Origin of the sequence: Marivirga sp., assembly GCF_024636815.1 — a bacterium.
Taxonomy (GTDB): Bacteria; Bacteroidota; Bacteroidia; order Cytophagales; family Cyclobacteriaceae; genus Marivirga.
The window spans coordinates 1-49,760 of record NZ_JAGXGF010000110.1 but is presented as its reverse complement, the minus strand read 5'-3'; the positions used below and the strand labels follow the sequence as shown (position 1 = coordinate 49,760).

General features: G+C 33.5%; 44 protein-coding genes and 2 tRNA genes. 12 read left to right on the top strand and 34 right to left on the bottom strand.

The genetic code is table 11. The annotated features are described in order from the left end of the window. From Q0L29_RS08685 to Q0L29_RS08660, 6 genes are all read right to left on the bottom strand, one after another. On the bottom strand, positions 1–1,724 hold a 1,724-nt coding region (locus Q0L29_RS08685), incomplete at its 3' end, for a TonB-dependent receptor (RefSeq protein ID WP_296620866.1). Positions 1,725–1,741: 17 nt separating this feature from the next. Continuing rightward, complete coding sequence (gene rpe / locus Q0L29_RS08680; protein ID WP_296620864.1) at positions 1,742–2,398, bottom strand: ribulose-phosphate 3-epimerase; 657 nt, start codon at positions 2,396–2,398, stop codon at positions 1,742–1,744. A 35-nt stretch (positions 2,399–2,433) separates the two neighbouring features. Next, positions 2,434–3,345: an ROK family protein gene (locus Q0L29_RS08675; RefSeq protein WP_296620863.1), complete on the bottom strand. Its 912-nt coding sequence runs from the start codon at positions 3,343–3,345 to the stop codon at positions 2,434–2,436. A gap of 176 nt (positions 3,346–3,521) precedes the next feature. After that, on the bottom strand, positions 3,522–5,972 hold the full coding sequence (locus Q0L29_RS08670; RefSeq protein WP_296620861.1) for a TonB-dependent receptor: 2,451 nt from the start codon (positions 5,970–5,972) through the stop codon (positions 3,522–3,524). 168 nt (positions 5,973–6,140) lie between these two features. Further along, the gene (locus Q0L29_RS08665; protein ID WP_296620859.1) at positions 6,141–7,394 is read right to left on the bottom strand and encodes a HAMP domain-containing sensor histidine kinase; all 1,254 of its coding nucleotides are present in this window, start codon (positions 7,392–7,394) and stop codon (positions 6,141–6,143) included. A gap of 1 nt (position 7,395) precedes the next feature. Then, positions 7,396–8,073, bottom strand: a complete 678-nt coding sequence (locus Q0L29_RS08660; RefSeq protein WP_296620857.1) for a response regulator transcription factor — start codon at positions 8,071–8,073, stop codon at positions 7,396–7,398. A gap of 255 nt (positions 8,074–8,328) precedes the next feature. On the opposite strand from Q0L29_RS08660, the gene Q0L29_RS08655 reads away from it, so the two are divergent. The 3 genes from Q0L29_RS08655 (at position 8,329) to Q0L29_RS08645 (ending at position 13,544) form a co-directional block, all read left to right on the top strand. After that, positions 8,329–12,225 (top strand): PAS domain-containing protein, encoded by a 3,897-nt coding sequence (locus tag Q0L29_RS08655; protein WP_296620855.1) that lies wholly within the window; start codon positions 8,329–8,331, stop codon positions 12,223–12,225. Between the two features lie 35 nt (positions 12,226–12,260). Continuing rightward, entirely contained in the window at positions 12,261–12,926 is a 666-nt protein-coding gene (locus tag Q0L29_RS08650) for a haloacid dehalogenase type II (RefSeq protein ID WP_296620854.1), read from the top strand. A 300-nt stretch (positions 12,927–13,226) separates the two neighbouring features. Then, positions 13,227–13,544 (top strand): co-chaperone YbbN, encoded by a 318-nt coding sequence (locus tag Q0L29_RS08645; RefSeq protein ID WP_296620852.1) that lies wholly within the window; start codon positions 13,227–13,229, stop codon positions 13,542–13,544. 84 nt (positions 13,545–13,628) lie between these two features. Here Q0L29_RS08645 and Q0L29_RS08640 read toward each other — a convergent pair whose 3' ends face one another. Together Q0L29_RS08640 and Q0L29_RS08635 are read right to left on the bottom strand one after the other, a co-directional pair. Continuing rightward, positions 13,629–14,933 carry an amidohydrolase family protein gene (locus tag Q0L29_RS08640; RefSeq protein WP_296620850.1) on the bottom strand — a complete coding sequence of 435 codons (1,305 nt, stop codon included), beginning with the start codon at positions 14,931–14,933 and terminating at the stop codon, positions 13,629–13,631. A 6-nt stretch (positions 14,934–14,939) separates the two neighbouring features. Beyond that, complete coding sequence (locus Q0L29_RS08635; protein ID WP_296620849.1) at positions 14,940–17,960, bottom strand: amidohydrolase family protein; 3,021 nt, start codon at positions 17,958–17,960, stop codon at positions 14,940–14,942. A gap of 244 nt (positions 17,961–18,204) precedes the next feature. On the opposite strand from Q0L29_RS08635, the gene Q0L29_RS08630 reads away from it, so the two are divergent. Beyond that, positions 18,205–19,782, top strand: a complete 1,578-nt coding sequence (locus Q0L29_RS08630; protein WP_296620846.1) for a GAF domain-containing protein — start codon at positions 18,205–18,207, stop codon at positions 19,780–19,782. Here Q0L29_RS08630 and Q0L29_RS08625 read toward each other — a convergent pair whose 3' ends face one another. The 11 genes from Q0L29_RS08625 to Q0L29_RS08575 form a co-directional block, all read right to left on the bottom strand. Beyond that, the gene (locus Q0L29_RS08625; RefSeq protein WP_296620844.1) at positions 19,783–21,084 is read right to left on the bottom strand and encodes an MFS transporter; all 1,302 of its coding nucleotides are present in this window, start codon (positions 21,082–21,084) and stop codon (positions 19,783–19,785) included. Positions 21,085–21,171: 87 nt separating this feature from the next. After that, positions 21,172–21,654, bottom strand: a complete 483-nt coding sequence (locus tag Q0L29_RS08620) for a biopolymer transporter ExbD (protein WP_296620842.1) — start codon at positions 21,652–21,654, stop codon at positions 21,172–21,174. 3 nt (positions 21,655–21,657) lie between these two features. Continuing rightward, positions 21,658–22,224: a biopolymer transporter ExbD gene (locus tag Q0L29_RS08615; RefSeq protein ID WP_296620840.1), complete on the bottom strand. Its 567-nt coding sequence runs from the start codon at positions 22,222–22,224 to the stop codon at positions 21,658–21,660. After that, entirely contained in the window at positions 22,224–22,547 is a 324-nt protein-coding gene (locus tag Q0L29_RS08610) for a hypothetical protein (protein WP_296620839.1), read from the bottom strand. The genes Q0L29_RS08615 and Q0L29_RS08610 overlap by 1 nt, the downstream gene beginning before the upstream one ends. Before the next feature lie 24 nt (positions 22,548–22,571). Then, on the bottom strand, positions 22,572–23,417 hold the full coding sequence (locus Q0L29_RS08605) for a MotA/TolQ/ExbB proton channel family protein (RefSeq protein WP_296620837.1): 846 nt from the start codon (positions 23,415–23,417) through the stop codon (positions 22,572–22,574). 173 nt (positions 23,418–23,590) lie between these two features. Next, positions 23,591–23,677, bottom strand: a tRNA-Ser gene (locus Q0L29_RS08600). A 191-nt stretch (positions 23,678–23,868) separates the two neighbouring features. Further along, positions 23,869–24,936 (bottom strand): asparaginase, encoded by a 1,068-nt coding sequence (locus Q0L29_RS08595; RefSeq protein WP_296620868.1) that lies wholly within the window; start codon positions 24,934–24,936, stop codon positions 23,869–23,871. A 3-nt stretch (positions 24,937–24,939) separates the two neighbouring features. Continuing rightward, a complete protein-coding gene (locus Q0L29_RS08590) occupies positions 24,940–25,695 on the bottom strand; it encodes a TatD family hydrolase (RefSeq protein WP_296620836.1) in 756 nt (251 codons plus the stop codon). Beyond that, positions 25,692–26,801 (bottom strand): glycosyltransferase, encoded by a 1,110-nt coding sequence (locus Q0L29_RS08585; protein WP_296620834.1) that lies wholly within the window; start codon positions 26,799–26,801, stop codon positions 25,692–25,694. Before Q0L29_RS08585 ends, Q0L29_RS08590 begins: the two co-directional genes overlap by 4 nt. Continuing rightward, on the bottom strand, positions 26,798–27,436 hold the full coding sequence (locus Q0L29_RS08580) for a polysaccharide deacetylase family protein (RefSeq protein WP_296620833.1): 639 nt from the start codon (positions 27,434–27,436) through the stop codon (positions 26,798–26,800). Before Q0L29_RS08580 ends, Q0L29_RS08585 begins: the two co-directional genes overlap by 4 nt. After that, positions 27,429–28,655 (bottom strand): PP2C family protein-serine/threonine phosphatase, encoded by a 1,227-nt coding sequence (locus Q0L29_RS08575; RefSeq protein ID WP_296620831.1) that lies wholly within the window; start codon positions 28,653–28,655, stop codon positions 27,429–27,431. The genes Q0L29_RS08580 and Q0L29_RS08575 overlap by 8 nt, the downstream gene beginning before the upstream one ends. A 190-nt stretch (positions 28,656–28,845) precedes the next feature. Between Q0L29_RS08575 and Q0L29_RS08570 the strand changes: the two genes are divergently transcribed. Both Q0L29_RS08570 and Q0L29_RS08565 read left to right on the top strand, forming a co-directional pair. Then, a complete protein-coding gene (locus tag Q0L29_RS08570; RefSeq protein ID WP_296620830.1) occupies positions 28,846–31,287 on the top strand; it encodes a zinc-dependent metalloprotease in 2,442 nt (813 codons plus the stop codon). A gap of 78 nt (positions 31,288–31,365) precedes the next feature. Further along, a complete protein-coding gene (locus tag Q0L29_RS08565) occupies positions 31,366–31,794 on the top strand; it encodes a hypothetical protein (RefSeq protein ID WP_296620828.1) in 429 nt (142 codons plus the stop codon). 11 nt (positions 31,795–31,805) lie between these two features. On the opposite strand, the gene Q0L29_RS08560 is transcribed toward Q0L29_RS08565, so the two are convergent. The 5 genes from Q0L29_RS08560 to Q0L29_RS08540 all read right to left on the bottom strand — a co-directional run bounded on the left by Q0L29_RS08560 (position 31,806) and on the right by Q0L29_RS08540 (position 35,102). Further along, complete coding sequence (locus Q0L29_RS08560; protein ID WP_296620827.1) at positions 31,806–32,141, bottom strand: YnfA family protein; 336 nt, start codon at positions 32,139–32,141, stop codon at positions 31,806–31,808. A gap of 16 nt (positions 32,142–32,157) precedes the next feature. Continuing rightward, the gene (locus tag Q0L29_RS08555) at positions 32,158–32,412 is read right to left on the bottom strand and encodes a hypothetical protein (protein ID WP_296620825.1); all 255 of its coding nucleotides are present in this window, start codon (positions 32,410–32,412) and stop codon (positions 32,158–32,160) included. Continuing rightward, positions 32,393–33,517: a glycosyltransferase gene (locus Q0L29_RS08550; protein ID WP_296620824.1), complete on the bottom strand. Its 1,125-nt coding sequence runs from the start codon at positions 33,515–33,517 to the stop codon at positions 32,393–32,395. The genes Q0L29_RS08555 and Q0L29_RS08550 overlap by 20 nt, the downstream gene beginning before the upstream one ends. Further along, complete coding sequence (locus tag Q0L29_RS08545; protein ID WP_296620822.1) at positions 33,514–34,404, bottom strand: lysylphosphatidylglycerol synthase domain-containing protein; 891 nt, start codon at positions 34,402–34,404, stop codon at positions 33,514–33,516. Before Q0L29_RS08545 ends, Q0L29_RS08550 begins: the two co-directional genes overlap by 4 nt. Before the next feature lie 113 nt (positions 34,405–34,517). Continuing rightward, complete coding sequence (locus Q0L29_RS08540) at positions 34,518–35,102, bottom strand: hypothetical protein (RefSeq protein ID WP_296620821.1); 585 nt, start codon at positions 35,100–35,102, stop codon at positions 34,518–34,520. Positions 35,103–35,302: 200 nt separating this feature from the next. On the opposite strand from Q0L29_RS08540, the gene Q0L29_RS08535 reads away from it, so the two are divergent. Then, on the top strand, positions 35,303–35,647 hold the full coding sequence (locus Q0L29_RS08535; RefSeq protein WP_296620819.1) for an alkyl hydroperoxide reductase: 345 nt from the start codon (positions 35,303–35,305) through the stop codon (positions 35,645–35,647). Continuing rightward, positions 35,619–36,020: a hypothetical protein gene (locus tag Q0L29_RS08530; protein ID WP_296620818.1), complete on the top strand. Its 402-nt coding sequence runs from the start codon at positions 35,619–35,621 to the stop codon at positions 36,018–36,020. Before Q0L29_RS08535 ends, Q0L29_RS08530 begins: the two co-directional genes overlap by 29 nt. Here the strand turns inward: Q0L29_RS08530 and Q0L29_RS08525 are convergent. Then, positions 35,969–36,811 (bottom strand): alpha/beta hydrolase, encoded by an 843-nt coding sequence (locus Q0L29_RS08525; RefSeq protein WP_296620816.1) that lies wholly within the window; start codon positions 36,809–36,811, stop codon positions 35,969–35,971. The two genes, Q0L29_RS08530 and Q0L29_RS08525, sit on opposite strands and share 52 nt — an antisense overlap. Positions 36,812–36,958: 147 nt before the next feature. Between Q0L29_RS08525 and Q0L29_RS08520 the strand changes: the two genes are divergently transcribed. The 3 genes from Q0L29_RS08520 (at position 36,959) to Q0L29_RS08510 (ending at position 41,365) form a co-directional block, all read left to right on the top strand. After that, entirely contained in the window at positions 36,959–37,381 is a 423-nt protein-coding gene (locus Q0L29_RS08520) for a hypothetical protein (protein ID WP_296620815.1), read from the top strand. 33 nt (positions 37,382–37,414) lie between these two features. Then, the gene (locus tag Q0L29_RS08515) at positions 37,415–38,764 is read left to right on the top strand and encodes an MATE family efflux transporter (RefSeq protein WP_296620813.1); all 1,350 of its coding nucleotides are present in this window, start codon (positions 37,415–37,417) and stop codon (positions 38,762–38,764) included. Positions 38,765–38,887: 123 nt separating this feature from the next. After that, positions 38,888–41,365 carry a TonB-dependent receptor gene (locus Q0L29_RS08510; protein ID WP_296620812.1) on the top strand — a complete coding sequence of 826 codons (2,478 nt, stop codon included), beginning with the start codon at positions 38,888–38,890 and terminating at the stop codon, positions 41,363–41,365. 422 nt (positions 41,366–41,787) lie between these two features. Here the strand turns inward: Q0L29_RS08510 and Q0L29_RS08505 are convergent, their stop codons facing one another. From Q0L29_RS08505 to Q0L29_RS08495, 3 genes are all read right to left on the bottom strand, one after another. Then, complete coding sequence (locus tag Q0L29_RS08505; RefSeq protein WP_296620810.1) at positions 41,788–42,570, bottom strand: patatin-like phospholipase family protein; 783 nt, start codon at positions 42,568–42,570, stop codon at positions 41,788–41,790. A gap of 42 nt (positions 42,571–42,612) precedes the next feature. Beyond that, positions 42,613–43,461, bottom strand: a complete 849-nt coding sequence (locus tag Q0L29_RS08500; RefSeq protein WP_296620809.1) for an MBL fold metallo-hydrolase — start codon at positions 43,459–43,461, stop codon at positions 42,613–42,615. Between the two features lie 576 nt (positions 43,462–44,037). Continuing rightward, on the bottom strand, positions 44,038–44,982 hold the full coding sequence (locus tag Q0L29_RS08495; RefSeq protein ID WP_296620807.1) for an acetyl-CoA carboxylase carboxyltransferase subunit alpha: 945 nt from the start codon (positions 44,980–44,982) through the stop codon (positions 44,038–44,040). Between the two features lie 294 nt (positions 44,983–45,276). Here Q0L29_RS08495 and Q0L29_RS08490 point away from each other — a divergent pair. Then, positions 45,277–45,350 (top strand) — tRNA-Asp (locus Q0L29_RS08490). A gap of 341 nt (positions 45,351–45,691) precedes the next feature. On the opposite strand, the gene Q0L29_RS08485 is transcribed toward Q0L29_RS08490, so the two are convergent. The 6 genes from Q0L29_RS08485 to Q0L29_RS08460 form a co-directional block, all read right to left on the bottom strand. Next, complete coding sequence (locus Q0L29_RS08485; RefSeq protein WP_296620805.1) at positions 45,692–46,162, bottom strand: hypothetical protein; 471 nt, start codon at positions 46,160–46,162, stop codon at positions 45,692–45,694. Positions 46,163–46,216: 54 nt separating this feature from the next. Further along, positions 46,217–46,903: a nucleotidyl transferase AbiEii/AbiGii toxin family protein gene (locus tag Q0L29_RS08480; RefSeq protein WP_296620804.1), complete on the bottom strand. Its 687-nt coding sequence runs from the start codon at positions 46,901–46,903 to the stop codon at positions 46,217–46,219. After that, positions 46,866–47,417, bottom strand: coding sequence for a hypothetical protein (locus Q0L29_RS08475; protein WP_296620803.1), 552 nt, complete (start codon positions 47,415–47,417; stop codon positions 46,866–46,868). The genes Q0L29_RS08480 and Q0L29_RS08475 overlap by 38 nt, the downstream gene beginning before the upstream one ends. Positions 47,418–47,641: 224 nt before the next feature. Beyond that, a complete protein-coding gene (locus Q0L29_RS08470; RefSeq protein ID WP_296620801.1) occupies positions 47,642–48,103 on the bottom strand; it encodes a hypothetical protein in 462 nt (153 codons plus the stop codon). Positions 48,104–48,115: 12 nt separating this feature from the next. After that, entirely contained in the window at positions 48,116–48,595 is a 480-nt protein-coding gene (locus Q0L29_RS08465) for a hypothetical protein (protein WP_296620799.1), read from the bottom strand. A gap of 647 nt (positions 48,596–49,242) precedes the next feature. Then, a complete protein-coding gene (locus Q0L29_RS08460; RefSeq protein ID WP_296620797.1) occupies positions 49,243–49,650 on the bottom strand; it encodes a hypothetical protein in 408 nt (135 codons plus the stop codon). Positions 49,651–49,760 lie beyond the last annotated feature (110 nt).

Genomic DNA, 49,760 nt, shown 5'->3' with positions numbered 1-49,760 from the left:
TCTAAATTTTTTGTGTAATTCCCTACAAAATGAACAGCGGATTGAGCTCGAACGTCTGGTGTTATATTTCCAGAGAAATCTCGTAATTCCCTGTAAAAAGGATATTGACGATAAAGTCCGGTAGAAAAATTAAGCTTCCCACTTTTATCATCATGCAAAATTACTTGATACTGAACTCTCGGACTAAGCAACCACTCGCCTGTATTGGACCCGTAATTTAATCTCAGACCTGAATTCAAAGAATGACGAGTATTTATTTGCCATTCATGCTGAACATAAACATTTGCAAAAGTCGCTTGCAAATTGTTTTCTTGTTTGATCACTCGATTAACTTGAGCAAAATCAGCTGAATCTCTAAATTCAAATTCATCTAAATAATCATTTACATATTGTTTTTTATATTCCAATCCGAATGCCAAAAGGTGGTCTTTCTGAATTTGCCAGTCGTTTCGAATAATAGCCTGGGCTACTTGTGCATAAAGAAAATTACGAGCATAATTATAATTGGCCCCTATCCCTCTTAAACTGATACATTCATCAAATGTGTCAGAAGACAGATCTCTGTCAACATCACACAGTTGGTAAAACCCCTCTGTATTACTATATTCAAATTCAGAAGTGGAGAAAGCGGATAATATTACAGAGGTTCGGAAGTTATCAGTAAATAAATGACGTAATCTAGCCCCGCCTTGAAAACTCCTATAACTTAATGATTCTACTCCTTCGTAAGCCACTAAAAACCTTAACTTTTGTTGAAAAGAACCGAAGTCACTTTCTCGCGATGCCGGCTCTATCCGGTAATCATTTTGTGCAAATACTGCCAATAAATCTAAAGTAGTTTTATCTGAAAATCGATAATTGTAAAAAGCCTGGAAATCAAGAAAACGGGGTAAATATTCTCCTGCAGTTTCAAAAGTATTAAATAAATATTTAGCGTTCTTATATCTTAACCCAAGTAACAAATTGTCTTTCTCATTAAATTGAGTTGATAAGTAACCTGAAGCCCCTAAAAGCCCCACATTTATATTCCCTTCTGTTTCTTCTGTTTTTTTATAGTCGATTAGAAGATTACTTGAAAGTTTATCCCCATATTTTGCTTCCCAACCTCCTGCTGAAAATTCAATACTACCCACCAAATCTGGATTGATAAAACTTAATCCTTCCTGCTGGCCCGCCCTTACTAAAAAAGGTCTGTAAATCTCCATTCCATTTACATAAACCAAATTTTCATCAAAATTCCCACCTCTAACCGCATAGGAACTACTCAACTCATTATTAGAAACCACACCAGGAAGCGTGGTAAGCAATTGATTAAATTCATTAAAAGGAGTAGCTGTTTCATTTACAGAGATTGGTTCTATTTTTTGCAGACCATTTCTTGGCAAATTATCAGTCTGGCCGCTGACATCCACCTGTTGCAAAAGCAGATTATCAATCTGCATTTGAATTATGGCTGAATCAATACCTTGAATTTTAATGTCTTGATTAATATAACTGACATGTGAAATTGTTAAACGATATTCCGTTTGTTGGGGGACTTTTAAAATAAAAAAACCCAAACTGTCTGTTTGGGTACTGAATTTCGTATTTATTAATTGAATGCCTGCTGAAGCAATACCTTCATTATTTCTAGAATCTATCACTCTCCCTTTTAAGCTTTGGGTTTGTCCCAATGAAATAAATGGAGTAAAAAACACTAAAAATAAAAAGAAAATTGGACGCATGTACTGCCAGCTATTTATCAGATAGAAACGTCTTTTAGTTCCTGTATAGTATGTATTGGGTTCTCAGATTTGAAAACAAAATTTCCAGCAACTAATACATCAGCGCCTGCTTCCAATAATTTTGGTGCATTGTCTATATTCACACCCCCATCTATTTCAATTAAAGTCGAAGCATTCTGATCTACTATCAATTCTTTCAATTGACGAACTTTCGTATAAGTTTGCTCAATAAATTTTTGACCACCGAAACCTGGGTTAACAGACATCATACATACTAAATCAGTTTCCTGAATTACATTCTCTAACAGAGACACATTGGTATGTGGATTTATGGCTACTCCGGCTCTTAATCCTAAATCTCTAATGGCTTGAAGGGTTCTGTGTAAATGAGGACTAGCTTCATAATGCACAGAAATAGTGGCCGCACCTGCATCATGAAATGCCTGAATATAATTTTCAGGTTTTTCAATCATCAAGTGCACATCCAATGGCTTTTTAGCATGTTTATAGATGGCTTCGCAAACGGGCAATCCAAATGAAATATTAGGAACGAAAACACCATCCATGATATCTACATGGATATAATCTGCTTGACTTTCATTCAACATTTCCACATCTCTTTGCAAATTTGCAAAGTCAGCGGCTAAAACGGAAGGGGCTATTAAGTGACTCATTTGGCAAAGATATAAAAATTGCTTTTACCACCCACTTATGAATTTAAAAAAGCAGCACCAAAAACTCCTGCACTGTCACCCAACTTTGGTTTTACTATAGGTGTTTTCATATCAGGATTGAAAGTAAATTGCTTTACAGACTCAACACCCTCATCATATAAGTGTGGAATATTTCCTACTCCACCGCCAATTATAATCACGTCAGGATCTATTACATTGATTATAACAGATAAACCTTTTCCTAAAAAGTGAATTAAACGTTCATAGGCTTTTTGAGCAAATTCATCATCACTTTTATCAGCCATAATGTCTTTAAGCTTCTTATCCTTTCCAGATATTTTTTTATAATATCGCTCTAATGCTTTTCCAGCTAATATGGTTTCTACGCAACCGTGTTTTCCGCAATAGCAGTCCTCTCCATCTGCATCTAAAAAAATATGACCCCACTCTCCTGCTATTCCATGTTTTCCATTCCAAACTTTTCCATTAATGACCAAACCGCCACCAACGCCTGAGCCCATAATGACCCCGAAAACTACCTCAACTTTGGGGAATTGATCTTTTATTACGCCCATTTGTGTTTCGGCTACGGCAAAACAATTCGCATCATTCGCCATAAATACAGGAATTTTTAAAAGTTTCTCAAGGTCTTTATGTAGTGGTTTATGATTTAAGTTAGTAGAATTACTATTTTTCAGTAATCCACTTTCCGGATCTGTGGAACCAGGAGTACCAATCCAGATAGATTTTGGTTGAAAACCAATCTCTTCAGCCATTTGACTCACCAATAATTTAATTCGATCAGTTATATGTTCGTAACCTTTATCTGCTTCTGTTTCAATTCTTTTTCTTAATAAAACTTCAGGATTATCTTTTGATTTTAAAATAACACCTTCAATTTTAGTACCCCCTAAATCAATACCCCATAATGCCTTTTGCTCACTCATGTTTTTAGAATTTTAAAGAAAGCTAATATGGCAGATTATTCTAGTTTATAGAAATGCTTTTGAGAAAAGTTGTTTGTGGCCGTTTGATGTGGGGTGTGATGCAGTCAGTAAAAAGCTTAAGAGAAATAAACGCGAACTGCATTCCACGCTATCGTTAAACTAAACCCTTTACAAATTTAAAATTCATCTCCTCCGCCTTCATAATCTCCACCCTCTCTATTTCTTTCGCCTTTTCTTTTATTAGAATTGATTCTATAATCAAATGAAAGGGTAACAGTAGTTGTTCTCCATTGGAATTCAGAATTGTAGAAAAAGTCATCACCAGAGGTAGTGGTTCTCCATTTTCTAGAATTCAAGAGATCTCTCACATTTAAAGCTAAGGTTCCTTTCTTATCCAACACTTCTTTACTAAAGCCTAAATCCACCATATAAAAGGCTTTTCTAGTCCCTTGAGTAGTTTGTTGAGGAGCTCTATAGAAAGCACTTAATTGAACATCAAAATCATTACTAAACGACATTTGGGATGTAGCTCTACCTGAAGCTGTAAATGTTTCTGCTGAAAATACTTTCTCATTCACCACGCCATAAGTTTCAGAATAGTAAAAGTTAACATTACCATTCAGTCTCCACCAATCGTTCAAATCATGAGAATAATTATTTTCAATACCAATTGAATTTCTTTCCGCTAAATTCTGAGGCTGTGTATAAGTAATCCCGTCTATTACAGTGTTAATTCTTTCCGTTACTCCTGTAGTTCTTCTATAATACAAACCGCTATAAAGCGTGGCATCACTAAAATTATTCACCAATCCGATTTCGTAGGAATCTGTAAATTCAGGATTAAGATTTGGATTACCTATTCTTATATTTCTATCATCATTAAAATTTGAGAAAGGATTTAAAGATCGAAATCTTGGTCTATCAAATCTTCTACTATAGCTCGCCTGTAATGTATGTAATTTAGTGAATTCATAAGTCATAAATACGCTAGGGAAAAAATTCAAATAATCACGTGCATTTACCGTATCTACTGGTTGTTTCAACTGTGTCGTAATATCTGTCAATTCTGTTCTTAAACCAATTTGATAAGTGAATTTATCAAATTCACTATTGTAGATTGCGTAGATGGCGTGAATATTTTCATTATAAATAAAATCATTAGTAAAATCACCTAAAACACTATCTGCTTCCTGTCCGTCAACTTCCTGAGTTACTTCATACTCGTTGGAGATAGTTCGTAAGGTACTTCTCCAACCTGCTTCAAATGATCTACTTTCCCCTATTGGTTTCACATAATTAGCTTGCATTAAGATATTTTCAGAAAACTCATTTACATAAGAGCGTTGCTGAATACTATCAACAAATTGATTACTTGAGATTACAAATCTTTCATTCCTTAAATCAGAATCCTCAGTTTCTGAATTGTTTCTATATTGAAAATCAGCGGTTAATTTATGGTTATCATCACCACCAAATGTTTTAGTAAAATTAAGATCGTATTCTATGACTTCTTCATCTTCTTTTTCATTTTGAATTCTAACAGAGCGTCTAATTAATTCTCTTGTTTCTCTGTTGATTCCATTGTAGTCATCATAATAATTATAACTCAAATTATTTTCATCTGAAACTCTATAAAGAAAAGAACCTGTTAATGTGGTGCTTTTATTGAAGCTATAATCTATACCAAATCTGGCATTTTGTGAAAGACCACTTCTTTCCCTCTTCCTATCCACATAAGTTGAATAAGCAGTATCTTCTGGAAAAAATTCTTGATCAATAAAGCCACCACCAAAGTTTTCTCTATAAGTAATTCCATAGCTACCAAATAAGTTGACATTACCTTTTCTATAGTTGATGTTGCTATTTACACCTCCAATTATAGGGTAACCCAAATTGGCACTGATACTACCATTAACACCTCCTTTTTTCTCTTTCTTCATGATGATATTAATAATACCAGCATTTCCTTCTGCCTCATATCTTGCTGAGGGATTTGTAATAACTTTTACTCTCTCAATCTGATCAGCTTGAATTTGTCTTAAAGCAGAGCCACCGCTAATCCCTACTAAACCGGATGGTCTTCCATCTATAAGAATTCTTACATTTCCACTACCTCTTAAAGAAACGTTTCCATCTATATCTACCGTAACGCTTGGAAGGTTATCCAATAAAGATTCTGCATTGCTTCCAATATTACTAAGGTCTTCGCTTACATTAAAAACCCTCTTATCTAATTTCATTTCCATCTGAGGTCGCCTGGCTACGACTTCTACTTCAGAAAGCTGATTCACATCCTCACTTAGTTCAATAGTACCCAAATCAATACTACTTTGATCAGCATTTATTTTTCTATTTATAGTTAAGTAGGAAATAAATTGAATCCTTAAGGTATATTCACCTCTTTCAACTTGAATTTGAAAATTACCGGATTCAGGGGTAACAGTACCTGTAATTAGTTCTTCATTTTCATTAAACACACTTACATTTGCATAAGCCAGTGGTTCTTTAGTTTTAGCATCTACCAACTTACCAGTCACCTTAGTGCTCTGTGCCCACAAAGTGATAGAGGATAAACTAAATAAAATTAGGGTAAATGTTTTCAGAATATTTTTACTTGTATTATGCATAACTACGGTTTTCAATCTTTATTAATACAAATTTATGATCCAATTCTGTAGAAAATTTGAATTTTCACTCATTAGACCAAAAATTATATGTAGCTACAAGTATATTTTTAATGTAATTGTTCTGGATATCTCAATAAAACATTATATGGAGTTGTTAAATGGTGATTATCAGTTTTCTATGGTAATTTGATGGAGTTGTTCTTTATTTATATAATTTATATTTAATCCACTGACTTTGCAGATTTTATGAATGATGGCAAGCCCCAATCCCAGGGAAGAACTACTTTGATTACCCTTTTTAAAGCGAGCAAAAAGTAGATTAGGATCATGACTTAAAGGTTTACCAGAATTCTCTATTATCAATTGATTCTTTTCTAAATATACTTTTATAAATCCTCCCGAAGATAAATTATGTTTGATGGAATTATTCAAAAGATTAGTGATCAAAATTTCTAACAATACAGGATGTATATTCCACTCAATATCAGTTTCAATTTTTTTACTTAAGGTAATCCCTTTCAAATAAATGAGTTCTTCATATTCGTCAATAAAATCTTCTAAAGTATTACTTACATCTACACTTTCCTTTTGCTCAAATTCTTGATTATCAATTTTCGCTAAAAGCGTTAATGTATTCCCCAGTTTTGATAAATTATTTAAACTTTTAGATGCTTCAGATATCAATTTTTTCTGTTCTTCGTCTAAATTTCCATCTTGCAAAAGTTCTAGTTTCCCCTTTGCTATACTGATGGGTGTTTGAATTTCATGGCTAGCATTTTCTGTAAATTCTTTCAGTGATTGGTAATCTGCCATTACTTTTTGTGACATTTGATCAATAAAATCATTTAACTTTTTAAATTCTTTAGTGTCAGTTTGAGGTAAATCAAAAGGTTCATTTTCTTTAATATCAAATCGTTTAATGGCAGATAGTGTATCTTCAAAAGGCTTGAGTAATTTTCTGGATAACATCCAGCTACCTAAAAGCACGACCACAAACAATAGCAAATATGTTTTAACTAAAGATTCAATTACTCCATCTGCTATATCATCCTGTTCTATTATAATATCATAGAGGGTAATTTTATAAAAACGGCCTTTAATTTTTTTACCCACATCTAATTTATTATGCTGTTCAGGTCGCTCTAATGTACTATGATGTACTATGGTGTCAGAAAAAATCACATTATCTATTTCAATGGAATCTTTTTGAGGGAGGATCATGACTTTATCTCGAATAATATCCTTGGTAGGCTGTCTTCTTTCAATGTATTTTTCTGTAGAACTCAATCTTTCTAACAGAAACCATCTTTCCTCTTTTTTTACTTCATTAGAAATAATTTGGACCGTAACCACCCCACCAACAATGAATACTAGCAATGAAAGTCCAAGAAATATTAAAACTATCTTCGTAATTAATCGCATATTATAAGTTTTTAAGCTTGTAACCTACACCATAAACTGTTTCCAAAATATCCGTGCCAGCTGCTTTTTGAATTTTCTTTCTTAAGTTTTTGATATGTTGATAAACAAAATCAAAAGAATCACTTTGATCTATAAAATCACCCCAAAGGTGCTCTGCTATATTTTGTTTGGTCAACACCCTTTTTGCATTATTGGCAAAGAATAAAAGCATTTCGTATTCTTTTTTTGTTAGATCAATTTTTTCGTTTTGAACCGTAACCTCTTTCTTATCTGTATCAATAATAATTTTATCCAGTTCAATAGTATTACTACTTTCTTGCTTCCTGGTTCTATAAATCGCTTTCAATCTGGATGCCAATTCTAATAAATGGAAAGGTTTACCTAAATAATCATCCGCTCCGGCATCTAAGCCCCTTACCTTATCATCAATAGAATTTTTAGCAGATAATATTAAGGTCCCAATATTTTTGCGATTAGCTCTTAATGAATACAATAAATCCATACCATTTCCATCCGGCAACATCAGATCTATAATGACTACATCATATTCATAAGCAGCCAGTTTATCCGTAGCGGTAAAAAAATCCGGGGCAACACTAGTCTGAATACCTTCTTTTTTAAGGTAGTCTTCAATATTTTTAGCCAATTCAACTTGGTCTTCCACAATTAATACTTTCATCTTCCTTTTTGTAGTGTTTAAAACTACTCTATTTCTATAATTATAACAATATCATAAGTCTCTTATATTCTGATGTGTATCAACAGGAAGACCTACTTTATTGATAAAAGAACAAAAGTAGAATTAAATTCTGAAGCAATTTTGAAGATACGCTTGTAACTAAAATAACATACACTAAAAGTTTCTTGAAATTAAATCATTAAATAATTGAAAAATTCAAAATAAAGAATGAATTTGAACATACAATAGGGAATAATGAAATCAAATGATCCATTAATTGCACGTGATCTTGAAGAAAGTAATAAGAGATTATTAGAGGCGCAGCAGTTTGCACAAATAGGGAATTGGGAAGTTGATGTGGACTCTGGAAAAATTCAGTGGTCTCCGGTTATATATGAAATATTTGAATGCGATCCCAATTCCTATAAACCTACACTTGACTCTTATAAAAAATTTGTGCACCCTGATGATGAGGCAAAAGTCTATCAAGAGGACATAAATGCATTAAAGACAGGATATTTTAATCTCACCCACCGAGTTATTACCAAAAAAGGAAATGTCAAATATGTACATCAAATTGCTTCACAAATAAAAAAAGGAAACAATTTAATTTACAGAGGAACCATACAGGACATTACCCAGCTCAAAGAAACTGAGGAAGCCTTAACACAAAAGACAAAGAGATTAGATGTAATTGTTTCCAGCACCAATTTGGGTACTTATGATTGGGACAAAAAACTAGAATGCTATATTTTAAATGAAAATTATGCTAAAATATTAGGCTATGAAAAGAGCGAATTAAAAAGTCTAAGTTTCCAGCAATGGTTAGAAATCGTTCATCATGAGGATATGGAAAGAATGGTTAATTTCTTTCAAATTCGAAAAAATGAGCCCATAATTCACTATGAGTTTGAAACCAGGCTCAAACATAAGCAGGGCCATTGGGTATGGGTATTTAATAATGGCAGAGTAGAACATTTGAATGATGATTTAACACCTAATTATCAATCAGGGATTTTATTAGAGATCTCTGAGAGAAAAGAAGCCGAAATAGAATTAGAGAGAACCAAAGCATTATTACTACAAACGAATTTTATTACCAAGACTGGAGGATGGATTTGGGGTCTTGAAAGTGGAGAAATATTTTGGACTGAAAATACTAGAAATATTTACGAAATGGGAGATGATTATTCTCCTCATATCAATGGAGTTTTTGATTTTATTGCGGATAAAAAATCAATACCCCAAATGAAGAAGGTCATAGAAAAGGCCATTGAAAATCAAGATAGATATGATATTCAGGTACCCCTAGTCTCTGGCAAGGGAAATCTATTTTGGGCAAGAATAATAGGAATTCCGGAAATTAAAAATGAACAATTAATTCGTTATCATGGCACCATTCAAAATATTGAAGAACAAAAACAGAACGAGTTTGAACTTAAAGAGAAAACTAAGCAGTATAATGAATTAGTGGAAAACATTCCTGTTGGCGTATATAAACTCAATAGAAATGGAGAATTAAATTACATGAGCCCCCCATTCAAAAAGATGATTGGTGTCGATGGCAGAGATATTGACACCAATGATTTTGCTAGTGAGGTTGTGCACCCAGATGATTTGGAAATGTTTTTGAAAGCCAATAATTATGCTTTGGAAAATTATCAATATTTCAATCTGGAGTTTAGAATAATAGTGAAATCAAAAACCAGGTGGGTAAAGGCTACTTCTCAGCCTACTAAAGACATTGATGGCAATTGGTATTGGTTTGGCACTCTTTCCGATATAACTTATAGAAAAAATACTGAGCTTAAAATTTATCAAAATGAAAAGCAACTGCAGAACATTATATCTTCTATGCAAGAGGCATTGCTTTTCTATGATTCAGAAGGGATTATTCGTTCAATTAATGATAGTGCCACTCAAATAGTAGGAATTAAAAAATCTGAGGTGATTGGAAATCGCCTGCTGGGAACCATCATTAAGCTTTTAGATGAAAAAGGTAATTTACTTAAAGAACATGAACATCCCGTTGCCATCGCATTAAAAGAAAAGAAATCATTTAATGATATAAGAGTTCAATTATTAAATACGAGAACTAAAAAAACTATTTGGATTGCTGCCAATATTAAAATCATAGAGGAAGATGATACCCATTGGGCTTTAGTTACTTTCAATGACATTAGTGACAGGGTAAAAGCCGAAAAACAATTATTAGAAGCTAAAAAAGCTGCAGAAGCCGCTAATAAAGCTAAATCTACTTTTTTAGCTAATATGAGTCATGAAATAAGGACACCTTTGAATGGTGTAATTGGTTTTTCCGATCTGTTAAGAAAAACCAACTTGAATATTCTTCAATCTGACTACACTCAACACATCTATAATTCAGCTAATTCATTGCTTGCTATTATCAATGACATACTCGATTTTTCAAAGATAGAAGCAGGGAAATTAAAACTTCAGATGGAGATAATAAATGGTTTAAATCTTGTAGAATCTGCTATAAGTTTTATCACCTTCCAGGCCTCTCAAAAAAATCTGGAGTTATTAATTGATTTTGATCAGGATGTCCCCTTATATTTTGAAGCAGATGAATTACGCCTCAGACAAATCTTAATCAACCTTTTAGGCAATGCTGTCAAGTTTACAGAGAGTGGAAATATTATTCTTAAAGTAAGCAAATTAGAGAAAGATCATAAACTCAAATTTGAGGTAATAGATACAGGAATTGGCATTTCCACCAAGCAGCAGAAAAATATATTTCAAGCATTTGAGCAGGCAGATGTTTCCACTACCCGTAAATTTGGAGGATCTGGTTTAGGGCTTACCATTTCCAATAAACTTTTGAAAATGATGAAAAGTCGTTTACATCTGGAAAGTGAAGAAAACAAGGGAAGTAATTTTAGCTTTATTATTGATATTAAAAAAACCTATGAAACTTTAAGGCTCAATGAAGTTGAACGACCATTTGAAAAAATTCAAAAGCTGCTGGTTGTGGATGATAATCCCATACAAATTCAATCATTTGAAAAATTATTTAAAGGCTTTAATGTACAAGCAGTTTATTGTCAATCTGCAGTTGAGGCTCATAAAATAGTATCAAAGGAAAAAGATTTTGACCTAGTCATTATTGATGAGGAAATGCCTAATATAAATGGCATTGAACTACTCAATATGTTGAATGAGCGAACATTATTACAAAACAGTTCCGTTATAATTTTACATAGACATATAGAAAGTGAATTCTTTTATTCAGAATATGTGGATGAACCCTATATATTCAAATTACCCAAACCAGTACTTCCCACTAAATTATTGAAATTGATACATGATATTGATTCAGGTGATTTAAACAAAAAGTTACAAAGTGAGCAAGATAATGTTGAAGTCGAGCAGAAAGTCAAATTAAATAAAATTTTGATTGCAGAAGATAATGAAGTCAACAAATTTCTGATTATTCGAATATTAGAAAATACTTTGCCAGATTCTGAATTAATACATGCGGAAAATGGGGAAATAGCCATAAGAGAATTTAAAAAACATAAACCGAATTTGATATTAATGGATATTCAAATGCCCATCATGAGTGGTATTGAAGCTACAGAAATCATTAGAACTCTGGAAAACCCAAAAGATAAAACTCCAATCATCGCGCTTTCAGCAGGTGTATTAAAAGAAGAGAAAGAGGTAGCAATAGCTGCTGGAATCGATGATTTTTTAGAAAAGCCATTAACGCAGGAGGATTTTTTAAATACATTAGAAAAACTTGAAATAAGCGGCCTTTTTAATTATAAAACAACTACGCAAAAAAGTAAACAACAAAAACTAAAAACTTTTAATAAAGAAGAATTATTGAAGCGGTTTTATCATAATGAAGCAAATTATTCAAGCTTTATTGCTTTGGCTTATGATAATATGATAACCTTTGAAAGACAAATTAATGAAACCATTGATATTGAAAATATTCAAGCCTTAAGGAATGTCTTACACAAACTAAAAGGAACTGCATTGGCCGCATGCTTTGAAAATTTAGGATATTTAATCAACCAGTTTGAAAGACCTAGTTTTTACAATAATAAAGTGACCCAATACATGAAATCCAAAATAATACCTGAATTAAAAAAGCTTATTAAGATTTTGGAAAAAGAAAAGTGAGGAGATTCAAATATAATTGTTGTTAATTCAATTCTATGAGAAAGCCAAAATTATTAGTATTTGATGTAAATGAAACCTTATTAGATTTAGAAAAAATCAAAGTTAAAATTCAGGATAAATTCCAGGACAAAACCTCATTTAGTCTTTGGTTTGCTACTTTGCTTCAATATTCCATGGTAAAATCCATTACGAATCAATACCATAGCTTTGGAGAAATCGGCAAATCTACCCTAAGGATGACTGCTGAAAAGTTAAATAAAAATATCTCTGAAGAAGAAATCAGTGGTATTTTAAGTTTGATAACTGAGCTTCCTCCCCACCCTGAAGTAAAAAGTGCATTGGAAAAATTTCAGTCAATGAATTATCAAATTATTGCATTAACAAATGGCTCTCTAGAAGCCGTAAAAGCTCAGATGAAGTTTGCCGGAATTGATCAGTATTTTGAACGATTGTTTAGCGTAGAGGAAGTGAAAAGCTTTAAACCACAGCCTATAACCTACCAATACGTACTAAAAGAAATGAATATTGCAGCAGAAGAGGCCTTGATGATAGCTGCCCATCCCTGGGATTTAGCTGGAGCCAAAGCAGTTGGTATGCAAACTGCCTTTATCGAAAGGCCTTCACAAGTATATTATCCTTTATTGGAAAAAGCTGATTTTATGGTTAAGAATTTGGAGGAGTTGGTAGAGAGATTAAAATAGTTCTACGGGATAGCTTTATAAATTAAACTGATGACCTACTTTAATAGGAAGTATTTAAAATAACCTACATATTAAATATTAAAATTGCCCTCCTATCATCAATGTGAATTTAATTAGAATGCATAATTAAAGTGGTTTATTAATAAAAATTCTGAGTACAATCAAACTTTACCTACTTACTATTTAAATAGATAAAAATATTTCTATTCATATATTACATCTTATAAATCCTAGATTATTGATTTCTTTAAACATTATGTGAAATTACATGTATCTACATGCATATAAATTTTTTAAGCTATGATAGAAAAAGTTACCGATATTAATTTGGAAAAGCATCTGAATGATAACGAGAGAGTAGTAGTTAAATTCTACGCTGACTGGTGTGGAGTTTGTAAGGCATTTGAGCCACAATTTAAGAAAATGGCAGAAGAATCATGTGAGAATGTAAAATTTGTGGAAATTAATGCCCCTGACAATCCAAAAGCAAGATTATCAGCTGGAGTATATAGTCTTCCCTTTTTTGCTAGTTATGAAAAAGGTGAATTAAAAGAAAAAATATCCACATCAGATAGAAAAGCGGTCCAAGCATTGATTGACAATATTCAATCGAATTAAAGTAAAATAGAAAAACCGGCCTTGAGCCGGTTTTTCTATTTTTATTTAAGTGTAGATAGCTACGATCAATATCCATCATCATACCTATTCCTGATCAAATTTCTCTTTAAACTTTTGATATAGTCTTTGTTGATGAGCTTCTAAAGTTACTTGTCTGCCTTCGATAAAAACGTATTCCATCTGATTTCCTTCCATATCCAAAATATCTCCTTTGGAAACCACAATTGAAGCTACTTTTCCTTTTTCCAAACTGCCAATATTATCGTCAACCCCCATTATTTCGGCTGGGTTTAAGGTTACCATTCTTAAAGCTTCCTCTTTTCCTAAACCATAAGCAGCTGCGGTTCCAACACTAAAAGGTAAATTCCTAACTTGCATTACTGATCCCCATTGGCCAATAGCAACTTTAATACCTGCTTCATGAAGTAAATTAGGTAATTGATAAGGCATATCCACAGGATCTGAAGTTCTGCTTGGCAATCTTAAAGTTTCTTCTAAAATTACCGGTATATCATTTTCTTTTAGAAAGTCTCTTACATAATATGCTTCATCCCCTCCAACTAGAACTATTTTCTTTATGCCCATTTTCATTGCAAACTGAATTGACTCCAAAATTTCTTTGGCTCTATCGGTATGAATATATAGATTTTTAGATCCATCGAATAAACCCTTCATTGCTTCCAATTTTAAATTAGTGGTTTCGGGTTGAGAAATCTGGTTATAAGAGGCTGCATCATTAAAAAAGCTCTTGACTTCCTGATAATCTACATCATATTCTTTATTCCTACTCCATTCGTTTTCTCCTAACCACCATCTTGGTCTTCTTAATTTGGAAGGCCAATTTAAATGGATACCTTCATCATTTTTCAATACAGCGTCTTCCCAGTTCCATGCATCCAAATTCATTACAGAACTACTTCCTGAAATCCTTCCACCCCTTGGTGTGGTTTGAGCATAAAGCACCCCATTAAAACGAGTAGTTGGGATTAATTCAGAATCTGTATTGTAGGCAACCAAAGCCCTTACATTAGGATTAAAATCTCCCGTTTCATCTTGGTCTCTAGTTGCTCTTACTGCAGAAATCTCTTCCAGACCAATGATGGTATTGCTTGCTATCAATCCGGGATATACGTGCATACCCTCTGCCTTAATTACTTTAAATTTAGATAAATCCAAACGAATGGTAGTAGCATCTGCCACATTGGTAATCACACCATTTTCAAAAGTAATCACCGAGTTTTCAATAACTTCGCCATTACCTAAGTGCGCATATGCATTCATGATGGCAATAGGCTCTGATTGAGCTTCTCCTGGTGCCGGTACCTGAGCCATAGCCGTGAAGCTAAAAAGACTCAGTACTATTATTCCTATATATTTAAATATCTTCATTTCAGCTTATTTTAAAGATGAATAATTTTGAATTTCTGTTTCGCAATGGTAGATAATCTGTGATTTAGGCATTGCCTTCTGAGTCGATTTACCTTTAGATTTCTCTCCTTGCATTTTAGCCACTAAACGCGCTCTTTCTGCTTGTATAGCATCTAAATTCTCTTCTTGTTCCTCTCTATCGAAAAATACAGCTCCTTCGATTATGGTCTTTTCTGCTTTTGCATAAATAGAAAGTGGTTCAGCACTCCAAAGTACTACATCAGCATCTTTACCTACTTTGATACTTCCCATTCTATCATCTAAATGTAAAAGCTTTGCAGGGTTTAAAGTTACCATCTTTAGTGCTTCTTCTACTGGAACTCCCCCATATTTCATGGTTTTTCCAGCCTCCTGATTCAATCTTCTACCCATTTCCGCATCATCTGAATTGATAGCTGTAACAACACCTTCTCCATGCATTAATGCTGCATTATAGGGAATAGCATCATTTACTTCAAATTTATAAGCCCACCAGTCAGAGAAAGTAGAACCCCCAACACCATGTTCTTTCATTTTATCAGCCAATTTATAGCCTTCTAGAATATGAGTGAAAGTATTGATTCTGAAACTATATCTTTCCGCTACTTCCATTAGCATATTGATTTCTGATTGTACATATGAATGACAAGAAATAAATCTCTCACTATTTAAAATTTCAACGATTGTTTCTAATTCTAAATCCTTTCTTGGAGCTGTAGCATTCGCTTTGTCTCTTTTCGATAAATCATTATAATCCTTCCATTCATCTTCATACTCTCTAGCTCTGGTGAAGGCATCTTCAAATACTTGCTCCACTCCCATTCTGGTTTGTGGGAAACGAATAGTATTTCTATCTCCCCAGTTAGATTGCTTTACATTCTCACCTAAAGCAAATTTGATAAATTTATCTGCCCAGGAAATTTTCATTTCATCCGGGCTATAACCCCATTTCAATTTGACAATTGCGGAACGTCCACCAATCGGATTAGCCGAACCATGTAACAATTGAGAAGCAACAACACCACCGGAAAGTTGTCTATAGATATTAATATCTTCTGAATCCACTACATCTTCAATATTTACTTCTGCTGTAACAGCCTCAGAACCTTCGTTTACTCCTCTACTAATAGCAATATGAGAATGTTCGTCTATAATTCCAGGAGTTAAATGTTTTCCAGTTCCATCAATTTCTCTAGCTCCCGAAGCAGATAGATCTTTTCCGATTTTGGCAATTTTACCATTTTCCAATAACACATCAGTGTTTTCTAAAACACCATCTGTTTCATTAGTCCAAACTGTAGCATTTTTAATCAGGATAGTCTCTGCTGTAGGTCTTTCAGTATTACCATGAGCAACGAACGGATAAATCAAAGAAGCAATCTTACTGTCCTCTTTTTCATCTTCCTTTTTATCTTCTTCTTTATCTTCGGAAGAATCATCTTCATTCAAAGTCGCACTCCATTTCGCCCAACTTCCATCCGGCATCTTAGCACTTCCAGCCAATCCTTTTTCTTTCAACCATCCTGATAATCTAATTTTTCCATCCTCTTCTTTGCCTTCATCTTTGAAAGAAAAGCTGATTAACTGTTTAGATATCTCTGATTTCACTTCATAGGACGTAGTGTCATTCACTATGATTTTAAATTTCTCCTTACCTGGTTCTCCTTTAATTTCCAGTTGATAATTCTCATCCCCTACAGTTAAGGTATAATTTCCTACTATTTCAGCCAAGGTATAATCATTGTATTTATAAGGATTACCTTGCACCCAGTTTTCATAAATTTTAGTATCCTTTTTAACCGGGCTGCCATCTGTAATAATGAAGTTGGCGTATTTACCTTTAGTCAAACTACCCAGTTTATCTTCCATTTTAATAAACTGTGCAGGATTATAAGTCAAAGCTTTTAAGGCTTGCTCTTCGGACAATCCAGCATCCAGTGATTGAGAAATCATATCAGAAAGTTTCGATGCGTCTTTTAAACCATCAGAAGTAATAGAATAATTGATTCCTTTATCTGCTACCATTTTCAAATTATATGGTGCCATTTCCCAATGTTTCATATCTTCAAGACTGATATTTAAAGCATCAAAAGGATCTTCCACATCGTAAGCTTCAGGATAATTTACCGGAAGGATTAACTGGGCGTTAGTAGCCTTAATATCATCCAATCTCTGGTATTCGTCACCATTTCCCTTTATGATATATTGAACACCAAATTCATCACCTAATTTATCAGCTCTTAGAACATACAACTTATCACCATCTGCATCAAAAAACTGAGGATAGCTTTTATTTTTATTGAATGCATCTAAAGCGATATCAACCATATCATTTTGGTTTGCATACCATTGCGCATCTAAATAAGTTTGTTTAATCAGAGCAATAGCGCCCATTAAAGAAGATGGATTATCTTGAGTTGACGTTCCTTTATTGAAAGAAAAATGCTGTGAAGCAGATTCTTTCAACATAATTTCATTCTCTGGCCCATCATGCAAAGCAACAACGGTTCCTGTACCTCTTACCAAACCATCTTGATTATGGGTTAAAACAACACCAAAACCAGCTTTACGCATTTTATCAGCATCTGAACTCTTCGCTTCAAATGCTTCATAAGCATTGAAATAAGCTTTTATAGCATCGTTGGCATTATAAGCACCCTCTTTTTTAGGTCCTAATTGAGGCCCGGGACTCCTACTGCTTTCTGCTTTAGGCATCCCGATATTGCTAGATAGTTCTATGAAAGAAGGATAAATATGTTTCCCTTTCAAATCATGAATTATTGCACCATTAGGAACTTTAATATCCTTACCGGATGCAATAACTTCTCCTTTTTGAATGAGTAATGTTGCATTTTCAATTGAAGTTTGATAATCAACATGTAATGTTGCGTTAATAAAGGCATGTAAGCCTGGTCTCTCATCTTTAACACCATTCACTGTATAAGTTTCCTGTGCATAAGAAGAAAATAACCAAAAGCTAAAACACACCAAAAGTAATTTTTTCATCATTTTACGTAGTTTTAGATTAAAGAATGAAAATAGTACTTTTTATATAATTAAATAAAAAAAAATCCATCTATTATTTTACTGGTATTTTATGAGTATTAATGGATTTAAAAATAAAATCGTCAATCAAATTAAATCTCATCATAAAAAGCACATCAAAGCACAATTTTTAAATTAATCAAGTCTTTGTTATGCCAGATTTATATTCTAATTTAATGTTGTTAATCTTATAAATTTTTTAAGAATTATGAGGAGTTTTTTGAATAAACACTTGATATCCATAGCCATATATGCAGTTTCTGCATTGATATTATTGAGTGTGACGCTATCCTTTTACAATAAAAAAGTAATGAGTGACGCTTTAGAAACGCAGGAACAAGCCGATATGGTAGTTAGAGTATCTGAAAACACATTACTTAATATCCGACAAATGGATATTAGCGGAAGAGGCTATGCTTTGATAAGAGAAGATGGTTTTTTATTCTGGAGTGTTGCTAATGCAAGACGAGAAAACCGTCAAAATTTCAAAAAATTAGACAGCCTTTTTGCTATTCAAGGCTATTCAGATCCAGTTAATTACCCAAAATTAAAAGCTGGCTTTAAAAAATATGCTGATCTATATGAAGAAATGGTACGTCATTTAAAAAATGATAACCTAGAGGCTTACAAAGAATTGCTAAAGGATGATTTTGGTAGAACTTTTTGGCCTATAAATGATGCCTTTACATCTAGATTATATGCTTTTGAGAAACAACTGGTAGAAAAAGCTCAATCAAGATATGAAAGAGCAATTTTTCAAAATACTATAGTTCAACTTTTACTATTGTTAATTGGATTACCTACCCTGATCTTCATTTTAATTAAACTCAGAAAAGACGAAAAAAACAGAACTGCCTTATTAATTAATTTAAGGGATAATAATAAAAAATATTTATTCGATGATGGTGATACCCGTTTCAGAGGTGCTGCTAAAATATTAAATGGCTCTATCGGTAATCTGAAAAAAGCTGCTCAATTTGTTAGAAAAGTGGCATCAGGTGAATATAATGTGGAATGGGAAGGAATGACAGAAGAAAATAGAGAGCTAAATAAAGAGAATCTTGCAGGTCAGCTCATTGAGATGAAAAAACAAATGCAATTGGCTGATATTGAAAATAAAAAACGAATATGGTCAACTGAGGGGCTTTCTAAACTTACAGAGATAATTCGAAACAGTGAACAAGATACTAAAGATCTCACTTTTCAATCTACTAAATACTTAACAGAATATTTAGGAGCACAACAAGGAAGTTTGTTTATACTAGTTCAAGATGAGGATGATGAAGATCAAAAATACTTAGAGTTATCAGCAGCTTATGCTTTTGATAGACGTAAATTTTTAAATAAAAAAGTTGAGATTGGACAAGGTTTAGTAGGGCAAACTTATTTAGAAAAAGAAACTTTATTTTTAACTGAAATTCCTCAAAATTATACATTCATTAAATCCGGTCTGGGAGACTCTACTCCTACATGTCTGGCTATTGTACCTATGCTATACAATGACAAAGTACAATCACTAATAGAATTAGCTTCTTTTAAAAAATTCGAGAAGCATGAAATTGAGTTTTTAGAAAAAGCAGGTGAATATGTAGCTTCTGCCATTGCCACCACTCAAAATAATGAGAAAACACGAATTCTATTAGAGCAAATGCAACAACAGGCAGAAGAAATGAGAGCTCAAGAGGAAGAATTAAGGCAAAATATGGAGGAATTGGAAGCTACTCAAGAAGAAATGAGAAGAAAAGAAAAAATGATGGAAGAAAAGATGCAAAATGCAGAAGATTAATTAGGTTTTATTATAATTCAAGCTTGAAGGAATACGTGCCATTAATAAAAATCCAATTCCAACTGCAAAGAAAAGTCCTAACGTGATAGTGCTATTGCGCATGCTTCCTGTCCATTGTTCAATAAAACCATAAGAAAAAGTACCAATAACTACCGCTAACTTTTCAGTAACATCATAAAAACTAAAATAAGAGGCCTGATCATTGGTGTTTTTAGGCATTAATTTGGCATAAGTACTTCTTGAAAGAGATTGAATTCCTCCCATTACTAAGCCCACCACAAGAGCTAAAATATAAAACTGATAATCAGTATAAACGAAGTAGGCATAAATACAAATACCCACCCAAATAGCTAACATAATCAAAAGAGAAAACTTATTAGTCTTCCTTTTTGAAATATAGGCAAATCCGTAAGAACCAATAATTGCTACAGCATTAATTATTATAATAGTTATAATCAATTTATCCCCTGGAAGATTAAGTTCCTTACTGCCAAATGAGGCGGCCATATACATTACTGTTTGGACACCCATACTATAAAAGAAAAAGGATGTTAAAAAGAATTTTAAGATAGGTTGAATCCTAACTTCATTAAAAACTTTTACAATTTCTTTATATCCATTAATGATTAAAGACTTAGAGTAATTAATGGGTCTTTTAGTTTCCTTTAAAGTACTAAAAGTTATTTGAGCAAAACCTATCCACCATAATCCCACTGTTAAAAAAGAGAACCGGGCTATTAAGGCCGTACTCTCTAAACCAAACCATTGCGGATTTGAAATACAAATAAGATTAATAATTAACAAAAGAATACTTCCGATATAGCCTAAGGAAAAGCCTTTGGCACTGATAATATCATGTCTGTCGGGAGTTGCAATTATAGGTAAAAATGAGTTATAAAAAACAAGGCTCCCTGTGTATCCAATACTTGCCAAAACAGAGCAAATAATGGCCCATTCCACATTTTCTCCAGTAAAAAAGAATAAACCGATGCATGAAAGTGCTCCTAAATAAGTGAAAAACTTCATAAAAGCTTTCTTATTGGAAGAATAGTCAGCAATACCAGAAAGAAGAGGAGAAATTATTGCAACGACTAAAAAACTAAAAGATATAGCAAATGAATACAATGCAGTATTAACGAATTGAAAACCAAAAAAATCAACTATATCCCCATCAAAGGCATTTTGAGTTGCTGTATTATAAAAAACCGGAAAAATTGACGACTTTATAACAATTGCATAAACTGAGTTAGCCCAGTCATACATGCACCATGCATTGATGGTTTTGGATTGATTAATTTTCAACTTTCCAAACTTCTACTTGCAGACTCTTCACAAAAAAAAAACCTCATTCCATTATATGAAATGAGGTTTTTTAAAAAAACTTAATATTTATAATAAAGAATTTTGTTTATCCTTATTCGTCAATTTCAATGTATTATACATCAACTTACGTGCATTTGCTTTTCTTAACTGTTGCTGAACATCGGAAATAATTCCCATTTTAGCTTCACTATCAACTTTTAAAGCAATAGTGATCTTATCTCGCTCAGCTTCAGCTAATTTATCTTTTTCTTTTGCTACCCAAAGAAGAATATCTTTTGGTTCTACAAATACATCATTGGCCTGAATTTTTGCTTCACCCCCAAACCTTTCAGTTTGTTTAGGTTTTCCAATGTACAAGTAGCTAACCAAAGATTTTCTTTCAATCTTTTTCATTTGTTCAGCTTTAGGTATTTTTTGTTCCACCTTAATTTCGGTTTCACGTAATACCGTTGTTACCATGAAAAAGAACAGGAGCATAAAAATAATATCCGGTAGTGCTGCTGTAGGGATATCCTGACTCGCACTGGTTTTCTTTTTAAACTTTGACATATCTTATTTCCCTCCTATATTAGTTGGTTCTGCAATAGAAATCGCCATTGGAATATCTCCTTTTCCTCTGTCATAAATAGCTCTTTCCTTAGGATTACTGGTATTTAATGCCCTAAATTCATCAACAGGAATTCCGGCTCTATCCGCATAGATTTGATAGTAAGCACCTTGTAATTGATCCAGTACATTAATATATATCTCATAACTTGTCCCTCTATCGGTCTTAAAGGAAACAATTGCATCTTGTGGATTTTCCGCTAATTCCGGATTATTACCTGGATTCATAACATGTTCGATTAACATATCTTTAATCTTAGTATAATCATCCATTCTTTCACCTTCCACCAATAATCTATCTGCTGAATTAATAGCTACTTTAAAAAGATTTCTCTCTTTAATTTTGAGATCGATTTCCTCAGCATCATCTTTTTCGGGTGGTAAGGTTAAAGACAATCCTTTATCAGATGCAATGGTAGTAGTTACAAGAAAGAATATTAACAATAAGAATGCAATATCGGCCATTGAACCGGCATTCACCTCTGCTGTTGCTCTTCCTTTACTTCTAGCCATTATCTTATAATTTTTGCAATTTCAGAATAAACAATAGACACTACAGCTATTCCCATCAATAAGTAAGTGGTAATTAATACACCACCAATCACCTGAGAAGAAGTACTTGTAATATCGAATTTAATGTACTTAGCAGTTACTTCATCACCTGAGATACCCCAGCTAATTAAATAAACTACACCGATTACCAATACCCCCAAAGCCGACTTTAAAAGACTCTTTGGGTTACTTAGTGCACTGATAAGTGGTAAAACTATTGCTCCTAAAGCGGCAACAATTACCAACAAATATGCACCATATAACATTATATCTACAATTTCCATTTAGTTAAACTTTAAAGGTTAAACTTACTTAGTAAGATTATGCTTCACTAAAATATCAACTAAAGCAATAGAAGCATCTTCCATTTGGTTTACTAAAGAATCTACTTTAGAAACGCAATAGTTGTAAAATAATTGTAAGATAACCGCAACGATCAAACCAGCAACTGTTGTTAACAAGGCTACTTTAATACCACCCGCAACCAATGAAGGAGAAATATCACCAGCTTCTTCGATAGCATCAAATGCACCAATCATACCAATTACAGTACCCATGAAACCTAACATTGGAGCAAGAGAGATAAATAATGATATCCAAACCAATCCTCTTTCTAAACGACCCATTTCAACAGAACCGTAAGAAATTACAGATTTCTCAACCATTTCAACACCTTCTGACATTCTCATCAAACCTTGTGTAAAAATAGATGCTACTGGACCTCTAGTGTTTTTTGTCACTTCTTTTGCAGCTTCAACACCACCTTGGTTTAATGCATCTTCTACATTAGCCAATAATTTGTTAGTGTTTGTGGTTGCTAAGTTTAGGGTAATGATTCTTTCAATAGAAATAGCTAATCCTAAGATTAAACATATTAATACTACTGACATGAATTCCCATCCACCTTCAATAAACTTCTCTTTTACAATTTGGTGAAAGCCTTGTTCTTCTACAACTTCCTCCTCTTCTACAACCGTAGTCGGCATTGTATCCTCTACAGCAGCTGAGTCAGATACATCAGTAGAATCCCCTTCCATAGCAGTTGTATCATTTTCCATTCCTGAGGTTGCTTCCTCATCCTGAGCAATCGCATTGCCATTGAAACCGAATGCTAAAGCTCCGGCCATCATCATTAAAACAAATAGCTTTTTCATAGTTAAGTTGTTTGTAATTTTCTTTTTTAGTTATTATATGTTAGTTAAATGAAAACCAAGTCCAATTTTACACAAATATCGACAAACAGAAAATTTTTTTAGCAATTCTTTAAGCCAATACCTCAATATTTAACGAATATAGGTTAATTAAGATTAAAAAATTGAGCAAAATGCGGAGAAGGAGGGATTCGAACCCTCGGTACCCGTGAAGGCACACTCGCTTTCCAGGCGAGCCCGATCGACCACTCTGGCACCTCTCCTTTTGTCTGTAAATATTTATTTTTCGATTAAACTCTTTTCAAACGTGCACAAATAAATTAATAATTTATTCTTCATGCAAGCCCATTTTGTCAAATGGTAAATATAAATCTATTATTAACATGCAATTCAGTTGCAAATAGCATGATTAGGGTTAATAATTATATTATTCCATGTAGTTACAAATATTTCTTTATTCCATTTCTCCCCGAAGTGGCTTTATTAAATAATTTTGTTGCATTTCTTTTGTATGAGCATGACTCAGCACATACATCAATTTGGTGATAGCTGCTTCTGTTGTTATATCACTTCCACTTATTACACCAATGGATTGCAAATCCTTACTTGTCTGATATCGACCTTGGATCACCTTACCTCCCATGCATTGAGAAACATTCAAGATTAGAATCCCTTTATCAATAGCATTTTGCAATGCATCAATAAACCATTTCTCTGTCGGGGCATTCCCAGAACCATAAGTTTCTATTACTAAGCCTCTTAGTCCTTTAATAGATAAAATCCCCTCTACAAAGGCTTTAGAAATCCCGGGGAATACTTTCAAAATGGCTACCTCTTGCTGAATATTCTTCCTGACTTTGAGGTCAACTTCCGATTGAAATTCCCTTAAAGCCGAGAAATTATATTCTATAATGACTCCTGCCTCAGCTAAAACAGGATAATTTTCACTTTGAAAGGCATCAAATTGAACGCTTTCTACTTTTTTAGCTCTATTTGCTCTTAAAAGCAAATTATCAAAATAAATACAAACTTCTGATACTATGGGCCTGTGATTTAATTTCTGACTGGCAATTTCAATAGCTGTAATTAAATTTTCACGAGCATCTGAACGAGCAGCGCCAATGGGCAATTGTGCGCCAGTGAATATGACGGGCTTGTTTAAGCCCTCTAACATAAAACTTATGGCTGAAGCTGTATAAGCCATGGTATCCGTACCATGAATGACAATAAAGCCATCGTATTCAGTATAATAATCTTCCACTAAACCGGCAATATCATCCCAATGCTTGGGGTTAACATTTGATGAGTCTATCAGATTATTAAATGAAGCAACTGTGATTTTTAAGTTGAAATTTCTTAGAGAAGGAACTTCATCCAGTATATTCTGAAAATCAAATGGAACCAGTGCCTGCTCTTCATTATATACCATACCAAGAGTTCCTCCAGTATAGATGATCATGACCGATTTTTCAGGCGCTTTAGGCGTGGCGGTTTCAATATGAATTAATTCGTAAGGCTTCATCATTCAGGAAAATAATGCTTTAGCATTAGATGAGGTAATATTAATAAGTTCTTCTTTAGGGATCTGCTTCAAATCTGCAATTTTCTGAGCAATTAATTCCAAATAAACAGATTCATTCCTTTTCCCTCTTTTAGGTGTTGGTGCTAAATAGGGCGCATCGGTCTCCAATACCATTCGATTGATATCAATATCAGGAATATGCTCTGCTAGACCCCCATTTTTAAAAGTAACCACTCCACCTATTCCAAGATAGAAACCTAAATCAATTACTTTTTGGGCATCTTCTGCATTTCCTGTAAAGCAATGAAAAACTCCCTTTAATTTTTCATCTTTCATTTCTTTCACTATCTCATAAGTTTCCTGAAAAGAATCTCTGCAATGCAAAATAATGGGGATATTATGCTTTTTAGCTAATTCAATCTGAATTCTTAAAGCTTCCTTTTGCTCCTTCATCAAGCTTTTATCCCAATAGAAATCAAGCCCTATCTCTCCTACTGCTACAAATTTTCTTTTATTCAACCAATCTTCTACTTCGTATAATTGTTTTTCAAAATGCTTTTCAACATGGCATGGATGGATTCCCATAGTTGCTATGGTATTTGAGAATTTATCTTCCACCTCCATCATTGGCTCAATAGATTCGTGATCAATATTAGGCATATAGAATTTTTCAACTCCAGCTTCTTCTGCCCTCTCTATCATTTCCGGTCTATCTTCATCAAATTCCTGAGCGTATAAATGTGCATGTGTTTCAATCATCTTTTAGCGAATTTTCTTCCTTTCCATTTCACGGGCAAAGGTAAGAGATAAAAGAAAAGAAGTGCAATAGAAATGAAAGCACTATAGAATTCGAAGATGAAAAGATTACCTAAAGGCACATATTGATTGAGTCTTTCCACTATTTTATTAATAAATAAACTTTGAAGAGTTATTTTTAGACCAAATAATGGTATTGCTACAAATGGATTGACAAAGATCATAGCTATCATAGCAGGATAATATAATGCTTGAAATACCAAAAGAGCTACCATAAAAGGAGGCAGTTTTAATGCGCCACTCATCCATCTTTTGCGTTGATTCATTAAATTCCAGAAGCCTTTAATAGCAAATGTCTTTACTAAGCTATCTTCATTTGCTAACTGTTGGTAACGATACCCTTGTTTGGCCACAGCTTGAAATAAAGCGAAATCTTCTGTTACAGAGAAAGGAATATTTTTATAACCCCCGACTTTATTGTAAGCTTCTTTACTTATCATCATATTATTTCCAACAGCCGTAACAGGTATTTTCCAGCCGCTGACAATTTTCACCATGCCCAGCGCCAGACTCCAATCTATCATTTGCATACTAGATAAGAAATCATTAGCTTTTATGATGGTGAAGCCACTTTGAATACCTGATCCTTCTTTCCAGCAAGCTAGTTGTTTCATAAGCCAACTAGAAGGAACTTCTACATCGGCATCGGTGATCATCATAAATTCACCTTTAGCTTTTTCAGCTAATTGCTCTAACACATTAGCTTTAGCATCTAAATGCCCCTCTTTTTCCTTGATGGGGATATAAAAGAAATTATTGGTTTCCTTATCCCACTCCTTCATAATTTTAGTGCTGCCATCAGAGGAATCATCATCACCCATTAAAACTTCATATTTATCTTTGGGGTAATTAAGCTTTTCTAGTGAATTTAAGGCATAGTTTACAGTATGCACTTCATTTCGGACGGCCATTAGAATGGAAATAAAAGGTAATTCACCTTGGTAAGGCTTTGGGTTTTCAGCTTTTGGTTTCCACGCCAACCATAAAATTAAGTCCACGATGATTACAATAAGAATAATCGTCAATAGGCCTAAAAATAGATAGGTCATAGTTTTTTAAATTTGTATCCAATATCGGAAAAATGTTCGAGATACAAAGGTAGGAATTGCAATATTTTATCTTTGGCTTTTATATTATCATGAAAAACTATAATACTACCGTTCTCTGATTTTTCAATACTTTTTTCAAGAATCCTATTTGAAGATATTGAAGTTTTGTAATCTTTAGAAAGCACATCCCACATTATCAGTTCATAATTTTCTTTCTTAAGTCTTTTAGCTAGTTTCAAATTAAACTGTCCGTAGGGAAATCTAAAAAGCTTTTTACCTTGAGTAGTATGTTTTTCAATTTCTCGCTGACATAATTCAACATTATTTAAATATTCATCATGAGAAGTTGTCCATGCCTTTAAATGATTAAAAGTATGATTACCAACTGAATGCTCATTGTGTATTATTGATTGGAAGATTTTAGGATGTTTTTTTATATTTTCTCCCACGCAAAAAAATGTGGCTTTAGCATCAAAGTCTTTTAGAATATTTAAAATTTCATGGGTTAATTCAGGAATTGGGCCATCATCAAAAGTAGGGTAAATTACTTTTGCATTAGTATTTACCTTCCAATTAAGGTCAGGGAATAATTTTTGAATAATTTTTGGGGTTTTATAGAATGCCCAATCAGACATGGTATTGACACGCTAATAAAGTAATATCATCCGACAATGCTCTTTTCCCAATAAAAGTATCTATCTCCTTTAATATACTCGAAAGAATCAAAGCTGGCTTGGCAGAAATATTATTATTTAAAATATCTATCACACGATCCGGGCCAAATTCTTCTTCCATTTCATTAAATGCTTCAGTTAAGCCGTCTGTATAAAGCAATAGTGTCTGAGTCTTTTTTATTTTGGATGTACCAATTTCCAGGAAAGGAATCTCTCTTAATGCTCCTAATACCAAAGTCCCTTTATCCAATTTCTCTATAGTTCCATTGGAAGACATCAAAAAGGGAGGGTTGTGACCTGCATTAACATAAGTGAGCTTTTGCTCTTTCAAATCAATTAACGCTATAAAAAAAGTAATGAAATTTTCTCCATTTGCACTTTCAAACACCTGATGATTTAAATCATGAATAACTTCTTCTAGGTCTGTTGTTTTCCTCAATAGCGTTCGTAAGGAAGCCTGAAAATTGGACATTAAGAGGGCTGCTGGAACTCCTTTTCCGGAAACATCTGCAATGCAAACAATTTTAAGATTTTCATTTATTGACAGCCAATCATAATAATCACCCCCTACAGTATGATGAGGAGAATAATGTGCGTCTATAATAAAATTATCACTTTCGGGTAATGATTTAGGGAAAAGCAATTGCTGTACTTTCTTGGCAATTTCCATTTCCTTGGCATAAACTTCTTGTTTAAGCCTCTCTCTAGCCATTTTCTTATTTTCAATGGCCACCATGATAATATTGGTAAGCGCCTGAATAAAGTTCAAATGGTGTTCTATCAATTCTTTTTCCTGAGCATTAGAAACACCACCTAAAAATGCAATAGCCAAGAGTTCATTCTTATGAAAAACAGGTATTGCTACCTCAAATTCTTCGAAAGGCGAATCAAACAAATCAGAATTAAATAAAATTTTACGACTTTGGACTAACTCGTCTGCATTTATATCAGCATAATCCTTTTGGGTACCAAAAGATAATTTTTGTTCCCATTGCTTATTCTCTTGAACCAGCAACATCAATTTTCCAAGCTTTAAATTAGCTCTTAAAGTAAAATTGTAAATCTTATAGAGAGAATCCTCTGGTAAATTTTCGTTTATTGCTTGAGTAATTTCAAGCAGTGCATTAAGCTCCAGTTCCTTGAGCTCATATCGGTTCGCTATTTTTAAGGTAGTATCCATATTTGAAATGTGAAGTTAAGGAATTGATTGGACAAATGTAAATTTGGTAAAAATAATGAAAGACAGATTTGTGACAATAGACAATAGAATGACAAATAGACAATTTATTTTAAAATTGACCATCTACAGAATTCTGTCTAAATCTTTTGGGATAATTTTTTACCTTTCAGAAAATTAATTGAATATAACCATGAAGCAATATTTCTATATTTTCATTCTACTATTTGCAGTTTCATGCAATGCATTAAAAAGTAATAAAAGTGCAGAGCCTGAATTATCCAAATTCGACAAGTTGATTTCCGGTAAAGAGAAATTCAGTGGGTTCATTAATTATTATTGGGATGCAGAGAAGGGAAAAATCTATCTTGAAATTGATAAATTAAATGAAGAACTAATTTATGTGAGTTACCTGTCTGCAGGCTTGGGCTCCAATGACATTGGACTTGACAGAGGCCAAATAGGAAACAGCAAAATCATCAAATTCGAGAAGATCGGGAATAAAATTATGATTTTTGAACCGAATTATAAATTTAGAGCTGACTCCGATAATGAGGCAGAGAAAAAAGCCGTTAAAGATGCTTTTGCTCATTCCATTATTCACGGATTTGAAATCGAAGCTTCAAATGATTGGGCACATTTAGTAGATGCCACTGATTTTTTCATCAAAGATGCTCATGGAGTTAGCAAAAGATTAAAACAATCAAATGAAGGCACTTACAGTTTAGATAAAAGTCGTTCTATTTTCAACATGGAAGGTTCCAGAAATTTTCCTGAGAATACGGAATTGGATTTTTGGATCTCATTTAAAGGTGATGCAAAAGGAAGAGAGATTTATTCTGTAAGTCCTGATGCAGATAATATTACTGTTCGCCAGCACCATTCTTTTGTTCAGTTACCCGATGATAATTTTCAGCCAAGGAAATTTGATCCAAGAGCCGGTTATTCCGGTACATTTTATAAAGATTATGCAGTTTCGATTAATGAGGATATCAACCAAAGACTTATTAAACGACATAGATTACAAAAGAAAAACCCTGAAGCAGAGAAAAGCGAGACTGTTGAGCCTATTATTTATTATTTAGACCCCGGAACTCCAGAGCCAGTTCGTTCTGCTTTATTAGATGGAGCCAAATGGTGGAATCAAGCTTTTGAAGCAGCAGGATATGAGAATGCATTTCAAGTGAAAATGTTACCAGAGGATGCTGACCCTTTAGATATTCGTTATAATGTTATCCAGTGGGTACATCGCTCTTCCAGAGGATGGAGTTATGGAGCAAGTGTGGCTGATCCAAGAACCGGAGAAATCATCAAAGGACATGTTAGTTTAGGCTCCCTGCGAGTAAGACAAGATTTCTTAATCGCAGAAGGCTTATTGGCTCCTTACAATAAAAGCGGTAAAAACAATGCTATGGAAGAAATGGCATTAGCGAGATTAAGACAATTATCCGCACATGAAGTAGGTCATACTATTGGATTGGCTCACTCTTATGCGTCCAGCACTGAAAATGATGCTTCTGTAATGGATTATCCTCATCCCAATATTGAATTGGATGAAAAAGGAAATATAAGTTTAGTGAATGCTTATGCAGAAAACATAGGGCTTTGGGATAAATATGCCATTCGATATGGATATGAAGAAATCCCGACTGGAGAAAATGAAGAAGAGTATTTAAATAGCATTTTGGCTGAAGCCAATGAGAAAGGCTTAAGCTTTATTTCGGACAGAGATGCCAGAGCAACAGGTGGAGCACATCCTTATGCGCATTTGTGGGACAACGGAAAAGATGCAGCTGTGCAACTAAACCATTTATTAAATGTAAGGGAAAAAGCACTATCCAAGTTTGGCGAAAATGTGATTCAATACGATAGACCATTAGCTCAAATTCAGGAAGCCTTAGTTCCCATTTATTTCTTGCATCGTTATCAAGCAGAGGCCACCGTAAAATTAATTGGAGGACTGGATTACTCTTATAAAATGAGAGATGATAATTTAAAGAAAATGAGCATTGTACCAGCTGAATGGCAATTAGAAGCAGCCAATAGCTTAGCTAATGCTGTGAAAGCTGAAAACTTAGCTTTACCGGAACAATTGCTGAATACGCTATACCCAAGACCATTAGGTTTCTATGACAATAGAGAATTATTAAATGGAAAGACTGGAGTAACTTTTGATGCAATTGGTGCTGCGGAACAAGCATCGGCCATGGTTTTTGAATTAGTGATGCATCCTCAACGATTAAATAGATTAGTTGAATATCATGCCCGAGACAATAAAAATCCAGGAATTCAGGAAACAATGGATGTTTTTGAAGATATTTTATTTAATCAAAAGGTTGAAAATAATTATCATGAGGCTATCCAGTTGACCACACAATCTGTTTTTGTTAATCAATTAATGAAAACCGTTCAAAATGGATCGCTTTCTGCACTTGCAAGAGCTGAATTAATGTCGGTATTGAAGGATATTTCTGCTCAACTTTCAAAAGCTAACTATAGAGACAGCGATTTGAAAAAATCACATAATCAAATGATTGTTACTCAAATAAAACTCTTTTTGGAATCGCCTAAAGAATATGATGTAGCTCCAATTCCTTCACTACCTCCTGGTAGCCCAATTGGGAGTTGTGATTAATAAATTATAAACAAAATATTTCAACTGGAACTATCGTTTCAGTTGAAATATTTTGTCAAACTTCAATCTTAAACCAATATGAAATTTATTATTGCTTTTGCCTTAATCTTTTTACCTTTCTTATCATTTTCTCAATCTGTTGTGAGTTATCATCAGTCTCCTAATGGCGGACAAGCAGCTTATGCTTACGAATTCAATGAGAGATTCAGGCCTGAAATCCGATTATATCCCAATACAGCTATTGAGGACCTCATTGTAAAACTAATGTTCAATTATGACTGGATCGAAGAAGAAAACTATGAATTCTACAGTGGTATATCATTACTAGGTTCTACTCTTGGAGGACCAACTTTTGGCTTACCAATTGGATTAAATTTTTATCCTTTTGAAAATAAAAAATTCGGTTTTTTAATGGAATTCTCACCTAATTTCCCTTTTGATGAAGGTGGTGTTGCTTACTTTGCTGGTAGTTGGGGTATTCGGTACAGATTTAATAAAGGGGAATAAACATTCTACTTTTAACTATTGCGTGGAGCATACATAATGATTAGCATTCCTATTAAGGCTATGGTGCCCCCTATCAAATCATAGCGGTCTGGAACAACACCATCTACCTTCCATCCCCAAATAATAGCCATGACAATAAATATTCCACCATAGGCAGCATACACTCTACCAAAATTGGCAGGTTGCCATGTGGCAACTACTCCGTATCCTATTAAGATGATTCCTCCAAGTACTCCTACCCACCATGGCTTTTCTTCCCTTAAGGTGAGCCAAACTAAATAACCGCCTCCTATTTCACAGAGCCCCGCTAAAATAAAAATTGAGATTGATTTAAAGATTGCTAGCATTTAAAACTATATAAAATTAAAATCCATTATGCTCCAGTAAGCCCTTCTTAGTTGCCAGAAAATATAAATCATTCCAGGGTATGCTATTCAATTCTTTGTTACCATCATATTCCTCATCATGATTGATCAGCATTTTGATATATTCTTTCTGATTCAATGAATACAAATGCTTTTGAACATCTTCATCTTTCCAATCCAATGCACTTTTCACATCCTTAAAGGATTGCACAAAATATAACTCATCTAAAAGATCAATTTCCTGCTCGTTCATTACTATTAAATTTTCTTTCTTTCCAGGTATAGCTACCAAAATTAGCCAATAAGCCAAATATCAGGACATAAAGGCTATAAAACAACTGCAAAAATACAAAAGCAATAAATTTGAATTCCTTATCCTGAGATTTTAAAATTAATGAAATAAAAATTCCCTCTGTAATAATTTTCAAAAAAACAGTTGGCAGAAGAATTAGAAATTGAGCTGAGATTAAACTGTAAATAATAGCTACAATATAGATTAAATGAAAAGACCATATGGCCAATGCCGGCAGACTATCTTTCAGACTTGCACTAGCACTCCACTTTACAGCCCATCGTTTTCGTTGCCTATAAAATGAATTGAAATTTTCAGGGGCTTGGGTTTCCACTATTGCTTCTTTTTGGAAGAATATTGCATTGGGGTATTCTGCCTTTATTTTTTGCAAGAGAAACACATCATCTCCGGAAGGGATAGAAATATTATCCGCATAAGGATTAAGCTTTTCAAAAGTTTTTTTTCGGAAGGCCAGGTTTGCCCCATTTGCCATATTTGGGTTTCCAAGCTCAATGCTTACTGCCCCCACTCCTATCAATGGTGCAAATTCCATTTGAAATATCCGAGAGATAAAGTTTTGAGGTTTAAAGACTACACTGCCACTGACCAATTGAATATGTTCAATTTCAAAAGGCGCCTGCATTTTTTGAATCCAATCTTTAGGGAAACTGCAATCTGCATCGGAGGTCAAAATAATCTCTGACTCACTATGTTTAATACCTGCATTGATAGCTGACTTCTTTCCATTCAATTTTGCAGGGAGACTCAAAACCGTGAGTTTAAATGGAAAGCTTTTATCAAATGATTGAATAATTTCTTTAAAACTATCTTCTGAATGATCATTGATTAAAATCACTTCCAATAAGTCAGCAGGATATTCTAAATATGAAAGACTATTCAATAACTCGCTGAGATTCTCCTCCTCATTTCTAAAAGGAATGATGATAGAAACCGATTTTAATTCTCCGCTTTCATTGAATTCAGGTAATTTTCTCCAGATTTTAGAGGCAAAAAGCAAGGCTAATGCATAAAAGAGGATAACAATGGAGAAAAATGCAAAAATCATGCGTTTTTCAATTTAAGTTTTGGAATGAAAAATAATCCAATAAAAGCAGGTAATGCAATATTAATCAACCACAAAATTAATCCTGAAGCTATAATGGGCGCTACATCAATTCCTAAAGTTTCAAAAAATAAAGCCACGCTAAATTCTCTTATGCCCAAATCACTTAAAAAATTGAAAGTGGGCAATATAGATTTAGCTAAAAACATAAAGGCTACTCCCATGAACTGCATGAATATACTGATTTTTAAACCTAAAATGGAAAGCAGCAATAAAAACTGAGCACTAAAAATAAGATATCGCAAAACTGAAAAACCCGCTAAAAGACCAACTAATTTCAAGCCCATCTTACGAACAGGCTGAACATAGTCCTGAATTTTAGGATGGTTTCTTTTCATGAATAAAACCAAAAGCAGTATAGCCAAAAGAAGTCCCAATATGCTTAAAATAGGATACGATAAAGAGATTGGAATATCGAATTGTGCTATACTTTTTCTAGAGTAGATGTAAAAAGCAATTAAGCCAAAAATAGCAGTAGGCAACATCTGCATCATTCTGCCAACCAGAATAAGACCTAATGCTTTTTTCCTATTATGATGGGTCAAAGAAAATACTTTTGCAAAATAATCTCCAACAGCATGCGGAGTTACAAACCCTAATGCAATTCCAGCCAGCACACCTGTTGCGGCCTTTGAAACTGAAATATGAGTAATGGGTTCAATGGAGTATTTCCACTTTAGAACTTCCATATACCAATTAAAAGGCATTAGAAAAATTACCAGAAGTAAGATAAAAAGGTTATTACTGAAAAGTTGAAAGGCAGATGCAAAACCAGATTTATCTTCACTTATTTTCTCATAAAGAAACAATAGTACCAGTATGGTTACCAATATTTTAATAATGAGAAGTAAAGCCTTTTTCAATGTATATGATAAAAATAAAAAACCACCTTACAATGATGCACATTAGAAGGTGGTTTTCAAAATTTGAGTAATTTAATATTTTATCGTCTTTGCTCTTCTAGCTTATTTAAAGCAGTTTGCAATTCTCTTTTAATCTTAACCTGCTTATCGTGAGAACGTTTTCTTAAATCTTCCAACTCTTGGTCGATTAATGCCTTGTCCTTTTTCGCTTGACGAGTCATTCTATAGCTATTTAAGTACATCACATAAACAATTACCAAGCCTGCAATCAAAACCACTACTATACTCCACATCACGATATTGTAGGTGGTTTTAGACATTGGAATACCTAATAAAGGCATTTCATCTACTGCATCTTGTGTTACTTCTAATTCACTTTTAAGCTCCGTCATTTGAGATTTAGCTGAGTCTCTTTCCGTTTCCGCCTGAAGTCTAGCACTCTTTGCTGTAGATACACTTTCTTTTAAAGTGCTAATAGAATCATTCATTATCTGACCGAAAGCATTTATTTTTGAAATAGAAATAACTTTATACTTCTCAAAAGTTTCACTGCTTTCAATCATGTTTTGATATTGATCTGATAGTTTGGCATCTTCTTGCGCCTTAGCATCAAACTGAATTGCAAAAGCAATAATTGAAAAAATAACCAAAATCTTAAATCTCATAATAATTTATTTATCGTGTAAATCCCCGCGTTAATTTGTTGTAAATATAGTTTGAACGAATGGAATTAAAAAAACTTATACTTAAATGAATTATAAAATTCGCTATTTCTTTCAACATTTTCAAATTATGAAAGTTGTTGGGACATGAATTTAGAAAATCAAAAAATAACTTTAAGGATTGCAGCCATCTATAATATTTTATGGGGTGCCTGGGTAGTGCTTCTTCCACAGCATTTTTTTTTGATTTGGTAGGGATGGATAAAATCAATCATCCAATGGTATGGCAAGGAATGGGAATGGTCATAGGCGTATATGGATTAGGTTATTGGTGGGCTTCTTTCAATCCGCTTCGTCACTGGCCCATTATCATGGTAGGTTTTTTAGGTAAAATTTTCGGTCCTTTAGGCTTTCTCTTCAATTATTTACAAGGAATTGTTCCCTTTGAATTTATTTATACTTTAATTACCAACAATTTTATATGGTGGATTCCATTTTTCTTAATTTTAAAAGATGTTCATGTTAAAACAAATTGGAAATTATCTTAAAAGTAAATGGTCAGTTAGATTAATGACTATTTTTTATTTGATAGCAGGTTTCAATCACTTCATCAATCCCGATTTCTACTTACCTTTAATTCCCCCATTTTTTAATTCCCATGAAAAAATCAATGTTTTAAGTGGAATAACTGAAATAGTGCTAGGGATAGGAATCTTATTTTATCCAAGCAGAAAATATGCCTCCTATGGAATCATGATTATGTTGCTTGCATTTATCCCTTCCCATGTTTATTTTATTCAAATTAATTCCTGTATAGATGGCGGATTATGCGTCCCAGAATGGGCTGGCTGGTTTCGCTTAGTAATCATTCATCCGGCTTTGCTACTTTGGGCCTGGGAAGCAGGGAAATCGTCTTCCTGAGTATATTTATGTTCATGAGTAAAGGAAAGAGCCAGTTCATTAAAAATTTCAGGCTGATCAATATTACAAATATGTCCTGCTCCTTTCATTTCCTTTATTAATACCGATTTGTGTTTATTTGCAAAGCCTTTAGCCGAGTTTAAAAAGATATAATCATCTTTGCCCATAATAGTTAATGCAGGAAAATTAATATCCTGATTATAGAAGCGGTTCAATAATCTAAAAAACTCATTGTACAATCCTACCCATTTCATATACTCAGTAGATGAAAGTTTTTGAGCTTGCTTTTTATATATTTCCCTAGATTTTTGGTGTTTTCCGAAAGGCATTAATAAATAGGAGAATATGCTATACATCCATTTATATGGTAGAAAAAGATTGAAGAACCTCGCTAATTGCACAAATGATTTTATTAATACATTAGCCTTAAAAATACCACCAGCAAAAATAGCACTTGCCACCAAATCTGGATGTTTGATGCTCAAGTCTTGCATAATTACACTCCCAAAACTTAAAGTGATAAAGTGAGCCTTATCAATTTGATATTGATCCAATACTGTTTTAATGTCCTTAGTAATAATATCAAAATTATATTTTTCGAATTCAGGTTTAATATCTTTCGACTTTCCATGATCTCTTAAATCAATCAATAGCAAATTGTAAAATGGTCTGAAAGCATCTAATTGATATTTCCAAGTGGCTGTACTCCCTCCGGCACCATGAATAAAAACAATCCATTCTTTTGAGGAAACATTCCGAAAAGTGACAGCATTAAGTGATGTTTTTTTCATAATGTTAAAACATCGACAATTAGCTTTTGTTATAAGTTTTATTCAATACATATTTGAATTATTAAATTGTATTTCAACACGGTCAAAGAATAGAAAATACTATTCAAAATTTCTTTTTTAAATAGTTGCAATTTTTAAACTCGATAAATGCTTCAATACCTTAAAGAATTATCAGACTTTGGCTTATTAATATTGATTTGGCTGGTACAACTCATCATCTACCCTTCTTTCACCTATATGGAAAAAGTCAATCTGATGGCCTGGCATCCAAAATACACTACTATGATTTCAATAGTGGTTATGCCCTTAATGCTTTTTCAAATTGGTAGTACTTTTTATTTAACCTATACGGATTTTAATTATATATTTTTAGTCCAAAGTGTTTTAATTATTCTGCTGTGGATCTCCACATTCACTCAAGCGGTTCCTTTGCATAATCAGATCAATTCTGGATTTGAAATTAAAAAGGCTGCTGACAATTTGGTTCAAGTCAATTGGAAACGAACAATTATGTGGACAGTAATTGTAATTTTAAATTTCATTGACAGATATACAACATTACATAATTAATGTAGTTACATTAAATTGCATTAACTGTTAAGAATGACCACCTCAAATGAATTTGGCACTAAGCCAATCAATTATCTGCTACGTAAACAAGCCATTCCATCTGCCATTGGGATTCTGACATTATCTATTTACGGAATAGTAGATACTATATTTGTGGGGAATTTTGTGGGTTCAATAGGTATAGCTGCTATTACAGTGGTAATTCCCATAACATTCCTTATCTCATCAATTGGAATGGGTATTGGAATTGGAGGTGCATCAATTATATCCAGGGCCTTAGGTTCCGGAAAGCCGGAAAAAGCCAATAAAACCTTTGGTAATCAGTTGACGCTTACCTTTATTTTAGGAATATTTTTCAGTTTAAGTTGCTGGATTTTTATTGAGCCTATCCTTAAAGCATTTGGTGCAAAAGGTGAAATTTTGCAGCCCACCATTGATTATTTCAGCATTATTTTATTAGGGATACCCGTTTTGGCTTTTGCCATGATGTCCAATAGCATTTTTAGAGCTGTAGGCTATCCAAAAGTGGCCATGGTAGTGATGATAGTTCCAGCAATAGTAAATGTCATATTAGATCCTATTTTCATTGCGGTTTTAGATTGGGGAATAAAGGGTGCGGCCTGGGCAACCACTTTTTCTTATATCTTTAGTGCATTGTATGCTGCTTACTTTTTTCTGAGCGGAAAAACCGGTTTTAAAATTAGTAAAACAGATTTAATACTCAACCTAAAATTAACAGGTGAAATTTTCTCTATAGGTTCAGTTACAATTGCCAGACAAGGGGTAGTAAGTTTATTATTTTTGGTATTGAATAATTCATTATTCAAATATGGTGGCGAAAGCGCCATCGCAACCTATGGAATTATCAACCGCATGATGATGCTGGTAAATGTACCGGCCATTGGAATAACGCAAGGCTCTATGCCAATTATTGGATACAACTATGGGGCAGAATTATTTAAGAGGGTAAGCTTAACCCTTAGAAATGCCATAATTTCAGCCACGGTGCTTTCCTCCATAATTTATGCAGCTATTTTAATCTTTACTCCACAGATTGTAGGCATTTTTACTAAAGACCAAGATTTAATTCAGCAAACAGTGCCTGCATTAAGAATTACATTTTTAATGACTCCGCTCATTGCATTTCAATTAATCAGTGCAGCATATTTTCAGGCTTTAGGAAAAGCATTGCCTGCCTTACTCCTGACCTTAACCAAACAAGGATTTTTCCTTATTCCTCTCCTATTGATATTGCCTAATTTTTATCAATTAGATGGGATTTGGATAGCATTTCCAATTGCCGACTTAGCAACTGCTATCGTTTGTATGAGCTATTTGGTATATGATAGTAAAAAAATTGTATTAAACCCATCTTCAATATAAGATAAAACACATTTCCTTTTATCATCAATTAGCAATTATAAAGACTACAGAATTGCCTTCGGTGTATTATCAATAACATTATCAGCTCTGAAGTGTCTAACTTTGTAGCAATAAATTAAAATTATGAAATACAGAATATTATTAGCCTTATTATTTATCAGCAGTCTTTCCCTTGCACAGCAAAGAGGTGGTTATGGTGGAGCATCAAATTCTCAAATCACAGGAAAGATTACAGGAACCATAGTTGATGGAGTAAGCTCTGAACCAGTGTCTTATGCTACCATAATCATTAAATCACCAAAAGACGGAGAAACAGTTAATGGTGTAGTAACCGGAGATGACGGAAGCTTTAAATTAATTGGACTCAAACTCGGGAAATATATAGTAGAGGTTTCTTTTGTAGGCTACCAAAAATTCACTCAAGAAGTTGAATTAACTCCTAAAGATCCAGATTATAATTTTGAAAGCATCAAACTTACTACAGACACTGACCAATTGGATGAAGTAGTAGTTTCAGGTCAAAGAGAAACTATAGAAAATAAAATTGATAGAATTGTTTATAATGCTGATCAGGATATTGCCAATATGGGTGGAGATGCTTCAGACGTACTTAGAAGAGCACCCTTATTAACTGTTGATCAGGATGGTAATGTTTCTTTAAGAGGGAACCAAAACGTACAAATCCTTATAAATGGCAAGCCAAGCAGTATGTTTGGGGCTAATACAGGAGATGCCTTAAAAATGATTCCTTCAGACCAAATTAAAAGTGTGGAAGTGATTACCTCTCCTTCAGCAAAATATGATGGCGAAGGCACCGCAGGTATTATCAACATCATTACTAAAAAGCAGACACCTCAAGGATTTGCAGGGAATGTGGATTTAACAGCCGGTACACGTATCAATCGTGGAGTGGTAGGAATCAATGCAGGAAAAGGTAGATTAGGTTTTAACGCCAATGGTAGCTCATTTTATTCGTGGCCACAATACGCCACCACTGATTTCTATCAAAAAACGGTAGTAAATGGACAAACTAATATTAGAGAACAAAATGGTCAAAATCTTAGTAATAGATTAGGCTATTTTGGAAATATGGGCGCATTTTATGATTTCAATGCCTATCATAGTTTATCTACTAGTTTAAGATTAAGAGGATTTAACAGTACTTCTTCCGGTACCAATACCGTTTCAGAAGATTTAGGTGGAAATGAAAGTACTTATCAAAGATTTCAAGATAACTTCTCTCAAAACTGGGGGTATGAATGGTCATTAGATTATGTCATGAAATTTCCAGATCAGGAAGGAAGAGAATTTTCTGCTTCCTATAAAATTGATGGAAACGTAAGAGATCAACAATTTGAGATCGATCAAGATGCACCTGAAAATTATGAAGTTGCCAGAAACATTAATGATGGCAACAATAGAGAAAATACCATTCAGATTGATTATGCGCATCCCTTTGGAGAAAAATTTAAATTAGAGACTGGTTTTAAATCCATTATCAGAGATATTGACAGTGATTTTAGATATGAAGAACAGCCGGAAGGTGGTAATAGCTACCAGGTTGTGGACAACCGAACAGATATATTCTATTATAACCAAGACGTATATGCAGGATATGTTTCTACTCAAACAAACATCACTGAAAAACTAGGTCTAATTGCAGGTGTACGATATGAATATACTGGTCTTCAGGGAAGCTTTGATGAAGCAACTGAGCGTAATTTTGATCCAATATCATATGAAAATTGGTTACCAAGCGTGATTTTAAATCAAAAATTCGGGAAATTCAATTCCGTTAAATTGTCTTACAATAGAAGAATTCAACGTCCTAGTTTGGGAAATGTAAACCCTTATGTAGAAATTGGAAATATTAGAAACATTAGCTTTGGGAATCCTGATCTTAATCCTGAATTATCAGACAATTTCGAATTAGGATTCAGTAGTTTCTTAAAAGGAACTTCAGTAAATCTATCCTTCTTTTACAACGATATAAGTGAAGTAATCCAATCCATCATTTACGAAGATCCTGAAAGAAATGCCACCGTTACTACTTTTGAAAATGTGGGGACACAGCAAAATCTAGGCTCTAATTTGTTTATTTCTACCGAATTATTCAAAATATGGACCATTCGTGGAGGTATAAATGCTAACTATTTTATGTCAGAAGGGGTTATCCAAGGCCAAGCAGTAGAAAATAATGCGTGGTTGTTTAGTGGAAACATTAATTCCAACATCAAATTACCTAATGACTGGATGATAGATGCTTTTGGTTTCGCACGACCAAGAAGACAAACCTTGCAAGGTTATAATCCTGCTTTCTCCATTTTCGGAATGGGTATTAAAAAGCAAATTTGGGAAAAAAGAGGAAGCATTGGCTTATCAATTATAGAGCCATTTAAAGCTAGAAAGCCATTTGAAACTGAATTAGGAGATGAAGACAGTAATTTCTATCAAAGAAATGTATTTGCTATTCCATTCCGATCTTTTGGTCTTAATTTCAGCTACAAATTTGGTCAGTTAGATTATAAAGCCAGACAAAAAAGAAGTAGAATCTCCAATGACGATCAAAAATCAGGTGGAGATGATGGACAAAGTTTTTAAAATTTTAATAGTAAATTGATTTATTGAGTTTAATTAAAAGCATTTTCAGAGTTTAGGCTTTGGAGGTGCTTTTTTTTGAGTAGACTTCTGATGATAGTTATCTCATATATACTTTATAAAGTATTTAATGGAAATGTAATCCTAATTATCTTTTGCAGTTTCTTCCTTTTCTTTTTTTTTGACAAAAAAGAAACACAAAGTCAGGACAAAAATATGCTACAGCCCACATCCTCATCTGGCCCGCATTTTTGTCCTACTTCCCGCTCTTTCTAATCAAATTATATTTGGAATATTAAAATTTCACCATTTTTCATGAGAAGCCTAAAATATTCCCTTCTCTTTTTTGAAGAGAAGGGTGATTCGCTAGCTAGCGGATCGGGATGAGTTATCTCCTAATTTATCAAAATCATTCTACTTTAAGCTCAAACAGACTTAGAAAGCCCTTTGATTGGATGATCTTCCGGTAGCTTAGAGAATGTACTTTTAGCACTATCATAACCAATGTCAAAAATTTCCTTGGCCTTGGAGATTGAAAACACTTTATAATTTGATAGCTCATCAGGTTCAATAAAGATATCACACAATTTGGCTTGTTCTTTTGTTTGATAATTGATAATCATCAGCATTGTTCGCTCCAGCATATCCTTCATGCTATTGTTTTGATTTGAAATCCCAACAGGATTACAATTGACGCCTATAGTGAAATCGACATGCGATTTGAGCAAGTTTACTGGAAGATTATTGGTAATTCCACCATCTACATATGAGTCTTCACCTATGGTGATCGGTTTAAATATGACTGGAATGCTGGCAGAGGCTAGAAGTGGTCTAATCAATTTGCCAGATTCATAATTTACATTTTCTCCTTTGGTAAAATTTGTAGTAGAAACAATCAGAGGGATTTTTAAATCACTGAAGGAATCTTCAGGGAAATATTCTAAAAGTAAACCTGAAATTTTCTCTAAGTTAACTAAGCCTGACCAGGACATAGCCGGTCTGAAAAATTTAAGAAAATTAATATCGGATATAATTTCCAAAGTTCTTTTGGGTTCATAGCCTGCAGCTAAAAACGCACCTGCAATGGCACCAGCACTAGTACCGGAGATCATATCAGGGCGTATATTTTGCTCATACATATATTGTGCTATGCCTAAGTGTGCAAAACCTCTTGCCCCACCCCCGGAAAGTGCTAATCCTATTTTCATCTTTTTCAATTAATTTTTACGAAGCTCACCTCATCCAAGGGATTATAAAACCTCTGACAATTTGAATGTTTGATCTAATCGCACACCTTTTTCAGTATGCTTTACAGTACAACATTCATTTTCAGCATCATGTTCTAAAAATATGATGTAATTATTATCCGCTGCTTCTTTTAAGAATTTTTCTTTCTCATCTAAAGTCAAAAGTGGTCTTGTATCATAACCCATCACATAAGGCAAAGGAATATGCCCAACAGAGGGTAATAAATCTGCTGCAAAGACTATCGTTTTGTCTTTATATTTGATTTTGGGTACCATTTGCTTGTCTGTATGGCCATCAGCATAGAGGATATCAAACTGTGAAAATGGAGAAGGCTTACCTTTATCAGCAAAATGCAAATGTCCGCTTTCTTGCATAGGCATTATATTTTCTTTTAAAAAGCTGGCTTTCTCTCTTGCATTAGGTTCCGTTGCCCATTTCCAATGTTCTTGATTGGACCAATATTTAGCATTCTTAAATTCTATATCTAATTTAGTACGTTCAGTATCCTGCCATTTTACACCACCACCACAATGATCAAAATGGAGATGAGTTAAAAACATATCAGTTACATCATCTTTAGAGAATCCAGCCTTTTTCAATGAGCCATCCAAACTTGCGTCTCCATGCAAATAGAAGTGACTAAAGAACTTTTCATTTTGCTTGTCCCCTATCCCATTATCAATTAATATTAATTGGTTACCGTCCTCTATAGCCATACAACGCATAGCCCAGGTACACATATTATTTTCATCAGGCGGGTTTGTCCTGGACCATAATGATTTGGGCACTACCCCAAACATGGCTCCTCCATCTAATTTAAAAAATCCGGTTTCTATAATATGTAAATTCATAAAAGTCTACTTTTATTGAGATTTGAAGTTATAAAAAAAATGGCTCTTAAAAATGGAAAAGATCACATTCTTAAAAGCTATTTTATATGTGGTAATTGTAACTTAGTTAAAACCTGTTATCCTCAATTATTGGATACCAAAGCCATTTAAATAATAAACCCTCAGATAATTAAAAGTATCTTGAAACAAAGCCAATGGAATCTAAATAAAGATGTAGTAGACCGAATTCAATTGATGAAATAATTAATAGCTAACTCCCCCACTTTCGCCTAAGCGAAAAGCGGGATGGAGGGTAAAATGGCGGGCCAGCGTTGGCATTTGTGGGTAGTAGCATCATTTTACCTAGATTTTTTGCCAGCCAATAGCTGGTCAGCCTCTGGCTGACATACTTTTTCATCAATGGAAAAAGTATGAATGATAAAGCCAGCAATAAAATACAAAAATCGGTGATATAATGCTTATCTCTGCTCTTTAGAAAATTATGAAATACAGTGCTTTAATTTCATAAAAAAAATGGCTTTTAAAAATGCAAAAGATCACATTCTTAAAAGCCATTTTATAAGTGGTAATTAGTGCTTATTTGACAACACCCATTCCACTAAATTTATTGATTCTTTCTTCTATTCTTTTTTCTACTGATTTTTTATCCAGCGCTTTGAAATTCTTCAAAATAGTCTTTTTCACTTCATCAGCTACGGCCTTTAAATTGGTATGTGCTCCACCCAATGGCTCCGGAATAATTCCATCAATCAATTTATTCTTTAACATATCAGGAGCCGTCAGTTTAAGCGCTTCAGCTGCCTGTTCTTTATAATCCCAGCTTCTCCATAAGATAGAAGAACATGACTCTGGAGAAATCACGCTATACCAGGTGTTTTCCAGCATCAGGACTTTATCACCTATGGCGATACCTAAAGCTCCACCAGAAGCTCCTTCACCTATAATGATACAGATAACCGGAACCTTCAACATGAACATTTCCTTTAGGTTACGCGCAATGGCTTCACCCTGCCCTCTTTCTTCAGCTTCTAAACCCGGGAAAGCGCCTGGAGTATCAATCAAAGTAACGATAGGCTTGTTAAACTTCTCAGCCATCTTCATTAGCCTTAAAGCTTTTCTATAGCCTTCCGGATTTGCCATTCCAAAATTTCGTTCCTGACGCTGTTTGGTATTTCTACCCTTCTGCTGCCCAATAAACATGAAAGTTTGATCATCAACAGTCCCAAAACCACCCACCATGGCTTTATCATCCTTCACTGTTCTGTCACCGTGTATTTCAACAAAATCATCGGTGATTTCATAAATATAATCCAATGTGTACGGTCTGTCGGGATGACGAGACAACTGCACTCTTTGCCATCGGGTTAAATTTTGGAAAGTCTCTTTTTTTAAGGACACAATTTTATTTTCTAATTTTTTGATGGCATCAGAGATATCAACATCGCTATCTTCGGCTAATGATTTCATCCCTGCCAATTTATTTTCTAATTCAACTATAGGTTGTTCGAATTCCAAAAGCATTGTTTATTATTTTTAAATAAATGTAAAATTAATATTAAATTTTAAAGACACACACAAAAATGTAGAAATGAAAAAAAAATGAAAAATTTACTCAGTAAGTTTTGCAATTAATAATTAAGCACCTACATTTGCATCTCCTTAAACGAAAGGACAATCGCAAAAGCTGCAAATAAGTAATTTAGAGCGAAAAAAAATTGAAAAAATAATAGCAAATAAGTTTTGAATATTAGAAATAAAATTCAGTTATTTGCACTCCGATTTCTAAGAGAGAAACGGTAAGAAAATAAAAATATTGGTCCGGTAGTTCAGTTGGTTAGAATGCCTGCCTGTCACGCAGGAGGTCGCGAGTTCGAGTCTCGTCCGGACCGCTAAAAGCTCACTTTTTAAGTGGGCTTTTTTTGTTTATAGACTTTTTTAAAATTTTTTTTACAATATCAATCCGTTTCTTGATCTTAATCAGTGAGTGTCCTCGGGCGTCATGGCGAGGCACGAAACCATCTTAAGCCTGATCTAACTAACCTTAGATTGCTTCACCCTAAAGATCCTATTTATAAAGAAATTTCTATGCTTATGGCAGACTTTGAAAAGTCGGACATTAGTTGCCCTGAAAACCCCAATGTCTGACATGAAAAATGTCCGACATTTCTGAAAAACCATTTGATAGTTTGATCGCATATTATTCCATATTGGAATGCGAAATAATCCTCGACTACTCAGGAATGCTTACTATTTCGAACATCCAATTTTTTTCTACTTTGTACCTTCTATGAAAATTGGGTTTTTGCAATCCAGCAAAAATAAGACCTCCTGCGGGTATGATTAAATAAAAAGCATTTGGGTCCACCAATACGCCTAGTATTACGCCCATTCCACCGGCAACAAAGCCTGTATAAAGAAATAAGCCAGTTGTCAAAATGGAAGTCAAAAGTGGATTACGTTTTAAATATTTGATGTCTGCTAATGGTATTTTTTTATTATCAATTATTATCGCATTATGCACTACGCTATAGCGGCCCGAAAGCTTTTTATCGTCCACTGTTTTAATGATTATTCTATTGTTTTCTTTTATAAGTACTTCTTTTTGACTATCCTGTTTAGTAATTCTAAGGGCTTTTTGCTCTTGAGCAAATAAAACATTTGCAAAGAATATACTGATCAAGAGGATGATTACTTTTTTCATAATTTAATGTTGTTTATTATTTTTCAAATTAGCCATTTCTTAACACAAATATCTTCATACCATAATTTCTTTCAATTGATTTAAAATTATTTGATACCTCTCCTCACTTTCTTCATAATACAGATGCCCAATAATTGCTTCTTGCAAATGCTCACTATTTAAAATATTGTTAAAACATTCTCTTAAATATTCCTTTACCTCTGTATCAGATACTAAAATTGACTTAGTAAAATCAGATGTGTAGTTTAATATATAAACAATGTCCTCAAAATCATGACTAGTTCTGGCATCCTTACTCCCTCTTCCTTTGAAAGCATCAAATTTTGCAGCCAAAAAATAAGATAAGGGCATAATTTTAATAGATATATCATCTAATTTCTTAATTACTGCCAGTTCAAAACCTTTTTCAAACCAGCGATTTGCAGGTGCCCATCCTACCTGATGTGTTGACATTATATCTACTTTAACATCGTCTAAACTAAATCGACATATAACATCATCGGTATGTGATTGCTTAAACCCTCTTTGATTTAGTTTCTCTCTTAACTTTTCTAAATCGCCACCAGTTAATATTTTAAAGCTAAGGTCTACATCTTTAGTTGGCCTAACATCATCTGCTGCAGGGTCATCAATATATAAGCTCACTACAACACCCCCAACAAAAACAACTTGATCATTTAAATCTCCCAGTGCTTTAGCAACCTTAATAGTAGCTTTCCTGTTGATCTGCGTATTCTTCATTTAATAGTTCTCTTCTTAGTAGCTGTATAGCTAGATTTTTTTCTCTTGTTTTACCTACCCGTACCGCATCGATTAAAGCTAAATATGAGTGAAATTGTGGGTTTTGCAATGCTGCCTGAACTACTGATGGATATAAAGGAATTATAGCTTGACCTCTAACAGTACCTTTAGCATGAGGCCAAACAAATTCTTCTGAGCTTTGAATTTCCTCCTTTAAAGGATGGGCTGAATGGGCAGTTGGCACACCTCTTACTAAGGCGCCAGGTTGCTGAGGAAAAGCATACTTAATACCGTACTGAATAAAATCCATCAGTGCTTGTTTCATTACTTTATAATTACCTGCCAACAAACCTGCATATCTTGACCTATTCAATGATTTACTAATTTCGGACTGACTTAACCCTAAATTATTAGCAAGCATTACTTGTGATAATTCTTCTTCAGCGGACATTGTAATTCGTATTAAAACGGGAATATCCAAAGGACTCATACTCTGTTTCTTTTGTAAATTCATGATAACATTCCATATTCGAATATACAATAATAGTAATTAAACATCTAATTTACAATATATTATGGATTTATATTCTGTATTGGAATATAAAATAAAAAATCTACATTATTAAGATTAGCTATAATAAGGAAGAGAAATTACTTAGTTCTTGTCAACCTAGTTCTCAAAGTCTCTCCTATTTTTCTTAAACTAAAAGGAATTCAGCATAAAGAGGTCTTAAACTTTTAATCCGTTTTTGGATTTTCATCAACCTCATTTGTTACAAATTCTAAATCCTCTTTAAGAATTTCTGAAACGTTTAGAGTTGGTAGAATGAAATTATCAAATTCAGTATTATCTAACTTAGCATGTAAGACACCCCTTGCTGTACCGACAGTTAGAACTGTAAGATGGGTTAAAAAGCCTTTCGGTATGACTAATTTATTGGTTTTGATATTTCTAAAATTATCAAAGGATTTAGGATCAACGTCAAAATCACAATGAAGCTTTAATATAATAAAAGGTCTTTCCTGACACTTAAACATTGCTGAAAATTTCACCATAACAGTATTTTCATCTGAATTAATACCAAAGCCATAACCAGCTTCAATATTTACATCCTCACCTTCCTTATAAGAATTGGTGATGGTTGCAAATTCATCTGTCTTTATTGATCTTACTGCGAAAGATACTTTCTTGTCTGCCATAATTAATTTGACTTATGCGGCTAATGCGTAATTAGACTCCCCTACTTTTACACTTTTTGATGCAACTTTAGAGGTTTCAATCTTTGAAACTATATCATTTGTAATTTGAATATAATCGACTGATTTTACGGATTTTTCCTGATTTTTTAATATATCAGATTTTTTAAATTGAATCTCAAACTGCTTTATAATGGTTGAGTAATAAAATACCATCTTCTTTTTAACTATTACTTCATCTTCTCCAACAGTATTAATAAGCTTTTCCCCTAAAACGGATTCAATTATGGCAATAATTTCATCGATTGTTATTTCGCAATAATAACACTTATCAGCAACTGACAATTCTTTAAAAGTCTCTGGCTTCAACTGCTGTTTAAATACTTGATTATAATAAGCTTTTCTCCAAGCTGGTAATTCCGACTTTAAATCTTTTTCAGATTTTTTAATGGCTAAATAAATATCATCGATTTGCATGTCGGTACCTGAAAGCACCTCGCCCCTTTCAGTATGAAAAAATTCAGCTGTATATTTATCTATTATACTGCGTTTATCTTTAAGATTGTACTTTAAAAATTCTTCTAATAAAGATGCGTCTATTAGTTCTTTTTTAGGTTTTTTTCAAAAAGGTAAAATCTTAACCTGGATTTGAAACTCTCATTTGATTTTGATAAGTAAATCATAATTGTTATTGCTAAAAATTTCAGAAATTTGCTTCGACAGTAAATAAGCCTTTAATATAGGTAACTTATCAGAAATAAGTACTTTATATTAATCAAAATCTAATCTTTGCTAGCGGTGAAAATTAATTTTCAATTACTTAGAAATCCTCACTGACAAGATTTATTCAGTAAGAGCGATCTTAGGTAAGCAATCCGTAGGGATCAAATTCGAATATGGAATAACTTGCAATAAGCAGATAGCAAAAGCGGTAATTACATTTTTAAGAGAAAGGTGTGGTTCGGAGGATTTTCAAAAGTTGATATTCTACTCGAAGCTGGAAGCTTCTTTTTATATTTTCCTTACGGTTTTTTAGGATATTTTACATTCAAAGGATTTAGAATTTATAGAAATAGATTTTTCTATAAGCATGTTAAAGCTGTTCTAGCTTGAAAAACATCAGAGACAATAGAATACAAGCTCTATTGTCTCTTTATAAACACAAACTCCCCACCTTCATCACCCGTATTTTGAATCACACCCAACTGAGGCACAGTGGAAGAGTTGTTTAGTATGGCAGGTCTGATGCTGTAAAAAAGCTGACTTACTGGTAAGTAAGCTTCCTGATTTTCATCTAACCTCTTCATTAAATATTTTATAAAAACACTTTCATCGGGCACTTTAGTTAAAGTACCGCTAGTTAGTGCTTTCCTACTTGGAAGTTGATACAATTTAGAAGTAGCATAAGCACTTACACTTTCTGCGGAACGCATTTTAAAATTCCCACCAGAAAAGCAGGCATCCGTCACTAAAAGTGTGTGTTTCGAAAGAATTGCGGTGATATAGTCTCTTAAATTACTATTAACCTGAGTTCGATTAATAATCATCATAAATACATGCTGAATTTTCCATAGACGGCATGAAAAAGTCATGTTTTTTCATTATATTAAGTTGTTGATTACCAATAACATAACTACTAAAACATGACTCTTACAGACGT

Coding starts and splice junctions, on each gene's coding strand:
- Q0L29_RS08470 (WP_296620801.1), bottom strand. CDS start 48,103: ATGGCAGACAAGAAAGTATCTTTCGCAGTAAGATCAATAAAGACAGAT.
- Q0L29_RS08645 (WP_296620852.1), top strand. CDS start 13,227: ATGATAGAAAAAGTTACCGATATTAATTTGGAAAAGCATCTGAATGAT.
- rpe (WP_296620864.1), bottom strand. CDS start 2,398: ATGAGTCACTTAATAGCCCCTTCCGTTTTAGCCGCTGACTTTGCAAAT.
- Q0L29_RS08655 (WP_296620855.1), top strand. CDS start 8,329: ATGAAATCAAATGATCCATTAATTGCACGTGATCTTGAAGAAAGTAAT.
- Q0L29_RS08580 (WP_296620833.1), bottom strand. CDS start 27,436: ATGTCTGATTGGGCATTCTATAAAACCCCAAAAATTATTCAAAAATTA.
- Q0L29_RS08665 (WP_296620859.1), bottom strand. CDS start 7,394: ATGCGATTAATTACGAAGATAGTTTTAATATTTCTTGGACTTTCATTG.
- Q0L29_RS08505 (WP_296620810.1), bottom strand. CDS start 42,570: ATGAAAATAGGATTAGCACTTTCCGGGGGTGGGGCAAGAGGTTTTGCA.
- Q0L29_RS08540 (WP_296620821.1), bottom strand. CDS start 35,102: ATGAGATTTAAGATTTTGGTTATTTTTTCAATTATTGCTTTTGCAATT.
- Q0L29_RS08500 (WP_296620809.1), bottom strand. CDS start 43,461: ATGAATTTACATATTATAGAAACCGGATTTTTTAAATTAGATGGAGGA.
- Q0L29_RS08630 (WP_296620846.1), top strand. CDS start 18,205: ATGAGGAGTTTTTTGAATAAACACTTGATATCCATAGCCATATATGCA.
- Q0L29_RS08480 (WP_296620804.1), bottom strand. CDS start 46,903: ATGAAGAATACGCAGATCAACAGGAAAGCTACTATTAAGGTTGCTAAA.
- Q0L29_RS08555 (WP_296620825.1), bottom strand. CDS start 32,412: ATGAACGAGCAGGAAATTGATCTTTTAGATGAGTTATATTTTGTGCAA.
- Q0L29_RS08595 (WP_296620868.1), bottom strand. CDS start 24,936: ATGAAGCCTTACGAATTAATTCATATTGAAACCGCCACGCCTAAAGCG.
- Q0L29_RS08570 (WP_296620830.1), top strand. CDS start 28,846: ATGAAGCAATATTTCTATATTTTCATTCTACTATTTGCAGTTTCATGC.
- Q0L29_RS08515 (WP_296620813.1), top strand. CDS start 37,415: ATGACCACCTCAAATGAATTTGGCACTAAGCCAATCAATTATCTGCTA.
- Q0L29_RS08460 (WP_296620797.1), bottom strand. CDS start 49,650: ATGATGATTATTAATCGAACTCAGGTTAATAGTAATTTAAGAGACTAT.
- Q0L29_RS08620 (WP_296620842.1), bottom strand. CDS start 21,654: ATGTCAAAGTTTAAAAAGAAAACCAGTGCGAGTCAGGATATCCCTACA.
- Q0L29_RS08605 (WP_296620837.1), bottom strand. CDS start 23,417: ATGAAAAAGCTATTTGTTTTAATGATGATGGCCGGAGCTTTAGCATTC.
- Q0L29_RS08610 (WP_296620839.1), bottom strand. CDS start 22,547: ATGGAAATTGTAGATATAATGTTATATGGTGCATATTTGTTGGTAATT.
- Q0L29_RS08495 (WP_296620807.1), bottom strand. CDS start 44,982: ATGCTTTTGGAATTCGAACAACCTATAGTTGAATTAGAAAATAAATTG.
- Q0L29_RS08660 (WP_296620857.1), bottom strand. CDS start 8,073: ATGAAAGTATTAATTGTGGAAGACCAAGTTGAATTGGCTAAAAATATT.
- Q0L29_RS08640 (WP_296620850.1), bottom strand. CDS start 14,933: ATGAAGATATTTAAATATATAGGAATAATAGTACTGAGTCTTTTTAGC.
- Q0L29_RS08670 (WP_296620861.1), bottom strand. CDS start 5,972: ATGCATAATACAAGTAAAAATATTCTGAAAACATTTACCCTAATTTTA.
- Q0L29_RS08530 (WP_296620818.1), top strand. CDS start 35,619: ATGTTAAAACAAATTGGAAATTATCTTAAAAGTAAATGGTCAGTTAGA.
- Q0L29_RS08475 (WP_296620803.1), bottom strand. CDS start 47,417: ATGAATTTACAAAAGAAACAGAGTATGAGTCCTTTGGATATTCCCGTT.
- Q0L29_RS08535 (WP_296620819.1), top strand. CDS start 35,303: ATGGGGTGCCTGGGTAGTGCTTCTTCCACAGCATTTTTTTTTGATTTG.
- Q0L29_RS08585 (WP_296620834.1), bottom strand. CDS start 26,801: ATGACCTATCTATTTTTAGGCCTATTGACGATTATTCTTATTGTAATC.
- Q0L29_RS08520 (WP_296620815.1), top strand. CDS start 36,959: ATGCTTCAATACCTTAAAGAATTATCAGACTTTGGCTTATTAATATTG.
- Q0L29_RS08550 (WP_296620824.1), bottom strand. CDS start 33,517: ATGATTTTTGCATTTTTCTCCATTGTTATCCTCTTTTATGCATTAGCC.
- Q0L29_RS08635 (WP_296620849.1), bottom strand. CDS start 17,960: ATGATGAAAAAATTACTTTTGGTGTGTTTTAGCTTTTGGTTATTTTCT.
- Q0L29_RS08590 (WP_296620836.1), bottom strand. CDS start 25,695: ATGATTGAAACACATGCACATTTATACGCTCAGGAATTTGATGAAGAT.
- Q0L29_RS08525 (WP_296620816.1), bottom strand. CDS start 36,811: ATGAAAAAAACATCACTTAATGCTGTCACTTTTCGGAATGTTTCCTCA.
- Q0L29_RS08560 (WP_296620827.1), bottom strand. CDS start 32,141: ATGCTAGCAATCTTTAAATCAATCTCAATTTTTATTTTAGCGGGGCTC.
- Q0L29_RS08675 (WP_296620863.1), bottom strand. CDS start 3,345: ATGAGTGAGCAAAAGGCATTATGGGGTATTGATTTAGGGGGTACTAAA.
- Q0L29_RS08575 (WP_296620831.1), bottom strand. CDS start 28,655: ATGGATACTACCTTAAAAATAGCGAACCGATATGAGCTCAAGGAACTG.
- Q0L29_RS08510 (WP_296620812.1), top strand. CDS start 38,888: ATGAAATACAGAATATTATTAGCCTTATTATTTATCAGCAGTCTTTCC.
- Q0L29_RS08615 (WP_296620840.1), bottom strand. CDS start 22,224: ATGGCTAGAAGTAAAGGAAGAGCAACAGCAGAGGTGAATGCCGGTTCA.
- Q0L29_RS08485 (WP_296620805.1), bottom strand. CDS start 46,162: ATGAAAAAAGTAATCATCCTCTTGATCAGTATATTCTTTGCAAATGTT.
- Q0L29_RS08565 (WP_296620828.1), top strand. CDS start 31,366: ATGAAATTTATTATTGCTTTTGCCTTAATCTTTTTACCTTTCTTATCA.
- Q0L29_RS08650 (WP_296620854.1), top strand. CDS start 12,261: ATGAGAAAGCCAAAATTATTAGTATTTGATGTAAATGAAACCTTATTA.